This is a genomic window from Leifsonia sp. NPDC058194 (assembly GCF_042883605.1).
In the GTDB taxonomy this organism is placed as follows: Bacteria; Actinomycetota; Actinomycetes; order Actinomycetales; family Microbacteriaceae; genus Leifsonia.
Genome location: NZ_JBHVVL010000001.1, coordinates 1 through 41380 on the forward strand (window position 1 = coordinate 1; position 41380 = coordinate 41380).

At 69.8% G+C, this 41380-nt stretch carries 34 protein-coding genes and 2 tRNA genes; 11 read left to right on the top strand and 25 right to left on the bottom strand.

Annotated features, from left to right (window positions below; genetic code table 11):
* Positions 1–102: 102 nt before the first annotated feature.
* The 4 genes from ACFVU2_RS00005 to ACFVU2_RS00020 form a co-directional block, all read right to left on the bottom strand.
* Positions 103–2130 (bottom strand): right-handed parallel beta-helix repeat-containing protein, encoded by a 2028-nt coding sequence (locus ACFVU2_RS00005; protein ID WP_387869619.1) that lies wholly within the window; start codon positions 2128–2130, stop codon positions 103–105.
* Between the two features lie 83 nt (positions 2131–2213).
* Positions 2214–3143: a carbohydrate ABC transporter permease gene (locus ACFVU2_RS00010; protein ID WP_387869621.1), complete on the bottom strand. Its 930-nt coding sequence runs from the start codon at positions 3141–3143 to the stop codon at positions 2214–2216.
* Complete coding sequence (locus tag ACFVU2_RS00015; RefSeq protein ID WP_387869623.1) at positions 3143–4120, bottom strand: carbohydrate ABC transporter permease; 978 nt, start codon at positions 4118–4120, stop codon at positions 3143–3145. The genes ACFVU2_RS00010 and ACFVU2_RS00015 overlap by 1 nt, the downstream gene beginning before the upstream one ends.
* Before the next feature lie 92 nt (positions 4121–4212).
* Positions 4213–5574: an extracellular solute-binding protein gene (locus tag ACFVU2_RS00020; protein ID WP_387869625.1), complete on the bottom strand. Its 1362-nt coding sequence runs from the start codon at positions 5572–5574 to the stop codon at positions 4213–4215.
* Between the two features lie 173 nt (positions 5575–5747).
* Here ACFVU2_RS00020 and ACFVU2_RS00025 point away from each other — a divergent pair, with 173 nt between their 5' ends.
* Positions 5748–8951 (top strand): GH92 family glycosyl hydrolase, encoded by a 3204-nt coding sequence (locus ACFVU2_RS00025; protein ID WP_387869627.1) that lies wholly within the window; start codon positions 5748–5750, stop codon positions 8949–8951.
* 73 nt (positions 8952–9024) lie between these two features.
* Here the strand turns inward: ACFVU2_RS00025 and ACFVU2_RS00030 are convergent, their stop codons facing one another.
* Positions 9025–10197 carry a serine hydrolase domain-containing protein gene (locus ACFVU2_RS00030; protein WP_387869629.1) on the bottom strand — a complete coding sequence of 391 codons (1173 nt, stop codon included), beginning with the start codon at positions 10195–10197 and terminating at the stop codon, positions 9025–9027.
* Positions 10198–10305: 108 nt separating this feature from the next.
* Here ACFVU2_RS00030 and ACFVU2_RS00035 point away from each other — a divergent pair, with 108 nt between their 5' ends.
* The 3 genes from ACFVU2_RS00035 (at position 10306) to ACFVU2_RS00045 (ending at position 13629) form a co-directional block, all read left to right on the top strand.
* The gene (locus ACFVU2_RS00035; protein WP_387869631.1) at positions 10306–11361 is read left to right on the top strand and encodes a LacI family DNA-binding transcriptional regulator; all 1056 of its coding nucleotides are present in this window, start codon (positions 10306–10308) and stop codon (positions 11359–11361) included.
* A 61-nt stretch (positions 11362–11422) separates the two neighbouring features.
* On the top strand, positions 11423–12022 hold the full coding sequence (locus tag ACFVU2_RS00040; RefSeq protein ID WP_387869633.1) for an RNA polymerase sigma factor: 600 nt from the start codon (positions 11423–11425) through the stop codon (positions 12020–12022).
* Positions 12019–13629 (top strand): PQQ-binding-like beta-propeller repeat protein, encoded by a 1611-nt coding sequence (locus ACFVU2_RS00045; protein ID WP_387869635.1) that lies wholly within the window; start codon positions 12019–12021, stop codon positions 13627–13629. Before ACFVU2_RS00040 ends, ACFVU2_RS00045 begins: the two co-directional genes overlap by 4 nt.
* Before the next feature lie 95 nt (positions 13630–13724).
* Here ACFVU2_RS00045 and ACFVU2_RS00050 read toward each other — a convergent pair whose 3' ends face one another.
* From ACFVU2_RS00050 to ACFVU2_RS00080, 7 genes are read right to left on the bottom strand one after another with little or no spacing between them, the layout of a single operon-like run.
* On the bottom strand, positions 13725–14807 hold the full coding sequence (locus ACFVU2_RS00050) for an Lrp/AsnC family transcriptional regulator (protein WP_387869637.1): 1083 nt from the start codon (positions 14805–14807) through the stop codon (positions 13725–13727).
* Positions 14741–15652: an alpha/beta fold hydrolase gene (locus tag ACFVU2_RS00055; protein WP_387869639.1), complete on the bottom strand. Its 912-nt coding sequence runs from the start codon at positions 15650–15652 to the stop codon at positions 14741–14743. The genes ACFVU2_RS00050 and ACFVU2_RS00055 overlap by 67 nt, the downstream gene beginning before the upstream one ends.
* A gap of 14 nt (positions 15653–15666) precedes the next feature.
* On the bottom strand, positions 15667–16839 hold the full coding sequence (locus tag ACFVU2_RS00060; RefSeq protein ID WP_387869641.1) for a M24 family metallopeptidase: 1173 nt from the start codon (positions 16837–16839) through the stop codon (positions 15667–15669).
* A 46-nt stretch (positions 16840–16885) separates the two neighbouring features.
* The gene (locus ACFVU2_RS00065) at positions 16886–17800 is read right to left on the bottom strand and encodes an ABC transporter permease (protein WP_387869643.1); all 915 of its coding nucleotides are present in this window, start codon (positions 17798–17800) and stop codon (positions 16886–16888) included.
* A complete protein-coding gene (locus tag ACFVU2_RS00070) occupies positions 17797–18759 on the bottom strand; it encodes an ABC transporter permease (protein WP_387869645.1) in 963 nt (320 codons plus the stop codon). The genes ACFVU2_RS00065 and ACFVU2_RS00070 overlap by 4 nt, the downstream gene beginning before the upstream one ends.
* Positions 18760–18779: 20 nt before the next feature.
* The gene (locus ACFVU2_RS00075; protein ID WP_387869647.1) at positions 18780–20396 is read right to left on the bottom strand and encodes an ABC transporter substrate-binding protein; all 1617 of its coding nucleotides are present in this window, start codon (positions 20394–20396) and stop codon (positions 18780–18782) included.
* Positions 20396–21604, bottom strand: a complete 1209-nt coding sequence (locus tag ACFVU2_RS00080; protein ID WP_290473436.1) for a dipeptidase — start codon at positions 21602–21604, stop codon at positions 20396–20398. Before ACFVU2_RS00080 ends, ACFVU2_RS00075 begins: the two co-directional genes overlap by 1 nt.
* A gap of 167 nt (positions 21605–21771) precedes the next feature.
* Here ACFVU2_RS00080 and ACFVU2_RS00085 point away from each other — a divergent pair, with 167 nt between their 5' ends.
* On the top strand, positions 21772–22776 hold the full coding sequence (locus ACFVU2_RS00085) for an ABC transporter ATP-binding protein (protein WP_387869650.1): 1005 nt from the start codon (positions 21772–21774) through the stop codon (positions 22774–22776).
* On the top strand, positions 22763–23815 hold the full coding sequence (locus ACFVU2_RS00090; RefSeq protein WP_387869652.1) for an ABC transporter ATP-binding protein: 1053 nt from the start codon (positions 22763–22765) through the stop codon (positions 23813–23815). Before ACFVU2_RS00085 ends, ACFVU2_RS00090 begins: the two co-directional genes overlap by 14 nt.
* 63 nt (positions 23816–23878) lie before the next feature.
* Here the strand turns inward: ACFVU2_RS00090 and ACFVU2_RS00095 are convergent.
* The 6 genes from ACFVU2_RS00095 to topA form a co-directional block, all read right to left on the bottom strand.
* Positions 23879–23951, bottom strand: a tRNA-Thr gene (locus ACFVU2_RS00095).
* A 90-nt stretch (positions 23952–24041) separates the two neighbouring features.
* Positions 24042–24737, bottom strand: a complete 696-nt coding sequence (locus ACFVU2_RS00100; RefSeq protein WP_387869654.1) for a TetR family transcriptional regulator — start codon at positions 24735–24737, stop codon at positions 24042–24044.
* A 77-nt stretch (positions 24738–24814) separates the two neighbouring features.
* The gene (locus ACFVU2_RS00105; RefSeq protein ID WP_387869656.1) at positions 24815–26371 is read right to left on the bottom strand and encodes an alpha/beta hydrolase; all 1557 of its coding nucleotides are present in this window, start codon (positions 26369–26371) and stop codon (positions 24815–24817) included.
* Positions 26368–27534, bottom strand: coding sequence for a DNA polymerase III subunit delta' (locus tag ACFVU2_RS00110; RefSeq protein WP_387869658.1), 1167 nt, complete (start codon positions 27532–27534; stop codon positions 26368–26370). Before ACFVU2_RS00110 ends, ACFVU2_RS00105 begins: the two co-directional genes overlap by 4 nt.
* A gap of 38 nt (positions 27535–27572) precedes the next feature.
* Positions 27573–28190, bottom strand: a complete 618-nt coding sequence (tmk, locus tag ACFVU2_RS00115; RefSeq protein ID WP_387869660.1) for a dTMP kinase — start codon at positions 28188–28190, stop codon at positions 27573–27575.
* A complete protein-coding gene (gene topA, locus ACFVU2_RS00120) occupies positions 28187–31009 on the bottom strand; it encodes a type I DNA topoisomerase (RefSeq protein ID WP_387869662.1) in 2823 nt (940 codons plus the stop codon). Before topA ends, tmk begins: the two co-directional genes overlap by 4 nt.
* A gap of 245 nt (positions 31010–31254) precedes the next feature.
* Between topA and ACFVU2_RS00125 the strand changes: the two genes are divergently transcribed.
* Entirely contained in the window at positions 31255–31503 is a 249-nt protein-coding gene (locus tag ACFVU2_RS00125) for a hypothetical protein (protein ID WP_387869664.1), read from the top strand.
* 6 nt (positions 31504–31509) lie between these two features.
* Here the strand turns inward: ACFVU2_RS00125 and ACFVU2_RS00130 are convergent, their stop codons facing one another.
* The 5 genes from ACFVU2_RS00130 to ACFVU2_RS00150 form a co-directional block, all read right to left on the bottom strand.
* Positions 31510–31875, bottom strand: coding sequence for an Rv3654c family TadE-like protein (locus ACFVU2_RS00130; protein WP_387869665.1), 366 nt, complete (start codon positions 31873–31875; stop codon positions 31510–31512).
* Complete coding sequence (locus tag ACFVU2_RS00135; protein ID WP_387869667.1) at positions 31862–32191, bottom strand: TadE family type IV pilus minor pilin; 330 nt, start codon at positions 32189–32191, stop codon at positions 31862–31864. Before ACFVU2_RS00135 ends, ACFVU2_RS00130 begins: the two co-directional genes overlap by 14 nt.
* Before the next feature lie 16 nt (positions 32192–32207).
* The gene (locus ACFVU2_RS00140) at positions 32208–32363 is read right to left on the bottom strand and encodes a DUF4244 domain-containing protein (protein WP_387869669.1); all 156 of its coding nucleotides are present in this window, start codon (positions 32361–32363) and stop codon (positions 32208–32210) included.
* Positions 32364–32518: 155 nt separating this feature from the next.
* Complete coding sequence (locus tag ACFVU2_RS00145) at positions 32519–33370, bottom strand: type II secretion system F family protein (RefSeq protein WP_387869671.1); 852 nt, start codon at positions 33368–33370, stop codon at positions 32519–32521.
* Between the two features lie 122 nt (positions 33371–33492).
* Positions 33493–34497: a TadA family conjugal transfer-associated ATPase gene (locus ACFVU2_RS00150; RefSeq protein ID WP_387869673.1), complete on the bottom strand. Its 1005-nt coding sequence runs from the start codon at positions 34495–34497 to the stop codon at positions 33493–33495.
* 369 nt (positions 34498–34866) lie between these two features.
* On the opposite strand from ACFVU2_RS00150, the gene acs reads away from it, so the two are divergent.
* A complete protein-coding gene (acs, locus tag ACFVU2_RS00155; protein ID WP_387869675.1) occupies positions 34867–36816 on the top strand; it encodes an acetate--CoA ligase in 1950 nt (649 codons plus the stop codon).
* 64 nt (positions 36817–36880) lie between these two features.
* On the opposite strand, the gene ACFVU2_RS00160 is transcribed toward acs, so the two are convergent.
* The gene (locus tag ACFVU2_RS00160) at positions 36881–37351 is read right to left on the bottom strand and encodes a RidA family protein (RefSeq protein WP_387869677.1); all 471 of its coding nucleotides are present in this window, start codon (positions 37349–37351) and stop codon (positions 36881–36883) included.
* On the bottom strand, positions 37351–37518 hold the full coding sequence (locus ACFVU2_RS00165; protein ID WP_387869679.1) for a hypothetical protein: 168 nt from the start codon (positions 37516–37518) through the stop codon (positions 37351–37353). The genes ACFVU2_RS00160 and ACFVU2_RS00165 overlap by 1 nt, the downstream gene beginning before the upstream one ends.
* Positions 37519–37570: 52 nt before the next feature.
* Here ACFVU2_RS00165 and ACFVU2_RS00170 point away from each other — a divergent pair, with 52 nt between their 5' ends.
* The 3 genes from ACFVU2_RS00170 (at position 37571) to ACFVU2_RS00180 (ending at position 41243) form a co-directional block, all read left to right on the top strand.
* The gene (locus ACFVU2_RS00170; RefSeq protein ID WP_387869681.1) at positions 37571–40120 is read left to right on the top strand and encodes a transglycosylase domain-containing protein; all 2550 of its coding nucleotides are present in this window, start codon (positions 37571–37573) and stop codon (positions 40118–40120) included.
* A complete protein-coding gene (locus ACFVU2_RS00175; RefSeq protein WP_387869683.1) occupies positions 40120–41103 on the top strand; it encodes a metallophosphoesterase in 984 nt (327 codons plus the stop codon). The genes ACFVU2_RS00170 and ACFVU2_RS00175 overlap by 1 nt, the downstream gene beginning before the upstream one ends.
* Before the next feature lie 63 nt (positions 41104–41166).
* Positions 41167–41243, top strand: a tRNA-Pro gene (locus ACFVU2_RS00180).
* Positions 41244–41380: the final 137 nt, after the last annotated feature.

Here is a 41380-nt window from a genome sequence, read left to right on the forward strand (position 1 = left end):
CGCCGTTTGTTTGTGTTTTGTGGGTCCTTCTGTTGGCCGGGGGGGGGGGGGGGGGGGGGGGGGGCGGCGGGCGGGGGGGGGCCCGCCCCCCCACGCTGCTGGTCACTTCGAGATCGTGATGGACCCGAGCTCGATGGACCACGCGGTGGTGGCGCTGATGGTCGCCCTCAGGTACTTCGTGCCCGTGGGCAGCGTCGCCGTGGGCGTGAACGTCGTCGACGCCCACCCGTTGGTGGTCGCCGCCGGGGTGGTGTGCGTCGTGGCGACGGTCGTCCACGTCGTGCCGTCCGGCGACGAAGCGAACGCGAGCTTCGTCAGGTCGGCGCTGAACTCGTAGGCGGTGGCCGAGAAGGACTTCATCCCGTCGAACAGCCAGGTCACCGATCCCGCCGAGCCGTTCGAACGGGAGAACCGCGATGCGTCCCCGTTCATGTTGCTCAACGGCGTCGTGGTATCCAGGATCATGTTCGACGTGTGCGACGAGCTCACGAGCCATCCGCTCGCGTCGTCGACGAGCGTCGGCGCCTCCGTGATGGTCTGGGCCTCGTGGAACCCGCGGCTCGGCGCAGCGCTGGCGGAGACCGTGCGACCGAAGTAGTCGTGGCCGCCGTTCGCTGCGACGACCGCGCCGCTGCCGATCGCCGGAGACGTCGACTGGAGCTGGTACCCCGTGACCGAGGAGAGACCGGTGGGGGCGGCCCCGGCCGGCGAGACCAGCTTCGGGTCGGTGGTCAGCTTGTGGGCGTCCGCCGGCTCGCCCGCGGGGTGGCTGCCGTAGAACACGTTACTGTCGATGACCGCGCCCGCGACGTTCGGGTACAGGTAGTCCCCGCTGCCGTGGTTCTCCACGATGTTGTCGCGGAAGCTCCACGCGCCCGTCGTCGTGCCGTCGCACCCGTCGCAGAAGATGGGCTTCGAGGTGGCACCCGACGGGATGTACACGGTGTTGTTGTAGATGTCCGTCCCGGTCGGCACCCCGTACGAGAAGGTGAAGACCCCCTTCACGCCGCCCCAGCCGTCGTTGACGCTGAGGTTGTAGCGCACGACGAGGGTCGACGAGTAGCCGCCCATCATGAGCAGGAAACCGCCCTGGTTGTCGTGGCTGTAGTTGTACTGGAAGACGGTGTTGACATTGAGCAGGTCGGAGTCGAAGCCCTGGCCGTCGGTGTCGTGGGTCAGCGTCCCGTAGACCTCGTTGTACTGGACGGTCGTGTTCATCGAACGGGTCGGCCAGAGTCCGGCCGAGGCGGCCTCCGTCGAACCGACGATCGTCTTCTGACCGGGGTTGCCCACGACGTTGTTCTGGAGCAGCGCGCCGTCGGTGCCGAAGGTCAGGATGCCGTCGCTGTCGACGTTCTGCACGGAGTTCTGCTCCACCACGACCCCGGTGCTGAGCGCCGACTGCGTCAGTGCGTACGGGGTGGACGTGTAGTAGCTGGCGTCCCAGAGCACGATGCCGGTGCGGCCCAGGTCGTGGACCGTGTTGCCGACGATGTGGACGTTGCTGAAGCTGTCGGACGCACCCTCGGCGAAGACGACGATGCCGCCGTTGAGGTGAGCATCGACGTCGGAGCAGTTGAAGCAGCCGTTGACGTCGTGCACGTTCGTGTTCTGGATGGTGATGCCGTTCAGCACCCCGCCGCCCGCGTTGTCGACGAGGATGCCGCTCCGGGTGAGACCGGGCGCCGCGAGGGTGCCGAAGTTGCTGGTCCCCGAGTCGTTGACGACCTCCAGCGAGCGGATGGTCCAGTCGTGCTGGTTCTTCAGCAGGACCGCTCCCCCGCCGGCCAGCGAGCCGCCGTCGATCTTCGGAGCGGATCCGGTGCCGTACGCGTCGATCGTGATCGGGCTGGCGGCGGTGCCGGAGCCGAGGGGGTGCAACTGGCCGGCCCAGCTCTGCCCGCGCTTGAACAGGATGCTGTCTCCGGCGGCGAAGGTCGTGGCGTCCACCTTGGCCAGCGACTTCCACGCGGTCGCCTGCGTGGTGCCGGCGGCCGTGTCGGATCCGGCGGCCGCGTCCACGTAGTACGTGGTCCCGGCAGCCAGCGCCGGTGCCGGGACGGCGACGACGGCGGCCGCCGCGCCGATCCCGACCGCCGCGGCGATCGCGAGGGCTCTCATTCGGAACATGGTGATTCCCTTCTTGTCTGCGTCAGCGCGCGGCATCGTCGCCGTGCGCCGTGGTGCGACCGGGCAGGTGGAGCGTGGCGGCGTCAGTCCTTCATTCCGGACGAGAGGCTCACGCTGGCGAGGAACTGGCGCTGGAAGATCAGGAAGAGCACGACCGGCACGATCGTGGCGAGGAAGAGCGCCGCCAGGAAGACCGACAGCTCCGACGTCTTCTGCACGACGGGCAGCGCCACCGAGATCGGCTGGAGCGAGGTGTCCGTCAGCACGAGGGAGGGCCAGAGGTAGTCCTTCCACGCGGCCACGATGGCGAGCAGCGAGACGACGCCGAGGATGGGTTTGGAGAGCGGCAGCACCACGTACCAGAGCACCCGGAGGGTGCCGGCGCCGTCGAGCTGCGCGGCCTCCATCAGATCGCGGGGCAGGGCCCGGAAGAAGGTGCTGACGACCAGGACGCCGAACGCGTTTGCCGCGGCGGGCAGCCAGACCGCCCAATAGGTGTTCTGCAGGCTGATGCCGAACGGCGGCAGATCGATCACCGTCAGATAGAGCGGGACGAGCGAGACGACGCTCGGCAGGAAGAGGGTGGCGAGGATCGCGCCGCTCAGGAGGTTGCCCCACTTGGGCCGCAGCACCGCGATCACGTAGCCGCCGAGCACCGAGACCGCGAGGTTGGCGATCCAGGCGCCGACGGCGACGATGACGGTGTTGCCGAGGTACCGGCTCACATCCACCTGGCTCCACGCCTGGAGGTAGTTGCCCCACTGGTCCGCGTGCAGCCACACGGCGAGAGGGTCGCGCAGCACGTTCTGGGTCGTGTTGAGAGAGGCGAACAGCAGCCAGAGCAGCGGACCGGCGCCGGCGATCAGCACGCCGGCGAAGACCAGACTCTGGACGACGCGGACGGTCACGCGGGTGCGCGCGCGCCCCATGTCGTGACGCGAGACGAACGAGCCCTCGGCGACGGCGTCGCGGCGACGGCGCCGGGCGCCGGATGCGGTTTCGAGAACGGCCATCAGTCCGCCCACCTCCTGGTCAGTCGGAAATACCCCACGGAGAGCAGGCCGAGCACGACCGCGAGCATCACGCTCAGGGCGGTCGCGGCGCCGTAGTCGCCGTCGAGGAACGCGTACTTGTAGAGCAGCAGCAGGACGGTCGTCGTCGCGTTCTGCGGGCCTCCCCCGGTGAAGAGGAACGGCTCGGTGAAGATCTGGGCCGCGCCGATGATCTGCAGCAGCAGCATGATCATCACGATCCCCCGGATGGAGGGGATGGTGATGTGCCAGATGCGCGATCCGATCCCGGCGCCGTCGAGCTCCGCGGCTTCGTAGAGCTCGGGGCGCACGGACGCGATCGCCGCGAGGTAGATGAGGATCGACGTCCCCGCCCCCGCCCAGGTGGCCTCCAGGACGATCGACGGCATCGCCGACGACACCGCGTTGAGCCAGGGCTGGGGCGGGATGCCGACCATCCCGAGCAGGCTGTTGAACATGCCGGCGGACGACGGGTCGTAGAAGACCTTCCAGAGCAGGATGGCGACGACCGGCGGCACGATGACGGGCACATAGGCCAGCAGCGAGTACAGCCAGCGGCGGCGCATGGTCACCGTCGAGAAGATCACGGCCATCAGGAGCGGGAGCGGGAACCCGAAGAGGATGGCCAGCAGCGCGAAGTAGAGGGTGTTCAGGACGGCCGTGCCGAGCAGCGGGTCGTGCAGCACGTAGGCGAAGTTGTCGAACCCGATCCAGTCCGGGGACGCCACGTAGTTGTTGCGCTGGAAGCTCATGATCACGCCGCGCACGATCGGGAGCCAGGAGAAGTAGAAGAAGATCAGGATGACCGGCAGCGCGAGCAGCAGGGTCGTCAGTCCGCCGCGGGTGCGCCAGCGGCGGAAGCGTCCGGGCCGCGGCCGGCGTGCCGGCGCGGCCGCCTGCGCGGAGGGGGTGACGGCCGTCCGTTGCCGGGGCGGTCGCTCTTCGATCGTGCGTGCCATGTCGTCTTCGTCTCTCGTGCCGCGCCTGCGCGGCGGATGGATGGGGAGGCCCCGGCGGCGAACCCGGTCGCGTCGCCGCCGGGGCCCGTCTCTCAGCGGCCCAGCTTGCCCTGGACCGTGGTCGCGGCGCTCTTCAGGAGCGCGTCGATGTCGGCGTTCTTGTCGGTGAGGACGGCCTGGACGACCGGGTCGAGCGCGGCGTACACGTCCTGCGCGTTGGCCACCGGCTCGGCTTTGACGGTCTGCTTGGCGGCGCGGTCGAGGTACGGCTTGAAGTTCTCCACCGGCACGTTGTTCACCGTGGAGACCCAGTCGAGGTACTGCGTGTACTTCGCGTCGCTGACGGCCGAGAGACCGGGGATCGCCACGGGGGCACCCTGCGCTGCGGCGGCCTCGGCGGCCTTCACCGCACTGTCCTTGTCGGTGTACTTGTCGAGGTAGACGTACTTGATCCAGTCGACCGCGGCCTCCTTCTGGGCGTCCGTGGCCTTCGGGTTCACGATCTCGATGTTGCCGCCGGAGAGGGTGATCGGGTCGTCGCCGGTCTTCGCGGTGGGGAGGGTGGAGAAGCCGAACGCCTCCGGCGCCATCTTCAGCTGCTGCGTCAGCGTCCCGAACGCGTCGGACTGGATCACGAACATGCCGACGTGGCCGGCCGCGAAGTCCTGTGCGATGTCGGAGATGCCGACCAGGGCGTTCGCCCCCATCGAGTCGTCCGTCCAGCGGAGGTCCTTCAGGTACTGGAGCGCATCCTTGGTGGGCGCGGCATCGAAGGTCGCCTTCGTGCCCTCGGCGTTCTCCATCGCGCCGCCGCGCGTGTACGTCTCGGCGGTGAGGATCCAGCCGCCCATGTTGTCCTTGGTCAGCTGCGAGAAGCCCGCCTGGCCGGTCTTCTCGGTGATCGTCTTGGCCGCCGCGCGCACGTCGTCCCACGTCGTGGGCGGGGTGTCGGGATCGAGGCCCGCCTGGGTGAAGAGATCGCGGTTGTATGCGAGCCCGAGCGCGTAGGCCGAGGTCGGGATGCCGTAGGTCTTGCCGCCCTTGCTGGCGAGGTCGACCATCGTCGCGTTGAGCTCGTCCTTCACGCCGGCGCTGTCGAGGGCCGACGTGATGTCGGAGACCTGACCGCGCTTGATCAGGCCGGCCATCTCGGTGAACGGGACGCCGATCACCGTCGGGAGGTCGCCACCGGCGAGCTTGGCCTGGAAGGTCTGGGAGTCCCAGCCGGTCTCGCTCGTCGTGATCTTCCACTTCGGGTGCAGCTTGGTGAAGGCGGCGACCTGCTCCTTGAAGAGCGCGAGCTCGGCGGTCTGGGACGCGGCGGGCTGGTTGCCGATCACGAGCTCGACCGCGGAGTCCTCAGCGCTCGGGCTGGCGGAGCAGCCGGCGAGGGAGGCGGTGAGCGCGACGGCGGCGATGCCGGCGACGGTCGCGGCGATCCGGGTCAGTCTCATCATTGAAACCTTTCATAGGTGTTCGGGGGTCAGTCGACGGTGTACGGGTATTCAGGTGCTGTGTTACGGAACGCATGTTGCCAAAGCGCTTTATCATCGACAAGATGAAGCATGACGATTTCGACCCGACGTGTCAAGTGGCGGATCGAAAAGCCTCGAAGGAGCAGCCTCGCATGACCTCTCTCACCCTCTCGCCGTCCCCCGGGCCGGACCGGGCGACCGCGGCCGCCTCCGGCGCCGGGCTGCTGACGGACGCCCCGCTGCGCGCCTCCTGGACCGGAGGCGCCGCACTGCTCGCCCGTGCGGTGCTGCGCGAGGAGGACACGGTTCTGGGCCCGGACGACGAGCTGCGCTACGCGATACTGCCTGCTCTCGACGAGTCGGCCGGCATCGCGGACGCGTTCCGGGCGTCGGCCGTCGCCGTCGACCTCGTCTTCGACGACGGCGCGCGGCTGCTCGATGCGCCCCTGCTCGACCAGCACGGACTCCCGGGCTCCGCCCGCGCCTCCCTCGATCGAGCCGTCCTCACCCCCGATCAGTGGAACCTCCGGCGGTTCCCGCTCGACGCGCACGCGGGGCGCCGCGTGGTCGCGATCGAGGTCGTCGTCGATGCACCTGAGCCGACCGGACCGGTGTCCCCCGAACTCGCCGCCTGGATCGACGGCGTGGGAATCCGGCCGGCGAGGAGGCTCCCTGCCGACGCGACGCCCGCCGATCTGGTGCTCACCACCCGCGGGACGCAGTCCTCCCCGACCGCCTCGCGCGGCAACACCATGCCGTTCGCCGGGCTCCCGCACGGCTTCACCCTCGTCTCGCCGATGACCGACACCTCCAACGCCCACTGGAACTATGCCTGGAACCAGCATTCCGAGCACGGCCGCCTCCCCCGCCTGCGCGGACTCGCCATCTCGCACACGCCGAGCCTGTGGGTCGGCGACCGCGGCGTCCTGCTCCTCTCCGCCTCCCGAGGCCCCGGCGAGCCGGGCCAGGCGGGCACCGCCTTCGACCACGACGACGAGAGCGCGCGGCCCCATCGCTACGACGTGCGCCTGGCCGACGGCACCGAGGCCGCGGTCGCCGCCACCGACCACGGCGCGATCTTCCGGTTCGATCTCGGCGCGGGTGCCGATGACGCCCGCCTGGTGCTGAGCCGGCTCGACGGGGGTGCGTACACCTGGGATCCCGACGCGCCGCAGGGCATCCGTGGCCACGTCGACGGGCACGGCCCGCACACCTCCCGCCTCCCCCGGCTGTACTTCGATGCCGCGGTGGACGGACGCGTGGAGTCGGCGACCGTGGAACAGGACGCCGACGGCGGCCCGGACCGCGCCGTGCTCCGCGTGCGACCGGATGCGGACGGCGTGATCACCGTGCGCATCGGCACCTCCTGGATCGGAGCGACCGAGGCCAGAGCGGCGCGCGAAGCGGAGCTGCCGCCCTCGCGCACACTCGACGACGTCGCCACCACCGCGAAGCGCGCCTGGAACGCGCTCCTCTCGCGGGTGCAGGTCGAGGGCGCGACGGACGATCAGCTCGTCACGCTCTACTCGAACCTGTACCGCCTCTTCCTCTATCCGACATCCCTCACCGAGGGTGCCGGCGCGGACGAACGCTACGCGAGCCCTTTCATCGACGACGCCGACGCCGACGGACCGGAGCGCAGCCGCTCGGCGGTCCGGCCCGGCCGTATGTTCGCCAACAACGGCTTCTGGGACACGTACCGGACCTCCTGGCCGGCCTACCTGCTGCTCGCCCCCGACCGGGTCGGCGACCTGCTCGACGGCTTTCTCCAGCACTACCGCGACGGCGGCTGGACCGCCCGGTGGAGCGCACCCGGCTATCTCGACGCCATGGTCGGCACGAGCTTCGACGTGATCTCCGCCGACGCCGTGGCGACGAACGCGATGGGCTTCGACGCGGCCACGGCCTACGACGCGGCGCTGCGCAACGCGACCGTGCACCCGCCGACCCGGTTCGTCGGCCGCAAGGGCCTCCGCTCGACGCTCTACCGCGGGTATGTCGCGAACGACCTCGACGAAGGCCTCTCGTGGACGATCGAGGGCGCGATCAACGACTTCGGTCTGCACGTGCAGGCCGCATCCCTCGCCCGGCGGGCCCCTGGTGGCAGCGGGGAGCGCTCACGGTTCGACGCCGAGAGCCGCTACTTCCACTCCCGCGCGCTCGCCTACCGCAGGCTGTTCGACGCCGAGACCGGTTTCCTCCGCTCGCGGACGCCCGAAGGAGCATGGGAGGAGCCGTTCGACCCCGCCGTCTGGGGCGGCGGCTACACCGAGACCAACGCGTGGGGCATGGCCGTCAGCGCCCCGCACGACGGCGCCGGTCTCGCGCGCCTCCACGGCGGCCCGGAGGGGCTCGGCCGCCTGCTCGACACGTATTTCGCGACGCCGGAGACCGCCCTCGACGAGCTGCGCGGCACCTACTCCGCGGTCATCCACGAGATGACGGAGGCGCGGGACATCCGGATGGGCATGTTCGGCCTCTCGAACCAGCCCGCGCACCACATCCCCTACATGTACGCCTTCGCGGGAGCGCCGCACCGGCTGCAGGCGATCGTGCGGGAGTCCCTCGCGCGCCTCTTCACCGGTTCCGAGATCGGCCAGGGGTATCCCGGCGACGAGGACAACGGCGAGCTGTCGGCCTGGTGGCTCTTCTCGGCCATGGGCCTGTACCCGCTCGCCCCCGGCTCGGGCGAGTACGTCGTCGGCTCGCCGCTCTTCCCGCGGATGACCATCGCCATCCCCGGTGCGGGGACGCTCGAGATCGTCGCCGACGGCCACTCCGCCGACAACGTCTACGTGCAGTCGCTGACGGTGGACGGCGAGCCGTGGGGATCGCTGGCCCTTCCGCAGGCGCGGGTCGCCGGCGATGCGCGCCTGGTCTTCACGATGGGCCCGGAGCCCTCGGACTGGGGTGCGTCGCCGGAGGCCCGCCCGGCGTCGGTGAGCGACCTCGGCCTCCCGATGCTCGACGATGCGCTGCGGGACGCCCGCGTGGTCGCCGACGGGTCGGCCATCGCTGCGCTGACCGACGACATCGGTGAGACCGTCATGACCCTCGAGACGGGCGAGTCCGCGGTGTGGGAGTTGCGGGAGGCCGCCGCTCCCGAGCTCGCGACGCTGACGATGGCCGAGTCCGGGCGCTACGCGTGGCGGCTGGAGAGCTCCCACGACGGCGTCGCCTGGAGCGTCGCCGACGAGCGCGACGAGGAGTACGTGTGGGAGCACCAGCTGCGCGTCTTCGCCGTCCCCGCGTCCGCCTCCGTCTCTGCCGACCGGCCCGCCCCGGCCCGCTGGTGGCGACTGACGGCGCTCACGACGCTCCCCCTGGAGCAGGTGGAGCTCCTCACCCCCTCCTGAGATTTGGACCGAATGTGGTGAATGGCGGGGGCATTCGCGACATTCGGTGCAAATCTCTGGCTGGGTGCGGCGGTCAGAGGCCGACGGTCTTCTCGACGGCGGCGAGCAGGGGGATCCAGCGCGGGTCGAGGGAGCCTTCCGGGTAGAGCATCCGCTGGCTGACGAAGCCGAAGGCGACACCGGTCTGGGGATGCGCGAAGCCGAGACGCCCGCCCATGCCCGAGTGGCCGAAGGAGCCGGGCCCGATCATCGGGTTGAGCGGGTTGCTGATCTCGAAGCCGAGACCCCACGTCGCCGGTAGGGGCGTTCCCCCGACGCAGTCCGGCAGGAACGCGTCGGCCGCCTGGTTCTCGGCCGCCTGGCGCACGATCTCGTCGGACAGCAGCCGCACCCCCTCCACCTCGCCGATGCAGGCGGCGTACATCGTCGCGAGGCCGCGGGCGTTCGTCACACCGTTGCCCGCGGGGATGACGGCCCGGCGGAACTCCGGCTGATTGAACGGCTCCGTGCCGAGCCGGTCGTCCACGCGGGCGAAGATCGGGGGGAGCTGCGCGGCGGATCGCCACGCGGCCTCGCAGACGTCGCCGACCGGCTCGGGAGGGCGCGGCGGCGCTTCGACCAGGCGCGTCAGGCTGGGCAGGTAGCGGTCGTCGGCGGAGGCCGGCTGACCGATCCAGAAGTCGACGCCCAGCGGATCGGCGACATGCGTCGCGAAGTACTCCCCCACCGGCATGCCCGAGACGCGGCGGACGATCTCGCCCACGAGGAAGCCGAAGCTGAGCGCGTGGTAGACCACCCACTCCCGTGGCGCGTACTGGCTCGGCTGCGCTGCGAGGGCGGAGGTGACGGCGTCCCAGTCGGTCGCGCCCGTGATCGGATCGAGGTCGATGTACGGGAGGCCGACCCGGTGGGTGAGCACGTCCCGGACCGTCAGCGCCTCCTTCCCCGCGGCGCCGAACTCGGGCCAGTGCTGTGCGACGCGGTCATCGAGTCCGACGAGCCCGCGGTCGACCAGCTGGAGGAGGCAGACCGTCGCCGCGCCCTTGGTGATCGAGAAGCCCAGCGTGACGGTGTCGCGCTGCCACGGCGAGCCCGACAGCGGGTCGGCACCGCCCCAGAGATCCACCACGACCTCGCCGTGATGGCGGATGCTCAGGCTCCCGCCCTCGTCCGGCTCGCTCCCGAGCGCTCCAGCGAACGCGTCCCGCACCTCGCGCCACCCGGGCGCCACGAATCCATCGACCATGCGGTCACTCTACAAGAAATCGCCAAAGCGCTTTATCATCGACTGGTGGCGCGAACCCGCGCCTGGATAGGATGCGCTGAGATCCAGTGCAGGAAAGGGGGCCGATCCGTGGAGTCCAAACCGGTCAGACTGGTCGACATCGCCCGCGCCGCCGGAGTCTCGCTGGCGACGGCCTCCCAGGTCATGAACAACTCCGGCCGGATCGCCGACGCGACCCGCCAGCGCGTGCTCGATGCCGCCCAGCGGCTGGACTACCGGCCCAACGCCCTCGCGCGCGCCACCGCATCCGGCCGCAGCCGCACCATCGGCATCCTGGCGGAGAACGCCTCGGGCGCCTTCTGTATGCCCGTCCTCGTCGGCACCAACCGCACGCTGAGCCGCTTCAACCTCGCCAGCGTGCTCTACGACGCGGCGCACAGCGTGGACCTGCGCCACGCGCACTTCCGGGAGCTGCAAGCCCGCCAGGTCGACGGGATCGTCGTGATCGGCGACGGCGCCGACGGCGTCAGCCAGTCGATCACGCAGGAGTTCTCCGGCCCGGTCGCCTACGCCTTCGGCAAGTCGAGCGACCCGGCCGACACCGTCTTCCTGCCCGACGACGAGCAAGCGGGCAGGCTCGCCGCCGAGCACCTCATCGGCCTCGGCCGCACGCGCCTCGTCCACGTCAGCGCGGAATCCGAGCTCGCCACGGTCGCGGGTCGTGCCCGCGGTTTCGCCGCCGCGCTCGAAGCGCACGGCCTGCAGCCTGCGCACGAGACCGTGTTCGGCACCTTCTCGCGCGAATCCGGGTTCTACTCCGCCCGCCGCCTGATCGACTCCGGCGTGGAGTTCGACGGCGTCTTCGCCGGCAACGACGCGATCGCCGTCGGTCTGGCCGCCGAGCTGCAGGCCGCCGGACGACGCGTCCCGGACGACGTCGCCGTCGTCGGCTTCGACAACACCGCGGGCCAGGCCGGCGAGCGCGAGCTCTTCCTCACCTCCATCGACCCGCAGCTGGCCGCCGTGGGCTCCCGCGCGGTCGAGTGGCTCGTCGCGCAGCTCGAGGACGACCAGGACGCCGACGCGATCGTGCCGTCGGTCGAGTGCACCCTGGTCACGGGCCGCTCGACCGTGGGCGGCTCGCCGACGCCGCGTTCGCTCGTCCTGGAGCAGCTGCTGGCCTAGCCTTTCGCAGGGGGCCGACCGACCGGATGGAACCTTTTCGGCCGATCGGACACTAGGGGATATGAACAACGCTGGAACGGACGAGGCCGACGCCTGGTCTCGGGCGCGGGACGGGGATCCGGACGCGTTCACGTCGCTCTTCGACGCGTATCGCGACCGCGTCTTCGGCCACGCCCTGCGCCTCGTGCGGCAGCCGCACGACGCCGAGGATGTCACCGCCATGGTCTTCCTGGAGGCCTGGCGCCGCCGCGACGCCGTGCGGGTCGTGGACGGCTCGATCATCGCCTGGCTGCTGGTCACGGCGAACAACACCGTCCACAACCTCGACCGGAGCAAGCGCCGCCACCGCGAGGCGCTCGCCCGGATGCCCGAACCCGCGCACCAGCCGGACCACGCCGACGACGTCGCCGACGGACTCGACAACCAGGAGCGCGACCGCCGCATCCGGGACGCGTTCGGAAACCTGTCCACCGCCGATCAGAACGTGATCACGCTCTGCGTGCTGGAGGAGCTCCCGCTCGCCGAGGCCGCGCAGACGCTCGGCGTCCCCGTCGGGACCGTGAAGTCCCGCCTCTCCCGCGCGAAGCGCCGTCTCGGCGACCTCGCCCTCGAACTTCTGGCCGATCCGGCCCAGCCCGTCCTCGAAGGAGGTGCAGAATGACCACCGCAGGCCCCGTCTTCGACCCGGCACGCAGCGCCGCACTCCGCGACATCCTCCACGAGACCGTCGCCGCCGGCCCCGCCCGTCCCTCGCGCACACGCTTCGCCCTCATCGGCGGACTCGTCGGCGCCGCCGTCCTCCTCGCCGGAGGAACCGCCGCGCTCGCCCTCACGGGCGCCCTGCACTTCGGTTCGCCGGAGCCCGTCCCCGTGCCCACCACGCCGAGCCCGAGCGTCACGCCGACGCCCACGCCGACGCCGACGGTCGCCACCCCGCGTGTGGTGGTCACCTCCGGAACCATCCTGCCCCACGACGTCGACTCGCTCCCGGCGCAGTCACGATGGGCGCTCGACCTGCCCGGCATCGACGACGGGTGCCGGATGCTGCCGCAGTCGTACGACATCAACGACGGGCTCGCGGTCATCCTGTCCGGGGCGCGGCCGAAGGAGTATGAGGGCGGACCCTGCGCCCAAGGTTCCCGTGACGAGAAGGTCGGCCTGACCCTGGTCGACACGACCGACGGCGAGATCGTCTGGCAGCGGACCTGGGAGTACGTCTCCGACCAGGCGAACGCCTCGCAGGTCACGCGGTTCCGGCTGCTGGGGACCTCAGGACGCGCGATCTTCGTGTCCACCGACGACGTGAACGGCGCGCATGACGTGATCGACCTGACGACCGGTGCGACGGTCGCGACGATCGATCCCTCGCTCACGTACGCCGTCCCCGTCCCCGGCCCGTCCGGTGATCTCGTCGTCACGTCCGATCCGACCCGGACGAGAGCGGAGAACCGAGGGACCATCTCACGCCTCGACCCGCGCGACCCCGACCACCCGCGGTGGACCACCGGCGTCGACGCGCAGTATGTGTCCGTCTCGTCGGGGACTCGCGATCCGAGTGCGCTCCCGGTCTTCTCCTCCACCGGGGACGCCGCCGGCCAGGCGGTCGCGATGGTCGACCTCGAGACCGGCTCCCTCACGAAGGTGACCGGGGTGAGCGACTTCGACCGCGGCCTCGATGCGGTGACGCTCTGGAGGGCGCCGGCGCCGGACGGCTCGGCGACCACCGTCGCGCTGGACGACACGGGGAAGCGGCTGTGGTCCCGCCCGGCGGCCGCGGGCTCGTACCTGGTCACGGTCACCACACCGGGCGCACGGCCAGGCGACGAGTATTTCGACCTTCCTTCGACGGGCGAACTCGCTGTCGTCGATCGTTCCTCGATCAGCCTGATCGATCAGCTCACGGGCGACACGGTGTGGGAGTCGTCACTGGCGGGATGCGACCCGGTCGACTTCCTCGGTGTCCCGAGCGCCTACGAGGACGCCGCACTGTCCGCGATCACCGTGCGCTTCTCGCAGGATCGCTCCTGCTCGTTCGATCGCGAGACCGGCGCGCTCCTGCCGAAAGTGGGGATTCCCTACGACTACTTCGCCGCCCTCGGCCAGCGGAACGTCTACGTGAACCCGTACGACTCGGACACCGGGACGGCGTACGACGGCGCGACGGGGGCCTCGCTCTGGACGCTCCCGCAACGAACGGGCGAGCGCTGGGCGTTCGCGGGCGGCTATCTGGTCAGGGCCTTCGGCAACCACGTGGAGTCGATCGGCTGACCTGCACGGGAGGCGACGGCGGCTCCCCGGTACGAATGAGGCCGCTCGACGGCACGCAAACGTCCCGGGGAGCCGCAGTCGCGTCCGCCGTCGCGCTAGTCCTCGGCCGAGCCGACCCCGACCTGGGTCCGCCACCAGGGCGTCTCCACGAAGCCGCGCTTGAGATACAGCAGCTCCATCGCGCCCGTCCAGCCCTCGACGCCCTCGAGCGCCGAGAGGGTGTGCGAGATGAAGTCGTTGAGCTCGGCGACCGACGGGGTGATCAGCTCGCAGAACAGCGAGTTGTCGTCCAGGATGGCCGCGAGGTACCGCACCGCCGGATACTCCGAGAGCGCGTTCGCGACGGCCTCCAGCCGTGCGGGGGCCACCCGGACGAGGAGCAGTGTCTCGGCACCCATCCCGAGCGCTGCGGCGGGCACGAGGGTCAGGATGTCGACGCAGCCCTTCGCGCGCAGGCGGTCGAAGCGGCGCCGCACGCTCGACTCGTTCATGCCGGTCTTGTCGCCGATGGACTGGAACGTGACCCGGCCGTCCTCCCGCAGCTCGGTGAGGATGCGGCGGTCGGCGTCGTCGAAGTGTGCGGGCTCGCAGTACTCCGGATCGACCAGGGAGGTCTTCTCGGTCTCGGCGGGCAGCTTCATGGTCTCGGCGTAGAGCTGTCTGCTCCAGTCGTGCCGCACCTTGTAGACGTGCATGATGATGTCGCTGCGCCAGCGCTTGATGCCCTGGATCGACTGCAGCGACTGGATGAGCTTCGGGTAGTGCGCCGCTCCCCCGGTGACGACGACCTCCGCCATGATGTCGTACTGCCCGGTGACCAGGGTGAGGAAGCGGACGTCCTCGTGGGCGACCAGCGCCGCCGCCACCTCGAGCTGCGTGCCCGGGCGGCAGTTCAGGCGCACCAGGAACGAGTCCACCTGTCCCGAGCTGCCGAGCGCGGGGACGATCGCGATGCGGACGACGCCGTCGGCGACCAGCTGCTGCCCGCGCCGCGCCACGGTCGCGGTCGAGCTGCCGACCATGTCGGCGATCGCGGTCCAGCTGGCGCGGCCGTCGTGCTGCAGCGCGACGATGATCTTGCGGTCGAGCTCGTCGAGGGTGTCGAGCGCCTTCACGCGGCCGTGCCCGACCGGGGCGGCGCGACCTGGTGCAGGAAGCCGCGTACGGTGGCCGTCCATTCCTCCGCCTCCTCGATCTGCGGCGAGTGCCCCGATTTCTCGAAGACCGCGAGCCGCGCGTCCGGGATGAGCGAGACGATCGTCTCGCTGCACGAGACCGGCGTGATCCAGTCCGTGCGGCCCACCGTGACCAGAGTCGGCGCGCTGATCCCGGGGAGAGCCCCCTTCAGATCATAGTTCGGGAGGTTCTTCGAGAAGGCGTAGTTGTGCGCTTCGAAGCGGTACGGGGTGGCCGCGACCTTGCGCTCGACCGCCTCGGGATCGTAGACGAAGTCGTAGAGCGGCAGGATCTCGCGCCAGCAATCGCGCAGGTCGTCGTCGTCGCGCACCCGGCCCTCGTCGATGCGGTCGAACTTCTCCATGTCGACGGTCACCCGGTCGGAGGCGAGCGCGTTCGCCCGGGAGAGCTCCGAGTGGGTGTTGTCCGGTGCGGTGTCGCGCAGCACGACGGCGCGCACACGCTCCGAATAGCGGATCGCGTACTCCATCGACATGAACCCGCCGTACGAGCCGCCGGCCATGATGATCTGCTCGGCGCCGATCCACTCGCGGAGGGCGTCGATGTCGGCCGCCCACTGCTCGTGGCTGAACTCGCCGGACCCTTCGCTCTCGCCCGACCCGCGCGCGTCGAACACGACGACGCGGTACTCGTCGGCGAGCCGCCCGAAGCTGGCGCGCGGTTCGGCACGCGAGCCGAGCCCGGGAGCGCCGTGGTGCGTGATGATGACCGGCGCGCCCTCGGGGCCGAGCACCTCCACAGCGAGGCGGTTGCCGTTGATCTCCACGAACTCGGCGGTGGTGGTCGCGGCGGCGAACTCCGGGGAGACGTCCTGGTTTCCGGTCACGGTGGGTCCTTTCTTCAGAGTGCGATGGTGCAGGAGTCGAGGTCGCGGGGGAAGGCGGTGAGCGGGCGGGAGCCGTCCGCGGTCACCAGCATGCTGTCCGAGATGCGGTAGCCGGCGTGCCCGGGGATGTAGATCCCCGGCTCGTTCGAGACGATCATGCCCGTTTCGAGCCCGGTCGCGTCGCCGTCTTCGAGCCACGGCGGTTCGTGCATCCCGAGGCCGATCCCGTGGCCCTGTCGGTGCCGGAGGAACTCGCCCAGACCCGCATCGCGGATCACCTCGAGGCAGTCGCGGTTGGCGTCGCGGCAGGCGCGGCCGGGGCGGATGGCACGCCCGCCGACCTCCTGCGCGAGCCGCACGGCGTCGTGGTAGCGCCGCTGCTCGGCCGTCGGCTCGCCCAGCACGAACGTGCGCTCCCCCTCGACGAAGCGGCCGCCGACGGCGCAGCCGAGCGAGAGCATGAAGGTGTCGCCGTGGCGCAGACGGTACCCGGAGGGCAGACCGTGCGGGTACGCGGAGTTGGCGCCCGAGTACACCAGGCCGCCCGCGAGCGGCGAGACGACGATGACGTCGTCGTGCTCCGCGTACATCGTGGCGACGCCGACCCCGCCGACGTGCGAGGCCAGCTCGGCCTCCGTCGGCAGGGCCGCGCCCGCCGTGATGCTCTCGCGCACCAGGGCGACGCCCGCCTCCAGCATGAGGTCGGTGATCCGCGCTGCCTCCGCATGCAGCGCGACCTCCTCAGGAAGCTTGATGTAGCGGGCGTGGGTCACGATCGGGGTGGCGACCGCCTCGGCGACGTCCAGTTCGGCGAAGGCCGCGTGCTGGCGCTCCCAGGTCATCGAGGTGGAGTAGCCGGTCCGGCCCGCACGACCGACCCGGGCGGCGAGCGCCCGGAAGGGCGGCACCACCCCGGGGAACTCGGCGTACGACACGATCTCGGCCCGTGCCTCCTGGCGTTCGGCGTTCTCGCGCTCCAGCTCCGGCACCAGCAGGACGGCGCCGCCGTCCGCACCGAGCCAGACCGCGACCGGCCGCTCGCAGGGGTGGTGGAAGAAGCCGGTGAGATACGCCACGTCCTCGGGCGAATCGGTGAGCAGGGCATCGAGGCCGGCGGAGCGCATGCGCTCGCGCACGCGCTCCTGCAGCCGGTCGAGCGCATCGGCGCTGAGGCGGGTGGTGAACACGGTCCTCCTTCGGACGTCGGCGGGTGTCGGCGCGTATCGGCGGCGCTCAGCGGCGCCGCGACCGCGGGTTGCGGGCGTCGTTGTACGCGATCGAGAGCAGCGTCGCCGAGAGCACGAGCAGCAGGATCGCGAGGGACGGGAACAGCGTCAGCCACCACGCGCTCGACATGGCGCCCGACTGCTGCGCCTCGTAGAGGATGCGGCCCCACGACCACACGTTCGGGTCGCCGAGGCCCAGGAAGGCGAGTCCGGCGGCCGACAGCACCGCCCGGGAGGAGGTGACGACGACGGAGACGACGATGACCGGGGTGACGGCGGGGACGACATGCCGGACGATGATCCAGATCGGCGAGGTCGTCATCAGCCGGGCGGCGTCGACGTAGGGCAGCCGCACCACGGTGAGGGCCTGCGAGCGCACCAGGCGGGTGACCTCCGGCCACGAGAACGCGGCGACGACGAGGATGATCGTCCCCGTGCTCGGCCCGACCAGCGCCGCGATGAGGATCATCAGGGGCAGCACCGGAAGGGAGAGGGTGAGGTCGACGAGCACGCTGATGAAGCCGTCGAGCCGCTGGAAGTACGCACCGACGACCGCGATGACGGTGCCGACGACGATGGCGATCGCGGAGGCGGCGACAGCCACCAGGATGCTCTGCTGCGAGCCCCACACCACTTCGCCGAAGACGTCGCGGCCGAGGCTGTCGGTGCCGAACCAGTGCGCCAGGCTCGGCGGGGCGAGCACCGGGTCGCCGTAGCTCGGCGGGTAGGGGGCGATCAGCGGCGCGGCGGCCGCCACGATCGTGAGCAGGATGAGCACGCCCAGCGCCAGCATCCCCAGGGGCTCGCGCCGGAACGCCTTCCAGGTCTGTGCGCTCGCTCGGCCGTTCCCGAGTGCGATGGGCTCGAGCCCGACCGCCTCCTCGGTGACCGTGGCCGCGTTCTGAGTGGTCGCGTCGGTCATGCCTTCTTCACTCTCGGGTCGAGGAATCCGTAGACGGTGTCCGTGATCATGTTCGCGACCACCACCGTGATCGCGAGCATCAGGAATGCGCCCTGCAGGACGGGGAAGTCGAGCTGCGTGACGGCCTCGTAGATCCCGCGACCGATGCCGGGGTATGCGAACACGGTCTCGGTGAGGACGGCGCCTCCGACGAGGAAGCCGAGCTGGAGGCCGATGAGGGTCGTGGTCGGCAGCAGCGCGTTCCGGAGGGCGTGCTTCCAGAGCACCCGCCGGTACGGCAGGCCGTTCGCCCGCGCGAGCGTCGTGTAGTCCTCTCCCAGTGCGTCGATGAGCGTCGAGCGCATCGTCAGCACGTAGGAGCCCAGCTGCACGAGCATGAGCGAGAGCGCGGGGAGGATCAGGTGGGTCGCGACGCTCCCGTACCAGGCGAGGCCGTAGGCGTCCTGGTCGTACGCGCCGCCGATCGGGAGCCAGCCGAGCATCAGCCCGAACACGAACAGCAGCAGCACGCCGATGCTCGGGACGAAGATCGACTGCCCGGTCACCCCGACGATCTGCACCAGGCGGTCGAGGAACCGCCCGCGGTGGGAGGCCGCCAGCACCCCGAGCGGGATGCCGACGACCACCGTGGCGACCAGCGCGGTGCCGGTCAGCAGCAGCGTCCACGGAAGACGCTGCATCAGCACGTCGAGCACCGGGATCGACTGCGTGAACGACACCCCGAGGTTGCCCTGGAGGAGCTGCCACAGGTAGATGCCGTACTGCACGATCAGGGGCTGGTTCAGCCCGTACTGCTCGAGCAGGGCCGCCCGCGCGTCCTCGGTCATGTTCGGGCTGGCGACGGCCAGCGCCGGGTCTCCGGGCAGCAGGCGCAGCAGGAGGAACGTCACGGTCACGGCGAACCAGATCGTGAGGAGCCCCCGGCCGAGCCGTGGGAGGAGGAACAGGAACCGGGACACGCGGGCGTACCTGCTTTCGGTTACTTGCCGGCCGGGTGAGCGCTCGCGAGCGACACCGGGTTGACGATGGAGAGCAGCTCGCTGGGCTTCGAGACGAACCCGGTCCACTTGGAGCTGTGCGCGAAGTACAGGTTCTGCGTGTACATGATGTTGTCGTACACGTTGTCCCGCACGATCTTCGCGGCCTCGCGCATCAGCTTCACCTTGGCGTCCTTGTCGGTCGTCGCGGTGCCCTGTGCGATCAGGTCGTTGAGCTTCGCGTCGTCGACGTAGGTGTAGTTGATGGCTCCGCCGGGGAGGTACGCGAGCGTCATGTTCGTCACCGGGTCGTCCATGATGGCGAAGTTGCCGGCGTAGATGTCGAAGTCGCCCTTGTTGGTCATCGCGAGGTACGTGTTGCGCTCCGTGCCCTGCAGCTCGATCGTGATGCCCGCCTTCGCCGCGCTGTCCTTCACCAGGGTCGCCCACTGGCTCGTGACGCTGTCCTGCAGCGAGTAGATGAGGCGGAACTTCACCGGGTACATGCCGTCGGAGCCGGCGGTGTAGCCCGCCTTCTCCATCAGCTTCCGGGACTCGTCGGTGTCGAAGGCGTACTGCTTGATCGACTTGTCGTAGTAGTCCTTCAGCACCGGCATCAGCGGGCTGGAGCCGGTGGAGACGGCCTGACCCTGCAGCACGACCTTGCGGATGGCGTCGTAGTCGACGGCGTGCGCGAGGGCCTGCCGCACCTCGACCTTGGCCAGGTCCGCGTTGTTCATGTTGTAGGTCATGTGCGCATACCCGAGCCCGACGGCCTCCTCGACGGCGATGCCGCTCGTGGACTTGAGCTTGGCGACCTGCGCCGGCGGCAGCGCGTTGGCGATCACGTCGACCTCGCCGCTCTGCAGCGCCAGGATCTCGGTGTTGATGTCCGGGAAGACGCGGTACACGACCGAGGCCGACAGCGGCGTGCCGCCCTCCACCAGCGGATAGTCCTCGACGCGGTCGAGCGTGTAGCTCTGGCCGATCTGGACCTTCGTCAGCGTGTACGGCCCGGCGCTGACCCAGCCGCCGTCCTTGCCGTCGTTCGGGAACGTCGCGACCGACTCGGCCTTCTCGAAGACGTGCTTCGGGACGATGTTGCCCCAGAACCCGATCTCCTCGACGATCGACGAGTCCGGCTTGGTGAGGGTGAACTCGACCCGGGTCTTCGAGACGGCCTTCGCCGTGTCGAGGTTGGTCAGCTGGCCGTAGAAGGTGCCGGAGGGCTTGTCCTTCTTGACCGCGTTCATCGTCCAGGCGACGTCCTCGGCGGTCAACGGCTCGCCGTCGCTCCACTTCAGGTCGTCGCGGATCTCGTAGAAGCCGGTGGTGTCGTCGACGTAGCCCCACTTGGTCGCGACCTGCGGCTCCTTCGAGCCGTCGTTCGCGATGCTCAGCAAGTGCGGGTACATGAGGTTCGTGATCCAGTAGTCGCTGCGGCTGTTGCCGACCAGCGGGTTGTAGTTCACGACGTCGGTGGTGGTGGCCACCGTGAGCGTCTGCGAGCCGGCCGTCGCCGTGGAGGCGGCGGGCGGAGCGCTCGGCGCGCAGGCGCTCAGGGCGAGCGCCGACGCGGCGAGCACCGCGGCGGCGAGTGCGATCTTCCGTGGGCGCATCAGACCCACACCTCCTTCAGGACCCGAAGAGTGTTTCCACCCACGACGGCGCGGATCTCGTCGTCGGAGTAGTCGTGCTTCACCAGCCAGCCGATGATGTTGTAGAACTCCTCGGCCGGGTTCTCGAGGCCGTCGACGTACTCGACCTTCTCGTAGTCGACCGTCCCGTGCGCCTGCCCGAGGGACAGGTTCGACGAGAAGGCGTCGTGCAGGCCGACGTGGTCGCCGAAGAGCGTGTCGGGGCCGAAGCTGACGTGCTCGAGGCCGACCAGGTCGACGCAGTACTGGAAGTGGTCCATGACCGACTCCAGGGAGTGGCGCGGGTGCGCCGGCGAGAGCGTCGTGTGCGGCGCCGCCTCGATGCCGATCACTCCGCCGCGCTTCGCGCATTCGATGATCGTCTCGTCCGTCTTCATGCGGTTCGTCGGCCAGAGCCCGCGGGCTCCGGCGTGGGTGATGAAGGTCGGCTTCGTGGAGGCCTTGATCGCGTCGACCGCGGTCCGGTCGCCGGAGTGCGAGACGTCGATCGCGATGCCGAGCTTGTTCATCCGCTCGACCGCGCGCTCACCGAAGTAGGTGAGCCCGCCGTCGCCGCGCTCCTTGAGGCCCGAGCCGAGGGTGTTCGCCTCTGAGTAGGCGATGCCCATCTGGCGCACGCCGAAGCCGTAGAGCACGTCGAGCCGGTCGACCTCGTTCTCGATCATGGTCGACGCCTCGAGGGCGAAGACGTGCGCGATGCGGCCGGTCGCCGCGGCGTACTCGATGTCCTTGATCGTCTCGCCTTTGATGACGAAGTCCTGGTGGGCCAGGTCGGCCATCCGCACGCCCAGGTCGAAGAGCACGTCCTGGTACTTCCAGCCGGCGTCGCTCGAGATGCAGCAGGTGCCGTCCATCCCGTTGTCGAAGACGGCCGTGATGCCCGAGCGGCTGAGGCCCTCGTAGCCGGTTGGTTCGCGACCCTGGCGGATGTGGTCGCGCAGCTGCGTCATGTCTTCCGGGAAGACCTGCACGTGGTCGTGCAGCGAGATGACGGTGGACTCGGTCAGCAGGCGCGTGGTGCGCTCGGCCTGGGCGTCGCTGAGGCCGAGGCCGGCGTAGGCGGGCACGCGGCCGATCTGCTGGGCGTAGCGGAACTCCCGGTAGTCCTTGCCGGCCTCGAGGTAGTCGTAGGCCGTGTATCCGGTGTAGCGGGGGGAGGGGTCGAGCACGCTTTCTCCTTCGTTCCTGGTGAGGTGGTGGTCGAGGTGCGCCTGAGGCGCGACAGGACACAATCTCGCGGATATTCGGCATCTGTGTCAACATGAGTTTGAAAATTCGGCAAATTCGTTTCTTGATTGAAACATTCCGGAAATCACTCACATGCAAGGATGTCAGCGTGGACACTACGAATCCCTCCGGCGACGAGGTCTTGCGGGTACGCAACCTCTCTGTCGCGTTCACCGGCTCCGGGCCGGACATCCCGGCCGTGCGCGACGTCGACATCAGCGTGGGCCGCGGCGAGTTCGTCGCGCTGCTCGGCGAGTCCGGCTCCGGCAAGTCCGTCACCGCGCGGGCCATCATGGGCCTCGGCGACGAGTACTCCCGGGTGTCGGCCGACGAGCTGCGGCTCGGCGACGTCGACCTCCTCGCCCTGAACGACGAGGGCCGTCGACGACTGCGCGGCGAACGGATGGCTCTGGTGCTGCAGGACGCGCTCTCCGCCCTCAACCCCGTGATGACCATCGGCGACCAGATCGGCGAGCTGTTCCGGGTGCACCGCCGGGCGAGCCGCCGTCAGGCGCGCGCCCGCGCCGTCGACCTGCTCGGCCTCGTCGGCATCCCCGCGCCCTCGCGCCGGGTCGACGACTACCCCCACCAGTTCTCGGGAGGGATGCGGCAGCGCATCCTGATCGCCATGGCCATCGCGCTCGATCCCGAACTCCTCATCGCCGACGAGCCGACCACCGCCCTCGACGTGACGGTGCAGGCGCAGATCCTCGACCTGCTCTCCTCCCTGCGCGAGCAGCTCGGGATGGGCATCCTGCTCATCACCCACGACCTCGGCGTCGTGATGGAGGTCGCCGATCACGTGTCGGTCATGTACGCCGGACGCATCGTCGAGAGCGGAAGCGCGGACACCGTCTTCGCCCACCCCGCCCACCCCTACACGGAGGCCCTGCTGCGCTCGGTGCCGCAGGCCGCCCAGCGCGGTTCCGACCTGCTGACCATCCCCGGCTCGCCGCCCAGCCCCGCGCGGGTGCCACGGGGATGCTCGTTCCACCCGCGTTGCCACCTCGCCGTGGACGCGTGCGCGACCACCCGGCCTCCGCTCATCGAGGTCGCCGCCGGCAGGCGGGCCGCCTGCCTCCGATCCGAGGAGCTCATCGGTGAACTCGTCTGACCCCCGTCCCGCGGCGGTGCTCCCCCACCCCGACGAGGACGCCCGCGAAGTCGTGCTCGACGCCTCCGGCCTCGCCCGCCGCTTCCCCACCGGCTCGCGGCTGCGCCCGGCCACCGTGTCGGCGGTCGACGGCGTCAGCCTCCGGCTGCACGCCGGAGAGGTGCTCGGGATCGTGGGCGAGTCCGGGTGCGGCAAATCCACGCTCGCACGCATGCTCGTCGGCCTCGAACGCCCCGACGAGGGCACACTCGCCTATCGCGGACGCGATGTCGGCCGCGGCCGCCTGAGCGATCGCAAGCATCTCCGCCAGGGCGTGCAGATGATCTTCCAGGACCCGTACGCCTCCCTCGACCCGCGGATGACCGTGCTCGACATCGTCACCGAGCCGATCGCCGCGGCCCGCACGATGAACCGGTCGCAACGTCGCGCCCGCGCCGTCGAGCTGCTGGAGCTCGTCGGCCTCGGCGAGGACATGCTCGGGAGGTTCGCCCACCAGTTCTCCGGCGGCCAGCGCCAGCGCATCGGCATCGCCCGAGCGCTCGCCCTCGACCCCGACGTGCTCGTCTGCGACGAGCCCGTCTCCGCCCTGGACGTGTCGGTCCAGGCCCAGGTCATCAACCTCCTCGGCGACATCCGCCGCCGCCTCGGCGTCTCGATCGTCTTCATCGCGCACGATCTCTCGGTCGTGAGGCACATCGCGGACCGCGTCGCCGTCATGTACCTCGGCCGCATCGCCGAGGTCGGCGACACGGACGCCATCTACGACCACCCCGCGCACCCGTACACACAGGCGCTGCTGTCCGCGACGCCCACCGCCACCCGGGAGGGCCGCGGACGCCTGTCGCAGCGCCGCATCCTCGGCGGCGAACCCCCGTCGCCCGTCGACCCGCCCTCGGGCTGCCGGTTCAACCCGCGCTGCTGGATGGCGACCGACGAGTGCAGGGACAACATCCCGCCCCTGCGCGCATTCTCGGTCCCCGGCATCCCGCTGCGCGACGTCTCCTGCCACCACGCCGAGGCGGCCGTCCTGGCGGGGTAGCCGGAGGTCTCACCAGAAAGCCGAAAGGCCCGCGGTTCTCCGCGGGCCTTTCGTGTTCTACGGAGCCGCCCAAGGGAATCGAACCCTTGACCTTCTCATTACGAGTGAGATGCTCTGCCGACTGAGCTAGGGCGGCGTGGGCCGGGCTTCCGCTCGGCGCACAGTCAGATAGCTTACCCGATCCGAACGGGTGTTCTCGACCACGCGCGCAGTGCGGGCGGCACGATCAGTGGACCTGGGAGCCGAGCGCCTGGAGTTCGTCGAAGGAGGTGCGCAGCCGGTCGGCTAGGGGTTCCACCCCGCCGTGGTCGGCCCAGCACGACCACGCGTGACGCATGCCGGCGAACGCGACGTAGGTGACGAGGCGGGCGCGCTGGTGCAGCGCCTCCTCGTCGTCGGCGAGCGCGGGATCGTCGTGCGCGAGCCGGCGCTGGACCACGGCGCTCAGGGCGTCCTCGAACGTGTGCATGCTCGCCATGCGCTGTGCGAAGAGCTCGGGGTTGTCCTTGAGCAGGGCGCGACGCAGGGTGTGCATCTCCTGCAGGCTCGCCGCGGTGTCGCCCGGCGCCGGCTGAGCGGACTCCCCCAGCTCGCCGCCGTCGATCGCCGCGATGAGCAGGAGGCTCATCCCGTGCAGGATCGGCTCCTCGGGTCCGGCGTCGATGAACCGTTCGACGTCGTCCTCATCCGGCAGCTCCGGGAGCTCGCCGATGATGGCCGTCTCCTTCGACGGGAAGTAGTTGAAGAACGTACGGGGCGAGACATTGGCCGCATGGCTGATCTCGTCGACGGTGACCCGGTCGAAGCCGCGCTCGCTGGCGAGGGTGAGGGCTGCGAGCTGGATGGCGCGCCGAGTGGCGATGCGCTTGCGTTCGCGCAGGCCGAGTTCGGGATCCACCGCTGAGTCAGGTGCCAGAGTCACAGGAGGATTATTTCACCCTCTGCAAAATTGCACCACTCGATCGCGCCTGTGTGACGGAACGTCGCACAGTGGTGCGCTCAGCACGTCTTCCCCTCGGCGGGCAGCGTCCCCTTCACGAGGAAGTCGTCGACCGTGTTGTTCACGCACGAGTTCGACTTGTTGTACGCGGTGTGGCCCTCGCCCTTGTAGGTGAGCAGGTGGCCGTTCTCCAGTTCCCCTGCCAGGTTCTTCGCCCACACGTACGGGGTCGCCGGGTCGTTCGTGGTGCCGACGACCAGGATGGGAGCGGAGCCCGCGGCCGCGATCGACCCGCGCTTCACGGTCGTCTTGTACGGCCAGGTCGCGCAGCCGATGTCGCCGTAGGCCATGTACGGACCGATCACCGGCGCGTCCACGGCCAGCTCCGCCGCTTGTGCGCGCATGGTGGCAGGGTCGGCGTCGTACGAGTAGTCCAGGCAGTTGATCGCCATGAACGCCTCGGTGGAGTTGTCGGAGTACGTGCCGTCGCTGTCGCGGCTGTTGTAGGCGTCCGCGAGGGTGAACGCGACGGAGGCGCTCCCCCGCATCACCGACTCGAACATCTGGCTCAGGTACGACCAGCCGTTCGCGTCGTAGAGCGGGTAGATGATGGCGGTGACGAGGGTGTTCGCGCCGAGCTCGCGGCCGTCCGCGTTGCGGATCGGGCTCTTCTCGACCGAGGCGAGCAGCGCCGAGATGGTCTTCATTGCGTCGTCGACGGTGCCGTTGAACGGGCAGTCCTTCTGGGTGAGGCAGTCCTTGAGATACGCCCGCAGAGCGCTCTCGAAGCCCTGCGCCTGCACCTTGGTCACGTCGAAGTTGCTGGCGGCCGGGTCGAGGGCGCCGTCGAGGACCAGGCGCCCGGTCTTGCCGGGGTAGAGGTCGGCGTAGACGGCGCCGAGATACGTGCCGTACGAGTACCCGAGGTAGTTGAGCTTGGTGTCCCCGAGCACTGCCCGGAGCAGGTCGAGATCGCGGGCGGCGCTCACCGTGTCGACCTGATCGAGCAGCGCGCCGGTGTTCGTGGAGCAGGCCGCGCCGAACTGCGTGGATGCCTTCGCGTTGGCGGCGATCCACTCGTCCGATCCGCGGACTCCGGGGGTGATGTCGTAGAGGTAGCCGTCCATCTGCTTCGCGTCGTAGCACTTCACGGCGGTGGAACGTCCGACTCCGCGCGGGTCGAAGCCGACCACGTCGAAGTGGTCCTGAAGCGTGCTGTCGGTCGCATAGCCGACGCTGTCCTTGACGAAGTCGTAACCGGAGGCTCCCGGTCCGCCCGGGTTGACCAGCAGGGACCCCTGCTTCGTCCCCTTGGCCTTCTGGCGGATGAGCGCCAGCTCGACCTGCCCGGCGGCCGGATCGTCCCACTTGAGGGGCGCCTTCGCGGTGGCGCACTGCATGCCCCCGGAGCAGTTGCTCCACGACAGCACCTGCCCGTAGAACGGCTTCAGTGCCGCCGACACGTCCTCCTGCACCGGCGTCGAGGTGGCCGCCGTCTTCGGCGGGATGAACCACGTCACGCAGCCGGTCAACGTGAGTGCCGCGATCGCGGCGACGGCGACCGTCGCCAGGCGCAGCGCGCGACGGCCGGAGCGGGTGCCCGAACGGGTGGTCACAGGTCGGTCCCCTTTCGCGCGGCGGCGCCGCGAAGGATGGTGGTGAGCATGGCCTCCAGCGCCAGCGCCGGTGCGACGTTGCCGTCGATCCGCTCGCGGGCGGTCTGGACCGCGTCCATGGCCGCGAGCGTAGCGGCGGGAGTCGTATGAGTGCTGAGAGCCTCGAGGCGCTCGATCAGTTCGAGGTTCACGAGTTCACTGGCGCTGCCGAGCTGCAGCATCATCACGTCGCGATAGAGCGATTGGAGGTCGACCAGGATCCGGTCGATCCCGTCGCGCAGGCTCCGCGTCGCGCGCCTCTTCTGGTCCTCCTCGAGTTGGCGGAGCTGACCGCGGAGCGCAGGAGGGACGGTGCCGCCCGGCTCGACCCCGAGCGAGCGCAGGGCGTGCTCGCGCTCTCCGGCGTCACGCTCCAGGGTGATCGCCTTCGCGTCGGCGCCGGCGATCTCCAGCAACGAGGCGGCCGCGAGCACGGCGCCCGAGACGGAACGGACGCCGAGAGCGAGGGTCAGCGTCTCGGATCGGCGGCGGCGTGCCTCCTCGTTGGTGGCCAGACGGTGCGCCATCCCGATGTGGCTCTGCGCGTGACGGGCCGCACGCTCGGCGGTCGCGGCATCGACGCCGTCACGGCGTTCGATCAGCGCGGCGACATCGGCGACGCTCGGCACCTTCAGCCGTACCGTGCGGACGCGGGACCGGATGGTCGGCAGCAGGTCGGCGTCGCTGGGTGCGCAGAGGATCCAGACGGTGCGCTCCGGCGGCTCCTCCAGTGCCTTGAGGAGGACGTTGGAGGTGCGTTCGCTCATGCGGTCGGCGTCTTCGATGACCATCACCCGGTACCGGCCGACCGACGGCGAGAACTGCGAGCTCGAGACGAGGGTGCGCACCTCGTCGATCGAGATGATGACGCGTTCGGTGCTGAGGACGGCGAGGTCGGGATGCGTGCGTGCTTCGACCTGCCGTTGTGCGGCCAGGTCGCCGTCCGGTGTCCCCGGGCTGAGCAGGGCGGTCGCGAAGGCGTAGGCCAGGTTCGAGCGCCCGGATCCGGGCGGCCCGGTGATCAGCCACGAATGGGTCATGCTGCGGGCGTCGGCGCCTGCAGCGGCGGCGCGGACGATGGCGATGGCGTCGTCCTGCCCCGTCAGGTCGTCCCACACTGCCATACGTTCCAGGCTAGCGCCCACGACGGACACCGGCTCCGTCAGACCCGGTCGGCGAGGCGCTGCCGGATGTCGGCTGCGATCTCGTCGACCGGACGCGATGCGTCCACCACCAGGAAGCGGTCGGGCTCCCCCGCCGCCAGTTCGAGGAAGGCGGCGCGCACCCGTGCGTGGAATTCGGAGCGTTCCGCCTCCAGCCGGTCGTAGCGGGTGCGGGAGGTGTCCAGACGGGCCCGTGCCGTGACCTCGTCGAGGTCGAGGAGGATCGTGAGGTCGGGCAGCAGCCCTTCCGTCGCCCAGAGGGAGAGGTCGCGGACCTCCTCGCCCCCGAGCACCCGGCCGGCGCCCTGATAGGCGACGGACGAGTCGATGTAGCGGTCCTGGACGACGACGTCGCCTCGCTCGAGTGCGGGGCGGACCAGGGTGGCCACGTGGTGCGCGCGGTCGGCCGCATAGAGCAGCGCCTCGGCACGGGGTGCGATGTCGCCTCGATGGTGGAGCACGATCTCGCGGATCTCGACTCCGGCGTCCGTCCCTCCGGGCTCGCGCGTGCGCACGACCGTGCGCCCGCGCGACTCGAGCCACTCCGTCAGGAGAGCGGCCTGGGTCGATTTGCCGACCCCGTCGCCGCCCTCCAGCGTGATGAAGAGCCCGCTCACTCGGCCGCCGGCTTCGCCGCGGGAGCCTTCGTGGCGGCGGTCGTGGTCTTCTTCGCGGCCGCGGTGGTCTTCGTGGCGGCTGCCGTCTTCTTGGCCGCGGTCGTCTTGGCCGCTGTCGTCTTGGCGGGCGCCTTCCGCGCGGCCGGCTTCTTCGCGGCGGGCTTCTTGGCCGGACCCTTCGCCCGCTTGTCGGCGAGCAGCTGCACGGCGCGCTCGAAGTCGACCTCGTCGACCGTCTCGCCGCGCGGAATGGTCGCGTTGGTCTCGCCGTCGGTCACGTACGGGCCGAAGCGGCCGTCCTTGACCTTGATCGCCTTGCCACTGACCGGATCCGCGTCGAACTCCTTGAGGGCGCTGGAGGCACGGCGGTTGCCGTACTTCGGCTGCGCGAAGAGCTCTTGCGCCCCCGCGAGGTCGATCGTGAAGATGTCGTCCTCGGTGGTGAGCGAGCGGGTGTCCGTCCCCTTCTTCAGGTACGGGCCGTAGCGGCCGTTCGCAGCCTGGATCTCTTCGCCGCTCTCGGGGTCGGCGCCGACGACGCGCGGCAGGTCGAGCAGTTTGAGCGCCGTCTCCAGGTCGAGCGAGGCGATGTCCATCGACTTGAAGAGGGAGGCCGTGCGCGGTTTGGGCGCAGAGGCCTTCTTCGCGGGCTTCTTCTTCTCGACGACCTCTCCGGTCGTCGCGTCGGCCTGCGGGTCCTCTTCCGGTTCGGCCTCGGTCACATACGGTCCGAATCGGCCGTCCTTCGCGAGGACGATCTTGCCGGTCTCGGGGTTGGAGCCGAGCACGCGGTCGGTCTGCACCGGGGCGTCGATCAGCTCGCGGGCCTTGGCCGGGGTGAGCTCGTCCGGCGCCAGCTCGGGCGGGAGGTTCACCCGTCGCGGAGTCGCGTCCTCGGCCGCGTCCGGCTCCACCACCTCGAGGTAGGGGCCGTACTTGCCGATGCGCAGGGTCACGCCGTCGTCGATCGCGATCGAGTTGATGCTGCGTGCGTCGATCTCGCCCAGGTTGTCGATGACCCGGCGCAGTCCCTTGTGCTTGTCGCTGCCGAAGTAGAAGCTGTTCAGCCAGTCGATCCGCTCGGCCGCGCCGTCGGCGATGCGGTCGAGGTCGTCCTCCATCTCGGCGGTGAAGTCGTACTGCACGAGGTCTCCGAAGTACTCCTCCAGCAGGCGGACGACCGAGAACGCGACCCAGCTGGGCACGAGCGCCTGGCCGCGCTGCGTGACGTAGCCGCGGTCGATGATCGTGGAGATGATGCTCGCGAAGGTGGAGGGGCGTCCGATGCCGAGCTCTTCCAGCGTCTTCACGAGGCTCGCCTCGGTGTAGCGCGGGGGCGGCGTGGTCTCGTGGCCGTCGGCCTCGACCTCGGTCACGGCGAGCGCCTGCTCGGGCTCGAGCGGCGGCAGCTTGGCCTCCGCCGAGTCGGACGCGTTGCGCTCCTCGTCCTTGCTCTCCTCGTATGCGTTGAGGAAGCCGCGGAACGTGATCACGGTGCCGCTGGCGGTGAACTCCGCGACCGATCCGTCGAGCGTGCCCTCGGTGATCGTCGCAGCGACCGTGACGGAGGCCGTCTGGCCCTTTGCGTCGGCCATCTGCGAGGCGACGGTGCGCTTCCAGATCAGGTCGTAGAGGCGGAACTCGTTGCCCCGGAGCACCTTCTCGAGCTCGGAGGGCGTGCGGAACACCTCTCCAGACGGTCGGATCGCCTCGTGCGCCTCCTGGGCGTTCTTGCTCTTCGATGCGTAGGTGCGGGGCTTGTCCGGCACGGTCTCGGGTCCGTACAGTTTCGCCGCCTGATTGCGAGCGGCCGTCGTCGCCTGCTGCGAGAGCGACGCCGAGTCGGTACGCATATAGGTGATGTAGCCGTTCTCGTAGAGCGTCTGGGCGACGCTCATCGTCTGGCGGGCAGAGAAGCGGAGCTTGCGGGCGGCCTCCTGCTGCAGCGTCGAGGTCGTGAACGGGGCGGCAGGCCGGCGCGAGTACGGCTTCGAGTCGACCTTCGAGACGGCGACGGCCGTGCTCGGCTGGCGGATGGCCGCGGCCAGGGTCTGTGCGGCCTCCTCATCGAGCGTCCGGGCGTCGGAGGTCAGGCGGCCGTGGTCGTCGAAGTCGCGGCCCGTCGCTACGCGGGACCCGTCGAGGCGGGCGAGGCGGCCCTGGAAGGACGCGGCGTCCTCCGGTGCGAGCTGGGCGGTCAGTCCCCAATAGGACGCCGGCACGAAGGCGAGGCGCTCGCGCTCACGGTCGACGACGAGGCGGGTCGCGGCGGATTGCACGCGACCGGCCGAGAGCCCGGGGCCGACCTTTCGCCAGAGCACGGGCGACACCTCGTACCCGTAGAGGCGGTCGAGGATGCGGCGGGTCTCCTGGGCGTCGACGAGGGCCGTGTCGATCTCGCGGGTGTTGTCGCGCGCCTTCTCGATCGCCTCGCGGGTGATCTCGTGGAACACCATCCGCTTGACCGGGACCTTGGGCTTGAGCACCTCGATGAGGTGCCACGCGATGGCCTCGCCCTCGCGGTCCTCATCCGTCGCGAGCAGGAGCTCGTCGGCGTTCTTGAGGGCGCGCTTGAGGTCGGCGACGGTCTTCTTCTTCTGGTCGGAGACGACGTAGTACGGCTCGAAGTCCTTCTCGACGTCGACCGAGAACTTCCCGAGCGACCCCTTCTTGAGCTCCGGCGGGAGGTTCTTGGGCTCGATCAGGTCGCGGATGTGGCCGACCGAGGCCATCACCTCGTATCCGTCGCCCAGGTACTGGGCGATCGACTTCACCTTGTTCGGAGACTCGACGATGACGAGTTTCTTCGTGTCAGGCACCTGACTCCTCTTATATGTACGACGATGTCGCCCCGACGATGTCGGTAGCACGCTTCCGCGGATGCGCCGCGGAGCCCGGTCCTCGGCGCAAAGCCGGACGAGCGTGGGCCGGACGGCCCAACAGGCAAACCATACACACCTTGTCCGGCGGTGTGCCTAATCCGGTCGTGCGCGTTCGCCCTCGGCGCAGGGGCCGACGGCCGATGATCTCTTGCGGCGGCGGGTGCGCCGAGGACAATGGAGGCATGGCAACGACATCACTGACGACGTACACCGCCAAGCTGACGGACGGCCCGCTCGAGGGCAAGACGATCACCACCGAATTCCTGGATTCCGGCGACCCCCGGCCGCGTCTGGAGATCCCCGCCTCCGGTGGCAAACGGTACCTCTACATCCGCGTGTCCGGGACGGACACCGAGTACGCCTCGGCCGATTCGAACGCGAACAGGCCGAGTGCGATCGGCTACCGGTACCGGGAGACGGTCTTCGACTGATCGGCGTCACGGACTCCTCCGGCGTCGAGGAGGGCCTGCGCGCGCTCGGCCGGTCACCCTCATGCCCCCGGGGATTCCGACGCCGACGGTGACGGTCATACGTACGCCGTCCGCCGCGCAATCGTCGAGGTCGGCACCGTTGGCCTCCGCCACTCGCGACGCGGCCGCGCACGGTTCGTCACCGATCCTTCCCACCGCTGCATCCGCCGCCCCCAGCGCCGCCAGGTCGGCGACCGCCGCCGCTCGCCGGTGGGCGATGTGGACTCCTCCCACCGCCAGGATCGCCACGAGCACGGCGATCATCGCGCCGACGATCGCGAGGACGACGACGCTCCCCGCCCCTCTCTCGCGTCCACCGTCACCCGGTCGCATCGATGGCCTCGTCCACGGCGCAGGCCCGGCCGCTGATCCGCAGCCCGGTCGCTCCCAGCCCCACGACGGCGCTCGGCGCCGAGAGCGTGACGCAGACCATCCCCTGCGACCGTTCGATCGTCCGATCGGGCTCCGGCTGCTGCGCCGTTCCGCCCACCGGATCCCCTCCCGCCGGATCCCCTCGGCCCAGCAGCCGTGCATCGACGGCGGCGGCATCGATGAGGCGGAGTTGCTGACCTCCCGCCTGGATCGCGCCGATCCCCACGGCCAGGCACACCAGTGCGGCGGGGAGGGCGGCCGCGAACTCCGCCGTCACGCTGCCGCGTTCGCCATCACCCTGCGACCGTGAGAGCACGATGCACCAGGTCGGTCAGGAGGCTGCGGACCTCGTCGCTGCGCAGGACCAGTGCGGGCAGGCCCGCGATCCCCACCGCGGCGACGGTGATGATCGCGTACTCCGCCGTCGCCGCGCCCGTCTCGTCCCGCACGATCTCTCTCGCGAGTCTTCTCGCTCTCGATCCGTCCATGTCTGCAGGTCCCCCTTCGTCGTCGGCCTCGGCTGGTTCCGCGTCTCGGCCCGTGCTCCTATCCTTCGGTGACGCCGGCCGCTGAGGGCGGTGCGCGCTCGATCGGTGGAGAACCGTCAGAACCCGGCGACGGTGGAGGAGATCAGACCGAGTACGACGGGACCGACGCCGAGCAGCAGGAACGAGGGAAGCACGCAGAGCGCGAGCGGCACGAGCAGGCGCACGCCCAGCGCGGCGGCCTCCCGTCGCCCCGCTGCCCGAGCCGACCGGCGACCGTGGGCCGCGGCCGAAGCGAGCAGTTCGGCCGCGGGCGCCCCGGCTCGTTCCGCGAGGCTCAGCGCATCGTCGACGGCACCACCGCCCGCCACCGCGAGACCGAGTCGGTCGGTGGTCCGGCTGACGAGACCTCGCGCCCCCTCGATCGAATGGCCGGCGCGCAGCGCGATCACCAGGAGTTCCTCCTCCACCCCGGGCAGTTCGCCGCGCGGGGTGGCCCGGCGGACCAGCGCCGCCGTCCACTGCCGCCCGGCCACGGCCAGCAGCGCCCCTCCCGCGAGCAGTCCGAGACCGATGGTCGACCTGCTCAGCACACCCACGACGTCGACGCCCAGGAGCATCGCGAACCCGATCCCGACGAGCGGCAACCACCCCACCAGACGCGCCGTCGAGCGGGGCCCGCTGAGGGCGACCTCCACCTCACGGACGACCTCGGCCCTGTCCCGCAGCGCCGTCGCCGCGCCTCGGAGGGAGGGACCCAACGGCGAACCGGCGGAGACGGCGACGACCCAGGATGCGGCGAGCGCCGCCATCCCGTCCCCCTGTGACCGTTCGGCCACGCCGACGAGCGCGTCGTCGACCGGCTCGCCGGCTCTGACGCGGGCGGCCACCTGTCCGACGAGGGGATGCCGGCTCGCCTCTCCGACGAATCCCCAGGCCGACGCCGGGGCGATTCCCGCGTCGAGCAGCACCGCCAGCCCTTCTGCAGCGGACGCGATCTGCTCGGCGTCCGCCTCGTCGTCACTCGTCCTCCGGCGCGGTGAAGGCCACCCGAGACCACCGTGCGCCTTCCGCCTACGCCCGCCCAGCGCCTTCACCGGCCGCCGACCCGAAGACGAGGATCGCCGGGTTCCTCCACCGAGCGCACGCCGAGCCGGCCATCCTCGTCGAGGACGAGCCGTCCGAAGCCGGCCACACGGCGACTCGACCCGGTGCGCTCGACGTGGACGACCAGGCCGATAGCGGCGACCGCCTGACGTGCGAGCGCGCGCTCGCTCAAGCCTGCGAGGGCGCCCAGAGCTTCGAGCCGAGCCGGAACGTCGAGGAGGGAGTTCGCGTGCAGCGTCCCCGCCCCGCCGTCATGACCGGTGTTCAGCGCGCCCAGGAGGTCCCGCACCTCTTCGCCACGACACTCCCCCAGCACCAAACGGTCCGGGCGCATCCGGAGCGCCTCGCGCACGAGTCGCCGCAGATCGACGCCACCGGCCCCCTCCAGGTTCGGTTGACGGGTCTGAAGCCCGACGACGTGCGGATGCGGGATGCGCAGCTCGGCGACGTCTTCGATCACCACGATCCTCTCCGTCGGCGGGGCGTGGGCGAGGACGGCCGCGAGGAGCGTGGTCTTGCCTGCTCCGCCGGCACCGGTCACCAGCAGGTTCGCACGATCGGCGACCGCCCGTGCGAGGTCGGCGTATTGGGGCGCGGTGAGGGATCCCGCTTCGACGAGATCGGCCAGGGTGAGCACCTCGTGGCGCGGGATGCGGATGGAGAGGAGGGTGCCGCCCGTCGAGACCGGCGGGAGCACCGCATGCACTCGCACCCCTCCGCGCAACCGGACGTCGACGAATGGCGTCGCCTCGTCGATGTGCCGCCCGCCGCGCGAGATGAGCTGAACGGCGAGGCGACGCACCTCCGGCTCGTCGGCGTGCCACGCGTCGATGCGATGGAGCCCGCGCGGCCCTCCGTCGCTCCAGAGCTCGCCCGACGCCGTGACGAACAGGTCGGTGATGCCGGGGTGCTGGAGGTAGGGCGCCAGCATCCCGAAGGTCTCCCACAGTCCGGGCTCGGCGGGACGCGGAGATCGCGATTCGGTGAACATCCTCCGAGCCAACGGCATCGCGCAGGCAGGGACGTCTCCTGCACGCGATCGGTGGATCGACCGCGTGACGGGAGGAGCTGTGGATGAGAGCACGCCGGGCAGCACCGCCCGAGACAACCGACACCTGGCGTCCGGTTAAAAAAAGGGGGGCCGCACCTATTGGGGGGAACAGGTGCGGCCACTGCGGCGCAGGATTGGGGGGAATCGTTTGCGCCGCACGCACGAATTTACATTCGGCCGGGGTCAAGTTTACGCGGAATCAATGCAAACGCAAGTCTCCGGTCGCCGGGTCTTCCCGACGTTGTAGAGTCAGGCATTGTCGCGCCACGACAGAACAATCAGCATCGCAAAGGAGCGAACAGCCTCCCCATGAGCAACACAATCGACAATCTGCTCCATGAAGCCCGCCGGTTCACCCCGTCGGAGGAGTTCGCCGCGAACGCGGTGGCGACAGCCGACCTCTACGATCGCGCATCCGCCGACCGGCTCGGCTTCTGGGCCGACCAGTCCCGCGAGCTCCTTCACTGGCACAAGCCGTTCACCCGGACTCTCGACTGGACGAACCCGCCGTTCGCGAAGTGGTTCGACGACGGCGAGCTCAACGTCGCCTACAACTGCCTCGACCGGCACGTGCTGGCCGGCAACGGCGATCGCGTGGCGATCCACTGGGAGGGCGAGCCGGGAGACTCCGTGTCCCTCACGTACGCCGAGCTCACCGCGGAGGTGAAGAAGGCCGCCAACCTGCTCACCAGTCTGGGCATCCACGCCGGCGACCGTGTCGCCATCTACCTGCCGATGATCCCCGAGGCGGTCATCGCTATGCTCGCCGTCGCGCGCATCGGCGCCGTGCACTCCGTCGTCTTCGGCGGATTCAGTGCCGAGAGCCTGCGCTCGCGGATCGACGACGCCGAGGCGAAGCTCGTCATCACGGCCGACGGCGGCTGGCGCAAGGGCCGGGTGTTCCCGCTCAAGGACGCCGTCGACGCCGCGCTGACCGGTTCCGAGAGCTCGGTCGAGCACGTCCTCGTCGTCAAGCGCGGCGGGAACGACGTCGCCTGGACCGACGGTCGCGACCTGTGGTGGCACGACGAGATCGCCCAGGTGGATGCCGACCACGTCGCCAAGGCGTTCCCTGCGGAGCAGCCGCTCTTCATCCTCTATACCTCCGGCACCACCGGGAAGCCGAAGGGCATCCTCCACACTTCCGGCGGATACCTGACGCAGACCGCGTTCACCCACAAGAACGTCTTCGACCTGCACGCCGAGAGCGACGTCTACTGGTGCTCCGCGGACGTGGGCTGGATCACCGGTCACAGCTACGTCGTCTACGGCCCCCTCGCGAACGGCGCGACGCAGGTGCTCTACGAGGGCACGCCGGAGACCCCGCACCCCGGCCGCTGGTGGGAGATCATCGAGAAGTACAAGGTGTCGATCTTCTACACCGCGCCGACCGCCATCCGGTCGTTCATGAAGCTCGGGCGCCAGCACCCGCAGCAGTTCGACCTCTCGAGCCTCCGCGTGCTCGGATCGGTGGGCGAGCCCATCAACCCCGAGGCCTGGATGTGGTACCGGGAGGTCATCGGCGGCGGCGGGACCCCGATCGTCGACACCTGGTGGCAGACCGAGACCGGGGCGATCATGATCTCCGCGCTGCCCGGCGTGACCACCCTCAAGCCCGGCAGTGCGCAGGTGCCGCTGCCCGGCGTCTCGATCGAGATCCTCGACGAGGCCGGGGTCGCCGTCGGCAAGGACCAGGGCGGTCTGCTCGTCGTCACCGAGCCGTGGCCGAGCATGCTCCGCGGCATCTGGGGCGACCCGGACCGATTCGTGGAGACCTACTGGTCGAAGTTCGGCGACAAGTACTTCGCCGGCGACGGGGCGCGCTACGACAAGGACGGCGAGATCTGGCTCCTGGGCCGGGTGGACGACGTCATGAACGTCTCGGGCCACCGGCTCTCGACCGCGGAGATCGAGTCGGCGCTGGTCGCCCACCCGCTCACGGCCGAGGCAGCGGTGGTCGGCGCGGCCGACGAGACGACCGGCCAGGCTGTCGTCGCCTTCGTCATCATCAAGGAGAACCAGCTCGAGACAGCGCAGTCGATCGACGTCGCGGCCGAGCTGCGCAAGCACGTTGCGGAGCAGATCGGGGCGATCGCCCGCCCGCGCGACATCTTCGTCGTCACCGAGCTGCCCAAGACCCGCTCGGGCAAGATCATGCGCCGGCTGCTGAAGGATGTCGCGGAAGGCCGCGAAGTGGGCGACACGACGACGCTCGCCGACACTGCCGTGATGAGCTCCATCCAGAGCAAGCTCTCCTAGGCGGCGGGAACGACGAAGGGGCGGTGCCGTGCGGCACCGCCCCTTCGCACATCTGCGGCGCGGACTACTCGAACGCGACCACGATCTCGACCTCGACGGGCGAGTCGAGCGGCAGCACGGCGACGCCGACGGCGGAACGGGCGTGCACGCCGGATTCGCCGAAGATCTCGCCGAGCACCTCGGAGGCGCCGTTGATCACGCCCGGCTGCCCGGTGAACGACGGGTCGGAGGCGACGAACCCGACGACCTTCACGACGCGCGTGACGCGGTCGAGCGAGCCGAGCACGCTCTTCACCGCGGCGAGCGCGTTGAGAGCGCAGGTGCGGGCGTACTCCTTGGCGTCGGCGGCCGGGATCAGTCCGTGGCCTTCGCCGACCTTGCCGGTCGCGGGCAGTGCGCCGGCGACCATCGGGAGCTGACCGGAGGTGTAGACGTGGCCGCCGTCGACGACGGCGGGAGTGTAGGCGGCGACGGGCGGCACGACGTCCGGGAGGTCGATCCCGAGCTCGGCCAGGCGGGCCTCGACGGCGCCCATCAGGCGTCCGCCCCGTCGCTCACGGGACGCTTGAGGTAGGCCACCAGGCCGCCTTCCGGACCCGTCACCACCTGCACCAGTTCCCACCCCTCCGAGCCCCAGTTGTTGAGGATGGCGGCGGTGTTGTGGATCATCAGGGGCGTCGTGAGGTATTCCCAGCGCGGCATCGTGCTCCTTGCGTTCGGGCCGTTTATCAGGTTGATCACCTACTCTGATCCTATGTCTGCGAAAAAACCACGGGCTAGAGGTGTGCTCGGTGCAGTCGGCGCGTTCGTCGGCATGAGCGCCGTCGCCGGCCTCTTGGTCACTGCCGCTGTCACGCCGGCGATCGCCGTGACCGGTATGGCCGCCAACAACGGGATCGGCGTCTTCGAGGGCCTCCCCGAGTATCTCGAGATCGGCACGCTCGCCCAGCCGACAACCATCTACGCGAAGAAGGCCGACGGCTCCGACCTCGCTCTCGCGACCTTCTACTCCCAGAACCGGCTCCCCGTCACGTTCGGCCAGATCTCCCAGGCCGCCAAGGATGCCGCGATCGCTGGCGAGGACCCGCGCTTCTACAGCCACGGCGGCGTCGACATCCAAGGCACAATGCGTGGCGTCCTGTCGACTGTCTCCGGCGGCGGGGTGCAGGGCGGATCGTCGATCACTCAGCAGTACGTCAAGAACGTGCTGTTGCAGAAGTGCGAGGCGATGCCCGTCAAGACGGACGAGCAGAAGAAGGCGTACCAGGCCTGCGTCGACGACTCGACCGGCGTCACCCCCGACCGCAAGGTCAAGGAGATGAAGTACGCCATCGGGCTCGAGAAGAAGTACACGAAGGACCAGATCCTCGTCGGGTACCTCAACATCGCCGGCTTCGGCGGCTCGGTCTACGGCATCGAGGCGGCAGCGCACTACTACTTCAATACGACGGCGGCGGCGCTGACGCCCGCGCAGTCGGCCAGCCTCCTCGCCATCGTGAACGAGCCCACCTCGCTCAAGCTGGACAATCCGGACTCCGAGACGAACGGCGCAGCCAACGGCTACGCCAAGAACAAGGAGCGCCGCGACTACATCCTGCAGAAGATGTACCAGTACAAGAAGCTGACCAAGGCGCAGTTCGACGAGGCGATCAAAACGCCCGTCCAGCCGACGATCACCCCGTCGGTTCGCGGATGCCAGACGGCCGGTGGATCGGCGTACTTCTGCGACTACGTCCAGAAGATCTTCCTCAATGACCCCACGTTCGGCAAGGATGACGACACCCGCACGGCGAACTTCAACCGTGGCGGATACAAGATCTACACGACGCTCGACATCGATCTGCAGCGTGTCGCAGAAGACACCATCAACTCCTACGTGCCGAAGACCTACAAGGTCGACCTCGGCGGCGTCCTCGTCGGCGTGCAGCCCGGGACCGGGCGCGTGCTCTACATGGCGCAGAACAAGGACTACACGCAGGACGGGGACGAAGCAGCAAGCGACGCTCGATTCAGCGCGATCAACTACGCCACGGATTACGCCTTCGGTGGGTCCGGCGGGTTCCAGGTCGGATCGACGTACAAGGTGTTCACGCTGGCCGAGTGGCTGAAGCAGGGCCATTCGCTCAATGAGACCGTGAACGCGAATGTCAGGACGTACACCAAGTTCAAGAACTCGTGCACGGGAGACTGGTCCGGCAGCTACAAGCCGACGAACGACTCCGGCGGTGAAGAGGGTCAGCGCAGCGCACAGAACGCGACCACCAACTCGATCAACACGGCGTTCGTCTCGATGGCGTCCCAGCTGGACCTGTGCGAGATCAAGAAGGACGCCGAGGCGTTCGGAGTCCACACGGCCAACAACGCCGAGCTCAACTCCGATCCAGCATCGGTGCTCGGCACGAACAACATCGCGCCGCTGACCATGGCCACCGCGTTCGCGGGCATCGCCAACAACGGTCTCACGTGCAGCCCTGTGGCCATCGACAAGATCGTCGACGGCAGCGGCAAGGAGGTCGCACCTCCGGCGACCAAGTGCACGCAGTCGGTCGACCCGACGGTGGCGAACACCATGGCCAAGGCGCTTCAGGGACCCGTGCAGAACGGAACCGCGGCCGGGATGAACACCACCGGCAAGGACATGCTCGGCAAGACCGGTACGACCGACGGCAACGAGCAGCTCTGGCTCGTCGCGGCCACGACGAAGGTCGCGGGCGCGTACTGGGTCGGCAACATCACCGGACACCAGGACATGCGCCGTATCTACCCGACTCACGGCACGACACCGGCGATCGCGCGGACCGCGGTGCAGCGCACGATGATGGCTGCGGCCGTCGGCAAGTACGGCGGCGACGACTTCCCGGCCGCGCCGGACAAGCTCGTGCGTGGTGTCCAGATCGCGATCCCCGACCTGGCCGGCAAGTCGCCTGACGAGGCCAAGAACATCCTGAAAGGCCTCGGCCTGGAGAGCGCGGATGGCGGTCCGCAGGATTCCGTCCAGCCGAACGGCACCGTCTCTGCCACGGACCCGGCCGCCGGCAGCTCGGTGGGGAAGGGCACGGTGGTGACCGTCTACACGAGCACCGGCTCGCTGACCCCTGTTCCGAACGTCGTCGGGCAGAAGGCCTCGGATGCGCAGAAGGCGTTGACCAGTGCAGGGTTCAGCGTGAAGGTCGCCGGCAGCGGAGGCGGCGACGCCACGGTCCAGTCTCAGGATCCGGCCGCGAACACTCCGGCGAAGCAGGGCACGCAGATCACATTGACCGTGGCCGCGGCGAGCACCCCGCCGACGCCGGGCGGCGGCTAGTGGGCCGCGGCTCGGCTCTCCGCCCGCTGGGCACCGCTCTGGCGGTGCTCGGCGCGGCGGGGGCGGCGGCGTTCGCCTACGGGTCGCTCATCGAACGTCGCGCCTTCACTCTCCGTGAGGTGTCCGCGCCCGTCCTCCCGGCCGGTTCGGAGCCGATCCGCGTGCTGCACCTCTCCGATCTGCACATGGCGCCGTGGCAGCGTGACAAGCAGGAGTGGGTGCGCGCCCTCGCGGCACTGAAACCCGATCTCGTCATCGACACCGGCGACAACCTCAGCCACGAGAACGGCCTCGAGGGCGTCCGCGCGGCGCTCGACGCGTTCCGCGGCGTGCCCGGCGTCTTCGTCCACGGTTCGAACGACTACTTCGGTCCGCAGCTCAAGAATCCCCTCAAGTACTTCTCGGGGCCGTCGAAGAGGAACGGCTCCACCGCACCGCGGCTCGACACAGCCTCCCTCACGGCGTATCTCCGCGATCTCGGCTGGCTCGATCTCAACAACGCGGCCGGTTCGCTCGACATCCGCGGCACGCACCTGGAGCTGTTCGGCGTCGACGACCCGCATGTCCGCTACGACCGCGTGGAGGCCATCCCCGGCGCCCTGGACGAGCTCCGCGAGGACGACCCGTACAGCGACGACGCGACCTGGCCCGACGACGCACCGGCGGTCGCCCGCCCGACGGTGACCCTCGGCGTCGTCCATGCTCCCTATCGTCGGGTGCTGGATGCGTTCGTCACCTACGGGGCCGCGATGATCTTCGCCGGCCACACCCATGGCGGCCAGGTCTGCGTGCCCGGATACGGAGCGCTCGTCACCAATTGCGACATCCCGCGCAAGCAGGTCAAGGGGCTGAGTATCTGGCGTCACGCCTTCCGCTCCGCCTTCCTGAACGTCTCTGCCGGCCTCGGCACGTCGATCTACGCTCCGGTACGTTTCGCGTGCCGGCCCGAGGCGACGCTGGTGACCCTGACGGCAGCGGCGTGACCGCCCGAGTGGTCACGAGCACCCCTCGCGCTCGTGTATCCTAGATGAGGCCTTCAGGGCCATCGGGGTGTGGCGCAGCTTGGTAGCGCGCTTCGTTCGGGACGAAGAGGCCGCAGGTTCAAATCCTGTCACCCCGACCAGATAGTTGAAGACAGAAGAGGGGGGGTGGGGGAGCGGACCCCCCGCGTGAGTGGTATGGGGTGTGTGGGGGGGGGGTTACCCGCCCCCGGCCCGCGGGGGCCCCGGCGCCGCCCGACCCGCCCCGGGGGGCGGGGGT

Excerpts from the sequence above, each read along its gene's own strand:
- ACFVU2_RS00005 (WP_387869619.1), bottom strand. The coding sequence starts at position 2,130 with ATGTTCCGAATGAGAGCCCTCGCGATCGCCGCGGCGGTCGGGATCGGC.
- ACFVU2_RS00010 (WP_387869621.1), bottom strand. The coding sequence starts at position 3,143 with ATGGCCGTTCTCGAAACCGCATCCGGCGCCCGGCGCCGTCGCCGCGAC.
- ACFVU2_RS00015 (WP_387869623.1), bottom strand. The coding sequence starts at position 4,120 with ATGGCACGCACGATCGAAGAGCGACCGCCCCGGCAACGGACGGCCGTC.
- ACFVU2_RS00020 (WP_387869625.1), bottom strand. The coding sequence starts at position 5,574 with ATGAGACTGACCCGGATCGCCGCGACCGTCGCCGGCATCGCCGCCGTC.
- ACFVU2_RS00025 (WP_387869627.1), top strand. The coding sequence starts at position 5,748 with ATGACCTCTCTCACCCTCTCGCCGTCCCCCGGGCCGGACCGGGCGACC.
- ACFVU2_RS00030 (WP_387869629.1), bottom strand. The coding sequence starts at position 10,197 with ATGGTCGATGGATTCGTGGCGCCCGGGTGGCGCGAGGTGCGGGACGCG.
- ACFVU2_RS00040 (WP_387869633.1), top strand. The coding sequence starts at position 11,423 with ATGAACAACGCTGGAACGGACGAGGCCGACGCCTGGTCTCGGGCGCGG.
- ACFVU2_RS00045 (WP_387869635.1), top strand. The coding sequence starts at position 12,019 with ATGACCACCGCAGGCCCCGTCTTCGACCCGGCACGCAGCGCCGCACTC.
- ACFVU2_RS00050 (WP_387869637.1), bottom strand. The coding sequence starts at position 14,807 with ATGGACGGCCACCGTACGCGGCTTCCTGCACCAGGTCGCGCCGCCCCG.
- ACFVU2_RS00065 (WP_387869643.1), bottom strand. The coding sequence starts at position 17,800 with ATGACCGACGCGACCACTCAGAACGCGGCCACGGTCACCGAGGAGGCG.
- ACFVU2_RS00075 (WP_387869647.1), bottom strand. The coding sequence starts at position 20,396 with ATGCGCCCACGGAAGATCGCACTCGCCGCCGCGGTGCTCGCCGCGTCG.
- ACFVU2_RS00110 (WP_387869658.1), bottom strand. The coding sequence starts at position 27,534 with ATGGCAGTGTGGGACGACCTGACGGGGCAGGACGACGCCATCGCCATC.
- ACFVU2_RS00125 (WP_387869664.1), top strand. The coding sequence starts at position 31,255 with ATGGCAACGACATCACTGACGACGTACACCGCCAAGCTGACGGACGGC.
- ACFVU2_RS00130 (WP_387869665.1), bottom strand. The coding sequence starts at position 31,875 with ATGCGACCGGGTGACGGTGGACGCGAGAGAGGGGCGGGGAGCGTCGTC.
- ACFVU2_RS00150 (WP_387869673.1), bottom strand. The coding sequence starts at position 34,497 with ATGTTCACCGAATCGCGATCTCCGCGTCCCGCCGAGCCCGGACTGTGG.
- acs (WP_387869675.1), top strand. The coding sequence starts at position 34,867 with ATGAGCAACACAATCGACAATCTGCTCCATGAAGCCCGCCGGTTCACC.
- ACFVU2_RS00160 (WP_387869677.1), bottom strand. The coding sequence starts at position 37,351 with ATGGGCGCCGTCGAGGCCCGCCTGGCCGAGCTCGGGATCGACCTCCCG.
- ACFVU2_RS00165 (WP_387869679.1), bottom strand. The coding sequence starts at position 37,518 with ATGCCGCGCTGGGAATACCTCACGACGCCCCTGATGATCCACAACACC.
- ACFVU2_RS00170 (WP_387869681.1), top strand. The coding sequence starts at position 37,571 with ATGTCTGCGAAAAAACCACGGGCTAGAGGTGTGCTCGGTGCAGTCGGC.